We start from the raw sequence: 53434 nt of genomic DNA, 5'->3' as shown, positions 1-53434 counted from the left end.
GCGGCGGTGCGGCGGCCGGTCGGGCGGCGGATGCGGTGCCGCCGGCCGGGGCGCCGGCTGCTCCCCCGGAAGCCGGGCCGCCCGCGAGTACCAGCTGGGCCTCCTCGGCCGCGGCGAGCCGCTCGCTGTAGATCTCGTTGAACCGGGCGGTGAGCCGTTCGGCCAGGCGGCGGGAGTTGGCGAACACGATCGAGGAGGAGTGCGCGAGCACGGCGTCCACGATGGCCTCTTCCACGTGCGGCCAGATCGACCCGGTCTGCGGGGTGGCGGCGGAGGTGGCGCCCTCGGGCGCGGGCACGGCGCCGAGCTGGGTCATGTCGTCGACGGGCACCACGACGCGCAGGTCGAACCGTTTCTCGTTCTTGGGTGCCACGATCTCCACGGGGGCTTGACCGCCGAGGAACCGGGCCACCTCAGACGCCGGCCGCACGGTGGCGGACAGGCCGATGCGTTGCGCGGGCGTGGCGAGCAGGGCGTCGAGGCGTTCCAGGGACACGGCGAGGTGTGCGCCGCGCTTGCTCGCCGCGACGGCGTGGATCTCGTCGATGATCACGGTGTCGACGCCGCGCAGCGACTCGCGGGCGGCGGAGGTGAGCATCAGGAAGAGCGATTCGGGGGTGGTGATGAGGATCTCGGGCGGCGTCTTCACCAGTGCCCGGCGGTCCGCGGCGGGGGTGTCGCCGCTGCGCACACCCACGGTCACCCGCACCGGTGCCAGCCCCAGCCGTTCGGCGGCCTGGCCGATACCCACCAGCGGGGCGCGCAGGTTGCGTTCCACGTCCACACCGAGCGCCTTCAGCGGTGAGATGTACAGCACCCGGGTACCGGTGCGGGCGGCGGCCGGCACGGCAACATCCGTGGCGTCGGCAGCACCGGGTGCCGCTGCGGTGGTGGACGCCGAGTACAGCTTGTCGAGGGCCCAGAGGAACGCGGCGAGGGTCTTGCCCGATCCGGTGGGGGCGACGACGAGGGTGTGCGAGCCGCGGGAGATGGCGTCCCAGGCGCCGAGCTGCGCCTCGGTGGGCGCATCGAACGCGCCGGAGAACCACGTGCGGGTGGCCGGCGAGAGGCGCTGGAGGATCTCCGTCATCTCCCCATCCTTGCCGATACCCCCGACATCGGCCCGGATGCCGCCCCTATCTGTTACCGATGCGGACAATTGCACCCGGTGTGCCGGGCGCAATTGTCCGTTGCGGCAACAGTTGCCGCCGCTGGGGACGGATGGGCCGGGCCGGGTCAGGCGGAGGCGACGAGCTGCACCCGGAGGGAGTCGACCCCGGTGGCGATCACGTCGTTGGCCGCCCAGCGTGCCGCGAGGCGGGCCAGGGTGGCGTCCAGCACGGCTCGGTTGAGTCCGTCGACGAGTTCGAGGCGCACGATCAGCTCGGGTCCCGCCAGCCGGCAGTGCGGGTCCCCTGCGGTCAGGCCCACCGACAGCACCGACAGCTCGGTCGCGATGGACTCCTCGAACGCCTGGGCGACGGAGCGGCTGGCGTAGCTGGGTGTCCAGGGCGCCGCCTGGGCGATCGCCCAGAGCGCGGGCCGGCGCACCGCGAACTCGGTGTCGGCGGTGGGGTCGAGCACCACCAGGTCGGTGCTCTCCTGCGCCGCCGCCAGCGCCACCCGCACGGCGTCGGCGGGCACCGGGCGCGCCTGGGCGTTCCAACGGCGAATCGCCGAGGCCGAGGAGAACACCGGGAGAACGGCGCGGCCGTCCGGCCCGGCCACGGTGATGATCGAGAGTTCCTGGGTCTTGTCCACCCGCAGCCCGTGCGGGCCGGCGGCAGCGTCCAGAGCGGCGCCGGGGTCATCAGCGCCGAGCGCGGTGACCAGAGGGATGAGCAGGCGCGCCGAACGGAAGGCGTCGACAACCTCCTCCTCGCCGGTCTCGCGCGCCTGGAAGCGCCGGAGCGCGTTCAGCAGGGCGGGCGGCGCGAGGCCGTCGTCGTCGGCGAATGGGGTGTCGTCCAGCGACCGGTTCGCCCAGGGCTGGCCGGCGGAGTCCGCGGACGGGTCGCCGGCGGACCCGCCGGCAGAGTCGCCGGAAGGGTCGGGCCGGCCGGTGGAGCCGAGGTTACGCGCCGGAGACATCCAGCGCCTCGGCGAGGGTGAAGGCGCCGGCGTAGAGGGCCTTGCCCACGATCGCGCCCTCCAGGCCGAGGGGTACCAGTTCGCGCAGCGCGGCGATGTCGTCGAGGCTGGAGATGCCGCCGGATGCGATCACGGGCCGGTGGGTGCGCTCCATCACCTCGCGCAGCAGTTCGATGTTCGGTCCCTTGAGGGTGCCGTCCTTGGTGACGTCGGTGACGACATAGCGGGTGCAGCGGGCCTCTTCGAGGCGCTCGAGCACCTGCCACAGGTCCCCGCCATCCTTGGTCCAGCCACGGGCGGCGAGGGTCGTGCCGCGCACGTCCAGTCCCACCGCGATGGCGTCGCCGTACTGCGCGATCACGCTGGCGGCCCACTCGGGGTTTTCCAGCGCGGCGGTGCCCAGGTTGATGCGCTTGACACCGGTGTTCAGCGCCGCTTCGAGCGACTTGTCGTCGCGGATGCCGCCGGAGAGCTCCACGTTCACGCCACGGAGCTGCTTGATGACCTTCTTGAGCACACTGGTGTTGTTGCCGCGCCCGAATGCCGCGTCAAGGTCGACGAGGTGGATCCACTCCGCACCCTGGTTGGCCCAGTCCAGGGCGGCGTCCATCGGGTCGCCGTAGTTGGTCTCGGTGCCGGCCTCACCCTGGGTCAGGCGCACGGCCTTGCCGTCGGCGACGTCGACGGCGGGCAGGAGGACCAGTTTCGGGGTCTTGTTGAACTCGCTCATGATGTGCTGTGGTGACCTTTTCGTGTTGGTGCGGCCGCGGTTGGGCGACCGGCTGGGGACTGTCTAGTCGTGGAGGGTGCCGAGCCAGTTTTTCAGCAGCCGGATGCCCGCATCGCCGCTCTTCTCGGGGTGGAACTGGGTGGCCGACAACGGCCCGTTCTCGACCGCGGCGAGGAACGGGGCACCGTGTTCGGCCCAGGTGAGGCGGGGAACCGGGAAGGGCGGCATCACGTCGAGCGTCCATTCCTGGGCGGCGTAGGAGTGCACGAAGTAGAACCGTTCCTCTTCCAGCCCGCGGAACAGCACCGTGTCGGGGTCGGTCGTGACGGTGTTCCAACCCATGTGCGGCAGCACCGGGGCGGGCAGGGCTGTGACGGTGCCCGGCCACTCGCCGAGGCCTTCGGTGTCGATGCCACGCTCCACACCGTGTTCGAACATGACCTGCATGCCCACGCAGATGCCCATCACCGCTCGACCGCCGGAGAGGCGTTTGTCGATGATGTCGCCGCCGTGGGCGCTGTTCAGCGCCGCCATCACAGAGCTGAACGCGCCGACGCCCGGAACCAGGAGCCCGTCGGCTTCGAGTGCGAGCTTGCGGTCGCCGGTGAGGGTGACGTCGGCCCCGGCGAGCTCGAGCGCCTTGACGGCAGAGTGCACATTGCCCGTGCCGTAGTCCAGGACGACGACCGAGGTCACAGGGCACCCTTGGTCGAGGGGATGCCGGACACCAGCGGGTCATAGGCCTTGGCCTGGCGGAAGGCGCGGGCGAAGGCCTTGAACTCGGCCTCGGCGATGTGGTGGGCGTCGCGGCCGCCGACGACGGTGACGTGCACGGTCAACGCGGCGTTGAAGGCGATGGCCTCGAAGACGTGCCGCACCATCGAGCCGGTGAAGTGACCGCCGATGAGGTGGAATTCGAAGCCGGCCGGCTCGCCGGTGTGCACGAGGTAGGGCCGGCCTGAAATGTCCACGACGGCCTGCACGAGGGCTTCGTCCAGCGGCACCAGGGCGTCGCCGTAACGGGAGATGCCGGCCTTGTCGCCGAGGGCCTGCTTGATGGCCTGGCCCAGAACGATGCCGATGTCCTCGACGGTGTGGTGCACATCGATGTCGATGTCGCCCTTGGCGTGCACGGTGAGGTCGGTCAGCGAGTGCTTCGCGAATGCCGTGAGCAGGTGGTCGAAGAACGGCACGCTGGTGTGGATGTCGCTCACCCCGGTGCCGTCCAGGTTGATCGAGAGGTCGATGCTCGATTCGCTCGTTTCGCGCTGCAGGTGGGCACGGCGAGGCGAGGGCGTGACGTTGCTCATGGCGTTAGTTTATTCGGCTAACGGCCGGAGCCGTGCGATGGCGGCCAGGAACGCGCTCGTCTCGGCTTCGGTACCGGCCGAGACCCGCAGGTGGCCGGGGATTCCGACGTCGCGGATCAGGATGCCTTCGGCCAGGAGTGCCGCGAAGATCGCGTGCGGGTCGGCGACCCCGCCGAACAACACGAAGTTGCTTCCGCTGCGGAGCGGCAGGAAGCCGAGGGCCGCGAGTTCGGTCACCAGGCGGTCGCGCTGCACCCGGATGTCGTCGACCATGGCGAGCATCTCGCCGGTGTGCGCGAGCGCGGCGACGGCGGCCGCCTGGGTGAGGGCGGACAGGTGGTACGGCAGCCGCACCAGGCGCAGCGCATCCGTCACCGCCGGGTCGGCGGCGAGGTAGCCCAGCCGCACGCCGGCGAAGGCGAAGGCCTTGCTCATGGTGCGCGACACGAGCAGGCGTTCCCGGCCCGGCAGCAGGGTGAGGGCGCTGTCGGTGCCGTCCGGCGCGAACTCAGCGTAGGCCTCGTCGACGACGACGATGCCCGGGGTGGCGTCGTAGACGGCCGCGATGGTCGCCAACGACAGCGGGGTGCCGGTCGGGTTGTTCGGCGAGCAGAGGAAGACGATGTCTGGTGAGGTCTCGTGCACCCAGCGGGCGGCGGTCTCCGGCGAGAGCTCGTAGTCGGCGTCACGGCCGCCGGGGATCCAGCGGGTATCGGTGCCGGACGCGAGGATCGAGTACATCGAGTACGTCGGCGCGTAGCCGAGCAGCGACCGGCCCGGGCCGCCGAAGGCCTGCAGAACCTGCTGCAGCACCTCGTTGGAACCGTTGGCGGCCCAGATGTTGTCTCGGGTGAGACCGTGGCCGAGGTAGCCGGCGAGGTCTTCCCGCAACTGGGTGAACTCCCGGTCCGGGTACCTGTTGACGGTGAGGATGGCCTCGGCCAGAGCCGCCGCGATGTCGGAAGCGACCGCGGGCGGAATCGGGTGGGTGTTCTCGTTGACGTTCAACGCCACCGGCACGTGCAGCTGGGGGGCTCCGTAGGGGATTTGTCCGCGGAGGTTGGCACGCAGGGGCAGGTCGTCGAGGCTGGTCACCCGAACAAGCTTAGTTGCGCCGCGGCTGACCTCTTTGAACGAGGCGGCGCCGGGCGATCGGATCAGTAGTCGGCGGGCAGGGCGAGGCGCTGGCCGGGCTGCACGGCCTCGGAGGACAGCTGGTTGAGGTTGACGATGTCGGCGATCACATCGCGCGGGTCTTGCGCGGGGGCGACCGATTCGGCCAACTGCCACAGCGACTGGCCCGCCTCGATGGTGACGTAGTCGAACGCGGCCGCGCCGATCCCCCCGGTGCCCTCTGCGGCGGCCATGCCGCCGTTGACGGTGATGACGATGGCGCCGAGCACCAGGGGCACCGCCGCAAGGGTCGTGAAGACGGCCCGCCCGCGGCGGGTCAGCCGCAGGTGGGTGGTGGGCGGGGTGGCCCGGCTGTAGCTGGCCTGGGCGTGGCTGGCCTGGGTGTGGCTGGCCGCGGCGTGGGTGATCGAGCCGGGCTTCACTGCATATGCTGCGCTCATGTCAAACCTCCTGTTAACGTATCTGGCCCTCGGCCGGGAGGGCCAGATACGAATCTATGTTCCGAATATATCTTCGAGTGTTCGAACAATCAACCCTGTTTCCGGATATTATGGAGACAGTTTCCGCAACACACTCGAATGCATGTCTACGAACTGCCGCCCTGTGGCTACAGTTTCGATCGGGTAGCTGTACTCAAACAGACACCACCGACACTGCGACCCGGGCGCCGGCCGGACCCGTCCGCTGGCACCATGAGCCAGCACAGTCCCAGTCGCACCAGCACCAGAATCAGCCCCACCAGCTCGACCAGCACCAGCCCCGAACCGACTAACCAGAGGAGCGACAACGTGGCACAACAGAGCACACCTCGGGACAAGGGCGGCACGCGACGCCGCAAGAGCCTGAGCGACAAACAGCGCGCCGTGATGGACGTCATCCAGCGTTCGGTACGCGACCGCGGCTACCCGCCGAGCATGCGCGAGATCGGCGACGCCGTCGGCCTGTCCTCGCTGTCGAGCGTGACCCACCAGCTGCACCAGCTCGAGCTGAGCGGATACCTGCGCCGTGACCCGCACCGGCCCCGCGCACTCGAGGTGCTCATCGAGCTCCCCCAGTCCTCTGAGGAGGTCACGCCCGGCGCCGCCGACGACTACCAGTCCGGCATCCAGGTGGGTGATGCGGCGATGGTGCCGCTCGTCGGTCGCATCGCCGCCGGTATCCCGATCATGGCCGACCAGCAGATCGATGAGATCTTCCCGCTCCCCCGCCAGCTGGTGGGCAAGGGCGAGCTGTTCATGCTCAAGGTCGTCGGCGAATCGATGATCGACGCCGCCATCTGCGATGGCGACTGGGTGGTCATCCGCCAGCAGAAGACCGCGGAGAACGGTGAGATCGTCGCCGCCATGCTCGACGGTGAGGCCACGGTGAAGGTGCTGCGTCAGCGCGACGGCCACACCTGGCTGCTCCCCCGCAACACCAACTTCGAGCCGATCCTGGGCGACTTCGCCGAGGTCCTCGGCAAGGTCGTCGCGGTGCTGCGTTCGGTGTAGCTCGCGTACTGGAACCACAAAACAGGCCCGGCCCCATGAGGGGTCGGGCCTGTTTTAGTTGGATCGGGGTCAGACCAGCGTTGCTCGCACGGCGCGGGTGGCGTCGACGATGTTGCGCAGGGACTCCACGGTTTCCGCGTAGCCGCGGGTCTTCAGTCCGCAGTCCGGGTTCACCCAGACCTGGCGGGCCGGGATCGATTCCAGCGCCCGCTCGAGCAGCTCGGTGATCTCGGGCACGCCGGGAACGCGCGGTGAGTGGATGTCATAGACGCCCGGGCCGATCCCGTGGTCGAACCCGCTGGTCTGCAGGTCGGAGACGACCTCCATCTTCGACCGGGCGGCTTCGATGCTGGTCACGTCGGCGTCGAGGTTGCGGATCGCGTCGATGACGACCCCGAACTCTGAGTAGCAGAGGTGGGTGTGGATCTGGGTCTGGTCGGCGACCCCCGCGGTGGCGAGCCTGAACGAACCGACCGACCAGTCCAGGTAGTCGGCGTGGTCCTTCTTCTTCAGCGGCAGCAGCTCGCGCAGGGCCGGCTCGTCGACCTGCACCACCTGGATGCCGGCCGCCTCGAGGTCGCCGATCTCGTCGCGCAGCGCGAGCGCCACCTGGCGGGCGGTCTCCCCCAGCGGCTGGTCGTCGCGCACGAACGACCAGGCCAGGATGGTGACCGGTCCGGTGAGCATGCCCTTGACGGGCTTCTCGGTGAGGGTCTGGGTGTAGCTGGACCACTCCACGGTGATGGGCGCCGGCCGGGAGACGTCGCCCCAGAGGATCGACGGGCGGGTGCACCGGCTGCCGTAGGACTGCACCCAGCCGTTCTCGGTCACGGTGAAGCCGTCGAGGTTCTCGGCGAAATACTGCACCATGTCGTTGCGCTCAGGTTCGCCGTGCACGAGCACGTCCAGGCCGAGGTCTTCCTGCAGCTGCACAACCCGGCCGATCTCGGCGCGCATGAGCTCCTGGTATTCGGCGGGCGCGAGCTCGCCGGAGACCAGTCGGGCGCGGGCGCGGCGGATGTCACTCGTTTGCGGGAACGAGCCGATGGTCGTGGTCGGCAGCGGCGGCAGGTCGAGCACGGCTTCCTGGGCGGCGAGCCGGGTCTCGTAGTCGCCCCGGCTGAAGTCGGCCGGGCTGAGGGTGTCCAGGCGGGCGCGCACGGCGCCGTCACGCACACCGGGCGAGACCCGGCGCGCGTCCAGCGACGCGGTGGCCGCGTCGAGGTCGGCCTGCACGGCGGCCTGCCCCTCGGACAGGCCGCGGGCGAGGGTGGCGACCTGACCGATCTTCTGGTCGGCGAAGGCCAGCCAGCTGGTCAGTTCGGTGCCGAGCTTGCTCTCGTCCGTGACGTCGTGCGGCAGGTGCAGCAGCGAGGTGGAGCTGGAGACCGCAATCCGGTCGCTGAGCGCGCCCAGCCGGCCGACCTTGTCGAATGCCGCGGCGAGGTCGCCGCGCCAGATGTTGTGACCGTCGATCACGCCGGCCACGAGGGTGGTGCCGGCCAGGCCGGGCACGTCCTCGGGCACCGTGCCGCGTACGAGGTCGAGGCCGATCGCCTCGACCGGGGTGCCGGCCAGCACCGGCAGGGCGTCGTCGAGGCTGCCGTAGGGCGCGGCCACGAACAACCCGGGCCGGCTGTCGAGCGCGCCGAGAGTGTCGTACGCCTGGGCGAGGGCGGCGAGGGCACGGTCGCGCGGGATGTCGATGCTCTCGCTGACGAGGCCCGGTTCGTCCAGCTGCACCCACTGTGCGCCGGCGGCGGCCAGGCGCTCGATCAGGGTGGCGTAGACCGGCAGCAGGTCATCGAGGCGGTCAAGCGGGTGGAAGCCGGCCGGGGCCGCTTCGCTCGGCTTGGCCAGGAGCAGGAAGGTGACCGGGCCGACGATGACGGGTCGGGTGAGGAAGCCGGCGGCGGCGGCCTCTTCGAACTCCCGCACGATCCGGTCGCTGGCGAGATGGAAGTTGGTCTCCGGGCCGATTTCCGGCACCAGGTAGTGGTAGTTGGAGTCGAACCACTTGGTCATTTCGAGCGGCAGGTTCTCACCGGCGCCGCGGGCCAGGGTGAAGTAGCCGGCGAGGTCGAGGTGGCCGTCGGCGTCGACGAGACCGGCGAAGCGGGTGGGGATGGCGCCGACGGCCACCGCAGCATCCAGCACCTGGTCGTAGAACGAGAAGCTCTCCGGAATTGAGGAGTCGGTGCGGCCGAGGCCCAGACCCACGAGACGCTCCCTGGTGGTGTTGCGCAGGGCCGCGGCAGTGGCTTCGAGCTCGGCGGCGTCGATCCGGCCGGCCCAGAAGGCTTCAACGGCCTTCTTCAGTTCGCGGCGGCGGCCGATGCGGGGGTAGCCGAGGATCGTTCCGGTGGGGAAAGCGGGGACGGTGGTGGTCATCAGTAGTAGTCCTTCGTGGAGTGGATACCGGCACGGGTGCCGACGGGGCTGGTCGAGGGATGGGTCGGGGACGGGAGGTGAGCGGAGACGACCGGTTGTGCCGGTGCGAGCGCGCCGGCGCGGTCGAGCACGGCGAGCACGGTCTCGTGCTGGTTGAAGGCGTAGAGGTGCAGGCCGGGTGCTCCGCCGGCGATGAGCTTCTCGGCCAGGGCGGCGGCGTGGCTGATGCCGATCTCGCGCTGGCCCTCGGCGGTGGGTTCGACCTCGAGCTGGATTGAGAGCTCGGCGGGCAGTTCCTCGCCGGAGAGCTCGAGGATGCGCCGCAGCCGGCCGGGGCTGGTGACGGGCATGATGCCGGGCAGGATCGGGAATTCGACCCCGGCCTCCCTGGCTCGCTGGATGAAGCTGAGGTAGTGGTCGGCGTGGAAGAAGAGTTGGGTAATGGCCAGGTTCGCGCCCGCCGCCTGTTTGGCCAGCAGGGTGTCGATGTCCTGCGCGGTGGAGCGTGAGCGCGGGTGCCCGTTGGGGAAGGCCGCCACGGCGATCCGCACGTGTTCACGTTCGGTCTTCACGGCGCGGGCGCGTGGAAGACCGGGGATCGGGGTTTCCTGGTACGGCACGCGTTCGGCCTGCACGCGGTGGATCAGCTGCACCAGCTCGCCGGCGCTGTGCAGGTCGCCGAGGAAGGCGTCGTTCTCGGTCAGGCCCTCTGGCGGGTCGCCGCGGAGGGCGAGGAAGCTGCTCACGCCGGCATCGAGGAACTCGCGGATCAGGCTGCTCGCCTCGGCGTGCGAGGAACCGACGCAGGTGAGGTGCGCCATCGGGTCTACCGTGGTGGCCCGGCGGATGTAGCGCAGCACGTCCAGGGACGAGGTGCGGGAGGAGCCGCTGGCGCCGTAGGTCACCGAGATGAACTTCGGACGGGCCGCGGCCAGGGCGTCGATGGTGGTGTGCAGGGCCGCCGTCGCGGCATCCGTTTTGGGCGGGTACAGCTCGAACGAGAACGGGATGCTCGAACGACAGGCGGGGTCCGCGGGTGGGGACGTCGGGGTCGCTGTCATGGTTCCTCATTCGGCATGGTGGGTTCAGTTCAAAAGGCCTGGCGGCCGCGGACCGCCACGGAAACCGGGCGGTTGCTCGCGGGCGGGTGCCGGGCTCGGCTGTCGCTCCATGCCGGGCAGATTACCCCGCCGGCAACGAATGAGATGACTCTAACAACGCACCTTCGGGCCGCGCTGCTGCATGGCCGATTGTTACGTTCGCGGCCGCATCGGGTGCGTTAACGCACCGAAGGCGGCACCCGCCCCTGTCTCAGGAGTGGGTGCCGCCTTCGGGCGGATCGGTGTCAGCCGGCGATGGCCGGTGCCACCACGAACGGGGTGAACTGGGCCTCGATGCCGGGCGAAACGAGAGCCGTGACCTGGGTACCGGTCTCGGAGTAGTCCAGCGCCAGAACCTTGCCCTGCTCGTGCAGGATCGGGATGAGGTCACCGCGGTCGTAGGGGATCAGCAGTTCGAGGCGAATCTCCGGCCGGGGCAGCATGGTCTCGAGCACCTGCAGCACCTCGGTGATGCCCTCGCCGCTGCGCGCCGACACGAAGATCGCCTGGGGCGCCAGGCCCCGCAGTACGAGCCGGTCATCGTCGCTGACCAGGTCGCTCTTGTTGAACAGCACCAGCTCGGGGATGTCGCTGGCACCGACCTCGCCGATGACCTCGCGCACCGTGGCCAGCTGGCTGGCCGGGTCGGGGTGGGACGCGTCGACGACGTGGATGATGACGTCGGAGTCCGCAACCTCCTCGAGGGTGGAGCGGAACGCCTCCACCAGCTGGTGGGGCAGGTTGCGCACAAAACCGACGGTGTCGGTGAAGGTGTACAGCCGGCCGTCGTCCGTCGTGGACTTGCGCACGGTGGCGTCGAGGGTGGCGAAGAGGGAGTTCTCCACGAGTACCCCGGCCTTGGTGATGCGGTTGAGCAGGCTGGACTTGCCGGCGTTGGTGTACCCGACGATCGCGACCGACGGCACCGCGTTGCGCTTGCGGTTGGCGCGCTTGGCCTCACGGGCGGGTTTCATCTCCAGCATCTGCTTGCGCAGCCGCGACATCCGGGTGTGGATGCGGCGCCGGTCGAGTTCGATCTTCGTCTCACCGGGTCCACGCGAGCCCATACCGGCGCCGGCGCCGCCGACCTGGCCACCGGCCTGGCGGGACATCGAGTCACCCCAGCCGCGGAGGCGGGGCAGCAGGTAGGCGAGTTGGGCGAGTTCGACCTGCGCCTTGCCCTCCCGGCTCTTGGCGTGCTGGCTGAAGATGTCCAGGATCACGGCGGTGCGGTCGATGACCTTCACCTTGACCACGTCTTCCAGGGCACGCCGCTGGCTGGGCGCGAGTTCGGTGTCGGCGATCACGGTGTCGGCGCCGAGCGCCGCCACGATGGACGCGAGCTCGAGGGCCTTGCCCTTGCCGAGGTAGGTGCTGGGGTCGGGGGTGGCGCGGCGCTGCAGCAGGCCGTCCAGCACCGTGGCGCCGGCGGTCTCGGCCAAGGCGGCGAGCTCGCGCATGGAGTTCTCGGCGTCGAGCAGGCTGCGGGCGGAGTAGACGCCGATCAGGACGACGTTTTCCAGGCGCAGCTGGCGGTATTCAACCTCGGTGACATCCTGCAGTTCGGTGGAGAGTCCACCCACGCGGCGCAGGGCGTTGCGGTCTTCACGCTCGGTCTGTTCGCCGTCGTGGTCGCCGCCGTCGAAACCGCCGTTGGCCGGGCGTGCCGAGAGGGCCTGCGCCGATCCGCTCGCGAACAGCGAGTAGCCGGAGGACCGGCTCTCGGCGCTGGCCAGCACGCGCGCAACTACATCGTCATCGCCGTCGTGTGGAGCGTTTATATCAGTCATTGCTTTAACTCTAGTTCCTCTTTTTTCGATAAGTTCGCTGTATGGCTTCCGAACACTATTTCTCGTCGACTCCGGGTAGCGACCTGAAATTGCGGCAGATCACCGTCAAGATCGCCGGGGCGATCCGCGAGGTCACCACCGCGAACGCGATTTTCTCCCCCGAACACATCGACACCGGCACCAAGGTGCTGATGCGCGAGGCCCCGCTGCCCTCCGGCGGCGGGGATGTGCTCGACCTCGGTTGCGGCTGGGGACCGATCAGCCTGCATCTGGCGCTGGCCGATCCCACGGCCACGGTCTGGGCCGTCGACGTCAACGAGCGAGCCCTCGAGTTGGTGCGGATGAACGCCGCCAACCTGGGGCTCACGAACATCAACGCGGTCCTGCCGGCGGATGTTCCCGATTCCGTGGTGTTCGCGGGTATCTGGTCGAACCCGCCGATCCGGGTGGGCAAGGCCGAGCTGCACGCGATGCTCGAGCTGTGGCTGCCGCGCCTGAAGCCCGGCACGGATGCCTGGCTCGTCGTGCAGCGCAACCTCGGCTCCGATTCGCTGCAGCGCTGGCTCGCCGAGGAGTTCACCGGCGCCGGTCAGCCCGGCGGGCTCGAGGTCTCCCGCTACGCGACCGACAAGGGCTTCCGCATCCTCCAGGCCCACAAGCCCGTCTGACTCCCCCGCGAACTGTGAGCTAAGCCCCTAAACCCGAGAGTTTTCGGGGCTTTTCTCACAGTTCGCGGACGTGTCAGGCGAGTGCGAGGGTGCCGTCGAAGACCAGGGTGGCTGGGCCGGAGAGCGAGACGTGCTCGCCGTCTTCGGTGGGGAACATCCGCACGCCCAGGACGCCGCCGGGAACCTCGACGCGCCACTGGTTCGGTGCACCCTTGCCGGCCCAGTGCCGGGTGGCCAGGGCCGCGGCGACCGCGCCGGTGCCGCAGGAAAGGGTCTCGCCGCTGCCGCGTTCGTGCACGCGCATCCGGATGCGGCCGACGCCGTCGACGACCAGCGGGTCGTGCGGCAGCACGAACTCCACGTTGGCGCCCTCGGCGGGCTCGGGGTCCAGCTGCGGAATGAAGGTCAGGTCGGCGCTTTCGAGCTCGTCTTCATCGGCGAGGGCCACCACAACGTGCGGGTTGCCCACGTTGATGCCCAGGCCCGGGCGGGCCACGGCGAGGTTCTTGGCGCGCACCAGGGTCTCCCCCGGCTCCAGCCGCCACCGACCGAGGTCCACCTGGTAGCCGGTGGCGTTGCGCTGCACGTCGCGCACACCGCTGCGGGTGCCGATCGGCAGGGTATCGCCGGGGCCGAGGTCGACGAGGCCCTGTTCGAGCAGGAACCGGGTGTAGACCCGGATGCCGTTGCCGCACATCTCCGAGACCGTGCCGTCGGCGTTCCAGTAGTCCATGAACCACTCGGCGCCGTCGTCTTCGGCGAGGGCCGTGGCGCCCGCATCGAGGTTGGCCGAGCGCACGGCGCGGATGATGCCGTCGGCGCCGACGCCGAACTGGCGGTCGCAGACGCCCTGGATCTGTTCCGGGGTGAGATTGAGCCGGCCGTCGGGGTCGGCGAACAGCACGAAGTCGTTGCCGGTGCCTTGGCCCTTGGTGAAGTGGAGATCGATGCCCATGTGTTCAGTTTAGGGACTCGGGCTGCCGGCTCCGGCGTCAGGGCAGATGAGCAGCGGCCTGGTCGACGCGGTCCGCGTCGTCGGCGTCGATCCAGTGGGTGTGCGGGTCACGTTTGAACCAGCTCACCTGACGCCGGGCGTACCGCCGGGTGAGCTGCCGGGTCGCCTCGATGGCATCCGCCTGCGACACGGTGCCGTGCACCTGGCCGAGGGCCTGGGCGTAGCCGATCGCGCGGCTGGCCGTGACGCCGCCCTCCAGCCCGGCGGGGATGAGGCCACGCACCTCCTCGACGAGTCCGGCCGTCCACATGCGGTCCACCCGGGCATCCAGGCGCGGGGTGAGCACCTCGCGGGGCAGGCGTAGCCCGAGGGTGACGGCGGGCATCCAGCAGACCGGGTCGCCGGGCAGGGCCGCGGTGTGCGGGGCGCCGGTGAGTTCGACGACCTCGAGGGCACGCACGAGCCGGCGGCCGTTGCTGGCCCCGATGCGGGCGGCGGCGCCGGGGTCGACGGCCTTCAGACGGTCATACATCAGGCCGGGGCCCTGCTCCAAAAGCTCGGCCTCGAGCCGGGCGCGGAGCACCGGGTCGGTGCCGGGGAACTGGAAGTCGTAGACGACGGAGGAGACGTAGAGACCGGAACCGCCCACGAGGATGGGGACGGCGCCGCGCTCGAGGATGCCGGTGATGGCGGCGCGGGCCTCCACCTGGTACCGGGCGACGGTGGCCTCGTCGGCCACGTCGAGCACGTCCAGCAGGTGGTGCGGCACGCCGCGGCGCTCGGCGGGAGCGAGCTTGGCGGTGCCGATGTCCATGCCCCGGTACAGCTGCATGGCGTCGGCGTTCACGATCTCGGCGGGCCGGCCGGCCGTGATCAGCCGTTCGGCGACATCCAGGGACAGCTCGGATTTGCCGGTACCGGTCGGCCCGACGATGACAACGAGCACCGGGTCCTAGCGTTCCGCGTCGTCGAGAGGGTAGATCGGGATCGTCGTGGCGCCACCGTGCCCGGTAGAGGCGTGCCCGGTAGCGGCGTGCTGGCTGAGGTTCGACAGGGTGAGGCTGGGGCTGCCCACCCGCAGGGTAGGCAGGCCCAACGAGACCGCGCTGCCGGTCGAGCCCGCCGGGGCGGGCACACCGCAGGACTCGGTCTGCTCCCGGTCCCAGGCGTCTCCGGCGATGGTGCGGCGGATGCGGAGCGGCTTGCCGTCGAGGGAGTCGGCGATGAGGTGGAACGGTGCGGCCTGGGTGACGGTGACGGTGACCATGTCGCCGGGCCGGGGCAGGTCGGAGCCGGCGGGCACGTCGAAGTGTACGAGCCGGCTGTCGGGGGCACGCCCGCTCAGACGGTGGGTGTCGGCATCCTTGCGGCCCTCACCGTTGGCGACCAGAAGTTCGACCTCGCGGCCGATGATGGCGCGGTTCTCCTCCCAGGAGATCCGCTCCTGCAGGGCGATGAGCCGTTCGTAGCGGTCCTGCACGACGGCCTTGGGCACCTGGTCGGCCATGGTGGCCGCGGGGGTGCCCGGCCGGATGGAGTACTGGAAGGTGAAGGCCGTGGCGAACCTGGACTCCTCGACGACCCGCATGGTCTCCAGGAAGTCCTCCTCGGTCTCGCCGGGGAAGCCGACGATGATGTCGGTGCTGATCGCCGCGTCGGGCATCTGCGCCCGCACGCGCTCGAGGATGCCGAGGAATTTGGTGGACCGGTAGGAGCGGCGCATGGCCTTGAGCACCCGGTCGGAGCCGGACTGCAGCGGCATGTGCAGCTGCGGCATCACGGCGGGGGTCTCCGCCATGGCGTCGATGACATCGTCGGTGAACGCGGCGGGGTGCGGGCTGGTGAAGCGGATGCGTTCGAGTCCCTGGATTTGGCCGGCCGCGCGCAGCAGCTTGCCGAAAGCGAGCCTGTCACCGAACTCCACACCGTAGGAGTTCACGTTCTGGCCCAGCAGGGTCACCTCGATGGCGCCGTCGTCGACCAGGGCCTGGATCTCGGCGAGGATCTCGCCGGGACGACGGTCCTTCTCCTTGCCGCGGAGGGCGGGCACGATGCAGAAGGTGCAGGTGTTGTTGCAGCCGACGGAGATCGAGACCCAGCCGCTGTAGCTCGAGTCGCGCTTGGTCGGCAGGGTGGACGGGAACGTCTCCAGGGATTCGAGGATCTCCAGCTGGGCCTCGCCGTTGTGCCGGGCGCGTTCGAGCAGGCTCGGCAGCGACCCCATGTTGTGGGTGCCGAACACCACGTCCACCCAAGGTGCCTTGGCCAGGATGGTGGCCTTGTCCTTCTGGGCCAGACAGCCGCCGACGGCGATCTGCATGCCGGCGTGCTTGCGCTTGACCGAGGCGAGGTAGCCGAGGTTGCCGTAGAGCTTGTTGTCGGCGTTCTCCCGCACCGCGCAGGTGTTGATCACGACGATGTCGGCTTCGCCGCCCGCCGCCGAGACGTAGCCGGCCGCCTCGAGAGAACCGCTGAGCCGCTCGGAGTCGTGCACGTTCATCTGGCAGCCGAAGGTGCGCACCTCATAGGTGCGCGCCCGGCCCTCGTCGTCCCTCGCCGCCGAGGACGGCGCGATCACCGTCGCGCTGTGCGGCGACGGGTCGGAGGATGACGGGGTGGCGAGGGACGGTGCGGTGACGCTGCTCATAGTTCCCTCAGCTTACGCGTGCGCGCGGTCGCTCTCACCTGAACCGTACCGTCCCGCACCGCGCCGCACCCGCTACCTGAACCGGACGGTGGACGTGCGGCCGGAACCCCGCCGGGACGCGAGAGCGGCCTTGACGGCGTCGCGCACCACGGAGGAGGCGTATCCCTTGCGCATCAGGAACCCGGTGAGCCGGCGATCGATGGTGGCGTCGTCGAACCTGTCCAGCTGCTGAACCCGCTTGAGCGCCAGTTCGGTGGCCCGTTCGGCCTCGTCGTCCGGCATCTCCTCGAGCTTCTCGGCGATCAGCTCGGCGTCGAGCCCACGCTGGCGCATCTCGGCGGCAACGCCGCTGCGGCCCAGGCCCTTGCGTTCGTGGTGGCTGTGCATGATCTGGTCGGCGAGCTTCTCCTCGTCGAGGTAGTGCAGCTCGGTGAAACGTTCGAGGATCTCCTGCACAGCCTCCTCGTCGATCTCGGTGGAGCGCAGCAGCTTCTGGGCCTCGATGATCGAGAGGGACCGGCCGCGCAGGCGCTGCAGGAGCAGCTTCTCCGCCTGTTCGCGCTCCTGGGCCGCGTCCTCCGCGGCGTCATCGGCCTGTTCCGCGGGGCTCGCCCCGGGCAGGTACGTCACCGGTGCGAGGCCTTCCCGGCCGGGCGCCGAAGCGGCACCGGCCTTGCCACGAGAGGGTTCGAAGTGAACCATGACGGCTAGGCGCCCTTGCGTGCGGCGGCCTTGGCCGCGATGGACGGGACCTTGGCGCCGTCGGTGCCGGTGGCCGCACCCGTTGCCGCGGCCGCAGCGGCCGCTGCGGCGGTGGCGGCGTCGTCGGTGGCCTTCTTCGCGGCCTTGCCCTCGGCCCCGATGCCGAGCTTGTTCTTGATCTTGGTTTCGATCTCGTTGGCCATGTCGGCGTTGCGCAGCAGGAAGTTGCGGGAGTTCTCCTTGCCCTGGCCGAGCTGGTCGCCGTCGTAGGTGTACCAGGCGCCGGACTTCTTAACGATGCCCTGGTCGACGCCGAAGTCGATCAGGCTGCCCTCGCGGGAGATGCCGACGCCGTAGATGATGTCGAATTCGGCCTGCTTGAACGGCGGCGCCATCTTGTTCTTGACGACCTTGACCCTGGTGCGGTTACCGACGGCTTCAGTGCCGTCCTTGAGGGTTTCGATGCGGCGGATGTCCAGACGCACCGAGGCGTAGAACTTCAGCGCCTTACCGCCGGCGGTGGTCTCCGGGCTGCCGAACATCACGCCGATCTTCTCGCGCAGCTGGTTGATGAAGATCATGGTGGTGTTGGTCTGGCTGAGCCCACCGGTGAGCTTGCGGAGCGCCTGGGACATCAGACGGGCCTGCAGACCCACGTGGGAGTCACCCATCTCACCTTCGATTTCGGCGCGCGGCACGAGGGCGGCGACGGAGTCGATGACGATCAGGTCGATCGAGCCGCTTCGCACGAGCATGTCGGCGATTTCGAGTGCCTGCTCACCGGTGTCGGGCTGGGAGACGAGGAGGGCGTCGATGTCGACGCCGAGCTTCTTGGCGTATTCGGGGTCGAGGGCGTGCTCGGCGTCGATGAACGCGGCGATGCCGCCGTTCTTCTGCGCGTTCGCGATGGCGTGCAGGGTGAGCGTGGTCTTACCCGAGGACTCCGGGCCGTAGATCTCCACGATCCGGCCCCGGGGCAGTCCGCCTATGCCGAGCGCGACGTCCAAAGCGATCGACCCTGTGGAGATGGTTTCAACGGGGGCGCGCTCGTCGCTGCCCAGGCGCATGACCGAGCCCTTGCCGAACTGGCGGTCGATCTGGGCGAGTGCGGTGTCGAGTGCCTTCTCGCGGTCTGCTGCTGATGCCATGGTGTGCTCCTTTGGGTCGTGCGCGTGGCGCCTATAGGCTGTCGTTTCGGCAACCGGGAGGACCCCGGCGACCGCCCTCGACAAGGCAGGTGCGCTGTTGTCGTTGACGAGTCCGACTGTACGCAGCACCCCCGACACTGGCCGGGAGACACCGCGACGGTGGACAATCCGTCTTCGACTACTACTGTGGAGGAGCCTACCAAGAACCGAACAGACATTCGACGCTGGCGCGGTGTGTCGGAATCTTCTCCCGAAACGCCGAACGGCCCGGCTGGAGGGCCGGGCCGGTGGTGGCTCATGGTTCGTTTCTGTCTGGGTGCTGCCGGTGTGACCGGATCAGCTGCGGGCCGGCGGAAGCCCGGCGCCGTGCCGGCGGCCCTGCGGGACATCCGTTTCGGCGCAGAGCGCCAGCCAGACGTCGCGGGCGGGGACTCCGCCCGCGAGGGCCTGGTCGGCGGTCCGGCCGAGCGGACCCAGAACCAGATCCCGGGTGAGCACCCTGCCGTAGCCCTCGCCGAATTCGTCTTTCAACGCTTGGCGGAACTCACTCAATCGCATGCGGTACTCACTCGGTTGACGCTGATTCGGTGTGAAAAGGTGGGATGGCCGATTAGCGCATCATCATGCTGGCGTCGAACTTGGCAACCAGCTCGTCGGGCACGGTGTCGGGGAACCGGTCGATTCCCTCGATGACGGCCAGCCGATCGCCGACCTCGCGCATGATCACCGAGATCGGTGTGTCCAGCGCGTCTGCGACCGAAGCAAGAATCTCGGAGGAGGCTTCCTTCTGACCGCGTTCAACTTCAGACAGGTAGCCGAGGGCCACACTTGCCTTGCTCGCAACCTGACGCAGGGTGCGACCCTTCTGCAGGCGGAAGTCCCTGAGCACATCGCCGATTTCCTGACGAACAAGAATCATCGGAACCTCCTTCTTCGTGCTGTCTAGTCTGCTGGGGCCCACTCAACCGGTCAGTTTTGTGTGGCGGATGGCCAACAGTACTCTATCCATCCGACACCTCAGATTATCGAGGATGACTGGACTTTTCTTGTGAATATGTGTTCTGTAACCCACCGGTAACAGGAACTATTCCGCGATCCCGAGCTTTGTGGTTTCAATCAGCTGACACACAGCTTCGATCGCGTGCGCAACGGTCTGCGTGCGGATCTCTGCCCGGTCGCCGGTGAGGCTAACCGCTATGGCCCGCACTTTATCCCCGAAAGACACTCCCAGGTAGACCGTGCCGACGCTTTGGCCGTCTTGTTCGTCAGGGCCGGCCACTCCGGTGGTCGAGATGCCGATGTCGGCCGGGCGCCCATCGATCGCCAGCGCGGCGCGCACACCGGTGGCCATCTGCCTGGCGACCTCGGGGTGCACGGCACCGTGCTCGGCCAGCAGCACCTCGTCCACGCCCAGCAGCGTGTGCTTGATCGGCGTCTGATAGGCCACGACTCCCCCGGTGACCACGGCGGAGGCGCCGGGGATGCGCACGAGCTCGGCCACGAGCAGGCCGCCGGTCAGGGACTCCGCCACGGCGATGGTGAGGTCTCTGGCGGTGAGGGCCGCGACCAGGGCGGCCGCGGCATCCGGGTGGGCCGTCATGTCAGGACTTGGTCGGCTTGGCGTGCTGGTTCTCCCGGCGCGCGGCGACGAGGTATTCGATGCCGGTGTACACGGTGAGCACCAGGGCGACGGTCATAGTGATGGTGTTGACCCAGTTGATCCAGTCGCCGAAGACCAGCCAGAGCGGCAGCAGGGCCAGGGAGATCGCCACGGACTGCGCGAGGGTCTTGAGTTTGCCGCCGCGGGACGCCGGGATGACCCTGTCGCGCAGCATGACGAACCTGAACACGGTGATGCCGATCTCGCGGGCCAGAATCACGATGGTGACCCACCAGGGCAGCTCGCCCAGGATGGACAGGCCGAGCAGCGCGGCGCCGGTGAGGATCTTGTCGGCGATCGGGTCGAGCAGCTTGCCGAGGTCGGTGACCAGGTTGTACCGGCGGGCGATGGCCCCGTCGACGCCGTCGGTGGCGATGGCCACGATGAAGAGCACGGCGGCCCACCAGCGGAGGGCCTCGTCGGCGCCGTTGTCGGCCAGCAGCATCCAGAAGAACACCGGCGCGAGCAGGATGCGCACGATGGTGATGAAGTTCGGCAGGTTCCAGTTAGACGGCGTGGCCGGTGTGGTCGGTGTAGCCATGGGGTCATTCCCTGTCGGTGAGTTGCCAGGCGTCTTCGTCCGAGTCGCCCTCGTCTTCAGCGTACCCTTCGCTCATCTTCGCCACCGGGTCATCGGCGTATCGCGGGTCGGGGGTGGCCTGCTCGTGCGCCTGCGACCGCTGGGACTCCTCGAACTGCGAGCGGGCGGTGGCGGCGTGCTGCTCGGCGTCGGACCCGCGCAGCTTGGCCAGGACGCTCGGCAGCTGTTCGGCGGAGACGAGAACGTCGCGGGCCTTGGAGCCCTCGGACGGGCCGACGATCTCGCGGGATTCGAGGAGGTCCATCAGGCGGCCGGCCTTGGCGAAACCCACGCGCAGCTTGCGCTGCAGCATCGAAGTGGAGCCGAACTGGGTGGACACCACGAGTTCGGCGGCGGCGAGCAGCACCTCGAGGTCGTCTCCGATGTCGGAGTCGATCTCCTTGCGCGGCGCTTCTGCGGACACGTCGGGCCGGTAGTCGGGCCTGGCCTGCTGGGTGACGTGCTTGACGACCTTCTCGATCTCGGCCTCGTTGACCCAGGCTCCCTGCACGCGCAGGGCCTTGGAGGCGCCCATCGGCAGGAACAGGGCGTCGCCCTGGCCGATCAGCTTGTCGGCGCCGGGCTGATCGAGGATGACCCTGGAGTCGGTGACGCTGGTGACGGCGAAGGCCAGCCTGGAGGGCACGTTGGCCTTGATCAGGCCGGTGACCACGTCGACGCTGGGCCGCTGGGTGGCCAGCACCAGGTGGATACCGGAGGCGCGGGCGAGCTGGGTGATGCGCACGATCGAGTCTTCGACGTCGCGCGGGGCCACCATCATGAGGTCGGCGAGCTCGTCGACGACCACCAGCAGGTAGGGGTAGGGCTTGAGCTTGCGGGCGCTGCCGGCGGGCAACACGATCTCGTTGTTGACCACGGCCTTGTTGAAGTCGTCGATGTGCCGGAACCCGAAGCTGGCCAGGTCGTCGTAGCGCATGTCCATCTCCTTCACGACCCACTGCAGCGCTTCGGCGGCCTTCTTGGGGTTCGTGATGATGGGGGTGATCAGGTGGGGAACGCCGGCGTATGCGGCGAGCTCGACACGCTTGGGGTCGATGAGGACCATGCGCACGTCGCTGGGCTTGGCCCGCATCAGCAGGCTGGTGATCATCGAGTTCACGAAGCTGGACTTGCCCGAGCCGGTGGACCCGGCCACGAGCAGGTGGGGCATCTTGGCGAGGTTGGCGATGACGAAGCCGCCGCCGACGTCCTTGCCCACGCCGATGGTCATCGGGTGGGTGCTGTTGGTGGCCGTGGTGGAGCGCAGCACGTCGCCGAGGGTGACGATTTCGCGGTCGGTATTGGGGATCTCGATGCCGATGGCGCTCTTGCCGGGGATCGGCGAGAGGATGCGCACCTCGTTGGAGGCGACCGCGTAGGAGAGGTTCTTGCTCAGCGCGGTGACCCGCTCGACCTTGACGCCGGGGCCGAGTTCGATCTCGTACTGGGTGACCGTCGGGCCGCGGGAGAAGCCGGTGACGCGGGCATCCACCGAGAACTGGCTGAGCACCTCGGTGATGGACTTGACGATCTCGTCGTTGGCGGCGGAGCGCGCCTTGGCCGGCGGGCCGGCGGTGAGGGTCGTGGACGATGGCAGCAGGTAGGGCAGGTTCGGCTGCTCGCCGAAGCCGAGGTCGGTCGCGGACCGGTCCACAGCCGTGGCGGCCTCGTCGAGGTCGTCCAGGCCCGGCAGCACCTCGGTGAGGCCGACCGGGTCGTCGGCCTGCAGTCCCGTCGCGTGTGGTACCGCGGCGACCTCGCCGGTGAAGCGTTTGATGGCTTCCTCGGCCCTGAGCAGGTCTTCGAGCACCTCGGTGCCGTAGTGATCGGTGTGGACCGGCGGAACGTGGGCCTGGGGAGACTCGAGCGCGGTCTCGAAGCCGCCCTTGGCGGCATCCGCCCCGTGGTTGAGCAGCGTGCTGAGCGGGTCCGCCGCCGGCGGCTGGGCCTCGTCGGACTCCGACGACATTGCGCTGCTGAAGTCGGGGTCTTCTTCCCGGTTGCTGGTGTTGCGGCGCCACCAGGGCAGGGCGCCATCGTCGATCGCGTCGTCCTGCGCCGGCTCGAGTCCGTCGAGTTCGATCTGCTTGGTCTTGAGGGCCTGGATGCGCTCCTGGCGGATTTCCTTGGCGGCCGCGCGCTCCTCCGGGGCCGGCAACGGGGCGCCGAAGAGCCAGGCGTACAGTTCGCGGCTGCGTTCACCGATCTTGTTCGGCGGGGTCTTCGTGATGATGAAAAGGCTGAGGATCAGCAGCAGGATCACGACGATGGCCGCGCCCACTGTGGTGATCAGGAAGATCAGCGGGGCCGCGATCATCCAGCCGAGGACACCGCCGGACAGGGCCAGCACGTCCACTCCCTGCCGGGGCTCAGGCTGCCCGCCGAAGATGTGGCAGAGGCCGGAGACCGTGACCAGGAGCAGGGACAGGCCGATGCCGATGCGTCCGTTGTCGTGCACGGAGCTGGGATTGCGGAACAGCCAGATCGCGAAGAGCATGATGATCACCGGCAGGGCGAAGGCGACCCGACCGAAGAGTCCACCGAAGGTCCAGGCATCCAGGGTCTGGGCCACCGGGTCGTTGATCAGGAACCACTCGATCACGGCGCCGGCGACGGCCAGCAACACCAGGAAAAAGGGCAGGCCGTCGCGGCGTTCCTCTTTGGAGAGCTGCTCGGGGCCGAGTGCGCGGGCGGCGCCGCCGGCGACGTGGGCCAGGCCCATCCACATGCGCACGGCGATGCCCGGCTTGGTCTCGGCCGCGGGGAATTTGACGGTCTTCTGGGTCGCGGTGCTGCCGGCCTTGGTGCGCGCGGTCGTTCCGGTGCCGCGCGCAGGCGTGCTGCGGGCACGCCCGGTCGACTTAGTGCTCGTAGCCATGTGTTCCACGGTACCGCCGACGACCGACATCGGTGTGAGCCCACGCCCAATTGGCCCGGCGGAACGGCTCCCGGCGCCCACGAAAGCGGCCCTGTGGCTGCTTCGGGAGAGCCGTGGCGACCACACGGCCGCTTTCGCGAGCGGTCAATACCGGATGGCGTCGATGACCTTGACGCGCACCGCCACCAGGGCCGGCAGCAGGCCGGCGAGGGCGCCGACGACGGTGGCGCAGACCAGGCCGAGAATGGCGGCCTCCACCGGGAAGGGCGGGAAGTCGGTGACCATGCCCTGGCTGATGAACTCCTGCAGCATGGGGTTGGTGACGATGAGCACGGCGCCGATCACCCCCACCACCCCGGCCACCAGGGTGGCCACGATGCTCTCCATCATCACCGAGAAGAACACCCGGCCGGCGGTGGCGCCGAAGCTGCGCCGCACCCCGATCTCGCGGATGCGCTGCTTGAGCGTGACCAGGGCGATGTTCACCAGGCCCAGGGCGCCGAGCAGAAGCACCAGGCCGGCCACTCCCCCGACGAGCAGCTTGATCGACGCGAACGGGTCCTCGTTGTACGCGGCGTAGTCCTGCCGGCTCACCGACACCTGGGTTCCGGCGCCCAGTGCGCTCTCCGTGTCCCGCTGCAAGGCAACGATCAGGTCTTCACTGATCTCCGGCGGCACCCACAACTCGTAGTTGGGGGCGCCGCCGCCGGCGGCGAGCTGGTCGGCGGGGGTCAGCGCGGTGAGGGTGTCCATGAGCATGTACATGGCCGGTTCGGTCTCCCACGTGCTCACCGGGTAGACCCCGGTGATCACGGCGGTGGCCGGCGTGGCGCCGAGCAGTGCGGTGGTGGGGTGCGTGGCCAGGTCCGGGCGACCGATTCTGTCGTAGAAGACCTCGTTGACGAGCACCGCCGGCGCGAGGCGGTCGGCGTCATCGACGCTGAACCAGGTGCCCTCGGTGAGTTTCACGCGATGCATGGTGCCGTAGGGCTGGTCGACGGCGATGACCTGCACGGGCACCGCACCATCCGTGAACTGCACGGTCTGCGTGGAGTAGAGCACCCGGCTGGCATAGTCGATGCCGTACCTGTCGAGTGCGGTCGCCCAGAGCTCCTGCATGGCTTCGGGGTCGATCATGCTGCCGTCGCTCGCGGACGCGTACAGCGAGAGCGTGGCGCTGCGGCCGCCGCTGCGTTCGTTCTGCTCCACGATGGACTGCTGAGCCACGGCGCCAAGCCCCACCACGGTGGTGATCGCGCAGACCGCCACGGCCACGCCGATCAGCGAGAGCATCACCCGGGTCTTGTGGATGCGCAGTTCCTGCCAGGCTTCGACGAAGGAGCCGACCACGTTGCTGAGCAGGCGGTTCATGCGGGCACCGCCGCCAGGTCGTCATCGCGCAGGTCGTCGTGCACGTCATCGTCGGACACGGTGCGGCCGATGTTCGCGCCGGCCACGGTGAGCACGCCGTGGTCCAGGCGCAGGTGCCGGGTGGCCAGCGCCGCTATGGCCGGGTCGTGGGTGATGGTGATGAGGGCGGCGCCGGAGCCGGTGGCAACCTCGTCGAGCAGCGCCATCACGTCGGCGCCGGTTTCGAGGTCGAGGGCGCCGGTGGGTTCGTCGGCCAGGATCAGCCGCGGGCCGCGCACCAGCGACCTGGCGATGGCCACGCGCTGCTGTTCACCGCCGGAGAGCTTGTCTGGCATGGCGCCGAGCCGGTGGCCGAGGCCGACCCTGTCGAGCATTTCGGTGGCGATGCGGGCGCGCTGCCAGAACTGTTTGCCCTGGGCGTAGAGCAGCGGGGTCATCACGTTCTCGAGGGCCGTGCGGCCCTGCAGCAGGTTGAACTGCTGGAAGATGAAGCCCACGTCGCGTCCGCGCACCCGGTCGCGCTCGGCCGAGGAGAACGACTTGACCGGACGATTGTCGAACTCGAGGACGCCCGTGGTGGGGTTGTCGAGCAGGCCGAGCAGGTTGAGCAGGGTGGACTTGCCCGAACCGCTGCGACCCACGATGGAGACCCGGTCCCCCACCGCCACGTCGAGGTCGACGCCGGAGAGGATCGTCAGCGGCGGGGCGTCAACGAGCTGGACGGTGCGGGTGACGCCGGCCAGGTGCAGGAGCGTCAATGGAGCGTCATTCCGGGCTCAGGGCAGATCTCGCTGCCATCCGGTGTGACAACGCAGCCGGCGCCGGGCCCGGCCACGGCCCCGGGCACGAACTGGTTGATCAGGTCACCCTCGGCCAGGCCGGAGACGACCTGCACGGACGTGCCATCGTTCATGCCGAGGGTCACCGGGCGTTCCTCGGTGCTGCCGTCGGGCAGCACGAACCAGACGACGCCGGTCTCCGCGGAGCCCTTGACGGCCGTGGTGGGGACGACGAGCACGTTCTCCGCCTTGCCGCCGGCGATGGTGATCTGAGCGGCGAGGCCAGGGAACACGGTCACCTCGGCGGGGATCGCACAGCTGACGGTGGTGCCGGAGGTGCCGCCAGTGCCGCCGCCGGTACCCGTTGCCTGACCGGTGCCGCCGCCGGTGCCGCCGGCATCCGCCCCGGCCAGCGGGGTGGTGATGCGCAGGCCCGTGCAGGTGAACGGGGCCGGGCCGTTGGTGATGGCGATGGACGCCTCGGTGGGCTGGGTGACCAGCCGGTACTGCTGTTCGGGGCTGAGCGATCCGCTCACCGAGTAGCTGGGCGGCGCGACCTGGCCGGTGGTGTCGCCGATGGCGACCGACTGACCGTGGATGACGGTGAGGGCGCTGAGCACGCCGTCGGCAGGAGCGAAGACCTTCTCGAAGGTGACCGCCGGTTTGGGCTGGGAGATGGCGACCATGCCGGTGGCGGGGTCCGTCGTCTCAACGGGGTCACGCACGGTTTCGACCTTGATGTCGTAGATCTTGTCGCCGGCGGCGACTGTCGCTCCGGCGGCGAAGAAGATCTCGTCGACGGTGCCGGCCGCGACGGCCTTGACGGGCACGGCGGTATCTGCCGACACGGTTCCGGGCAGCGTCACATCGTTGGTGATAGTGCCCAGGGCAACCGGAACCTGGGGTTCCACGATCTGGCCGGTCGGCTGGGCCGGGTCCTGGGCCTCTGCGGCGTCAGCGAAGAACGCCAGCTTCACCAGGGCCACCGCGATGGCCGCGACCACGAGCAACCGGAGGATCGGAAAGACCCATTTGCGCATCACATTCACTGATTTCCCCCATGCTCGCATCGCACCTGACGGCGTCGACTGGCTTGAGCCTAGAGGCAGTTCCGGCCCGTCGGGGCGGCTTTCGGGCAAAATCCTCCTCAAGGATGACCCCCGGTGTGCGGGATGCGGAGAACGCGTCAACCCCCGGCGCCGAGGGCGGCCGGGGGTTGACGGATGGTGCGGTGCAGCGGGCGGTTACGCCTCGATGATCATCGGAACGATCATCGGACGACGGCGGAACGACGCCTGCACCCAGCGGCCGACGGTGCGGCGCACGACCTGCGTGAGCGCGTAGGTGTCGTGGGTGCCGTTCTGCGCGGCCTCGGCCAGGGCGGCCTCGATCTTGGGCCGGACGGAGTCGAACACGGAGTCGTCTTCGGCGAAGCCCTTGGCGTGGATCTCCGGGCCGACGATGACCTTGCCGGTGGACTTGTCCACCACGACGATGATCGAGATGAAGCCTTCCTCGGACAGCGTGCGCCGGTCGGTGAGGTCGGCTTCGGTGATCTCGCCGACGGTGGAACCGTCGACGTAGACGTAGCCGAGGTCGAGCTGGCCGACCTTCTTCACGTCACCGTCGCGCAGGTCGAGCACGGTGCCGTCCTCGGCGAGGATGGCCCGGTCGACGGGCACGCCGCTCTGCACGGCGAGCTTGGCGTTGGCCACCAGGTGGCGGTATTCGCCGTGCACGGGCAGCACGTTCTTCGGGCGCAGCACGTTGTAGACGTAGAGCAGCTCGCCGGCGGCGGCGTGTCCGGAGACGTGCACCTTGGCGTTGCCCTTGTGCACGACGTTCGCGCCGAGCTTGGTCAGGCCGTCGATGATGCGGTAGACCGCGTTCTCGTTGCCGGGGATCAGGCTGGAGGCCAGGATGACGGTGTCGCCGGGGCCGACCTCGATCTGGTGCTCCTTGTTGACGATGCGGCTGAGCACCGCCATCGGCTCGCCCTGCGACCCGGTGGACATGTAGACGATCTTGTTGTCCGGGATGTTCCCGGCCTTCTTGAAGTCGATCAGCACGCCGTCCGGCACCTTGAGGTAGCCGAGGTCGGCGGCGATGGTCATGTTGCGCACCATCGAGCGGCCCAGCAGGGCCACGCGGCGGCCGTTGGCGTGAGCGGCGTCGAGCACCTGCTGCACACGGTGCACGTGGCTGGAGAAGCTGGCGATGACCACCCGGCGCGGGGCACGGGCGATGACGTCTTCCAGGACCGGGCCGATGGCGCGTTCGGACGGCGTGAAGCCGGGAACGTCGGCGTTGGTGGAGTCGACCAGGAACAGGTCGATGCCCTCTTCGCCCAGACGGGCGAAGTCGCGCAGGTCCGTGATCCGGTTGTCCAGCGGCAGCTGGTCCATCTTGAAGTCACCGGTGTGCAGCACGCTGCCACCCTCGGTCTTGATGGCCACGGCGAGGGCATCGGGGATCGAGTGGTTGACCGCGACGAACTCGAGGTTGAACGGGCCGAGGCGTTCCTTCTGGCCCTCCTTCACCTGCAGGGTGTACGGGGTGATGCGGTGTTCCTTGAGCTTGGCCTCGATGAACGCCAGCGTCAGGCCGGAACCGATCAGTGGGATGTCCTGGCGCAGCTTCAACAGGTAAGGAACGGCGCCGATGTGGTCCTCGTGGCCGTGCGTGAGCACGACGCCGACGATGTCTTTCAGGCGGTCCTTGATCGGGGTGAAGTCCGGCAGGATCAGGTCGACACCGGGCTGGTGCTCCTCGGGGAACAGCACGCCGCAGTCGACGATCAGGATTTTGCCGTTGATCTCGAAGGTGGTCATGTTCCGGCCGATTTCGCCGAGTCCGCCGATGGGCGTGACGCGGAGTGTTCCCTTGGGAAGCGCGGGCGGTGCGTATACGTCGTTGGGCATAAGCCCTCCTATTGTGGAGTTGGTGGTGCGTGAAGTAAGTGGTGCTCTGATGTCGTGGTGCGTTTATCTTTTAGCGTGTGGTTCCGGCGACCTTGGGCAGCGCCCCGCCTGCGGCGGCGTTGCGGTCGGGGCGGAAGTTGGTGAAGTCGACGCCGGGGATGTTCCGGACGAGGTCGATTTCGTCTTCGATCATGGCGGCCTCGGATTCCTCTGGACCGACCAGGGGCAGGCGCACGCGGGGGCTGCCGATGCGCCCCAGCCCGTGCAGGATGTACTTGGCCGCGACGGTGCCGGGCACGTGGGTCATCACGGCGCGCACGAGGGGCTCAAGCTGCTGGTGCGCCAGCGTGGCCGCCTTGAGGTCGCCCGCGTTCACGGCATCCACCATCTGGCGGTACGGGGTCGCGGCGATGTTCGCCGTGACGCCGATCAGGCCGGTGGCGCCGATCGACAGGTGCGGGAGCACGTTGGGGTCGTCGCCGGAGAAGTAGAGCAGGTCGGTCTGGTTGAGCACCCGGCTGACCTGGGCCAGGTCGCCCTTGGCGTCCTTCACGGCGAGGATGTTCGGGTGCTTCGCGGCGCGCAGGATGGTCTCGTAGGTGATCGGGATGCCGGTGCGTCCCGGGATGTCGTAGAGGATCACCGGCAGGTCGGTGGCATCCGCGATCATGCGGAAGTGCGTGAGCACGCCGGCCTGGGTGGGCTTGTTGTAGTACGGCGTGACGATCATGTTGCCGTCGGCGCCGGCCTTCTCGCTCTGCTTGGCGAGCTGCATGGCGTGCGCGGTCTCGTTCGAGCCGCCGCCGGTGATGATCTTGGCGCGACCGGCCGCGACGTCCTTGCCGACCTCGACGAGCCGGATCTTCTCGGGGTCGGTGAGGGTGGAGGTTTCGCCGGTGGTGCCGGTGACGACGATGCCGTCGGCCCCGGCGGTGATGACGTCGTCGATGTGCTTCTCGACATCGGCCCAGGCGACCTCTCCGTCAGCGGTGAAAGGTGTCACCAGGGCGACGAGGACCTGCCCGAAGGGGTTGTAAGGAGTAGACACGTTTTACAGGTTATCGTCTAGCGCGCCCTCCCGCGCCTCCACGCCCGCCCTCGCGCGCGTCATCTGCCGTCATACGAGGGGTCTGAGGCCCGCCGCGGCGTAGCCTCGCCTGCATGAATCCCGCCACCGCTGTGCTCGTTCTGGTGCTGCTGGTCTCGCTGACCACCGTGCTGGGACTGGTCTGGCGCCGCCGGCAGGGCCGGGTCACGCGATCGAACGGCTCGGCGGATGCCGTCACTGCCGCGCAACTGGGCCTGTCCGCGTCGAATTCCCCTCGGGTCTTCGGCTCCGCGGCGACGCTGCTGCAGTTCTCCACCGAGTTCTGCACCCGCTGCCCGGGCACGAGCGTGCTGCTGGGCCAGGTGGCGGATGCCCGCACCGGCGTGCGGCACGTGGACGTGGACCTCACCCATCGCGCCGACCTCGCCCGGCGGTTCAAGGTTCTGCAGACCCCCACCACGCTGGTGCTCGACCGGGACGGCCGGGTGCGCGCCAGGGTGGGCGGCGTGCCGAACCGGGCCGCCTTGCACGCGCACCTCGACGACCTTGCCCGTGACGTTCAGGAGTCCCGATGACCCAGCCAGATCCCGCTGCCGCTACCTCTGCCTCTGCCTCGAAGCGGGCGGGCATCGACCCGCGCGGCCCCAGGTTCGGCGCGGCCATCACCGCCGCCGTGCTGCTGGCGGTGATCTTCCTCGCGCTGGTCGGCGCATCCGCGGCCGCCCTGGCGTTGCTCGCCGTGCAGACGGCGGTGTTCGCCTGGGGCGCCGTCGCCGGGGCCGCCCGGCATCCGTACGGCTGGATCTACAAGGCCCTCGTGCGCCCGCGGCTCGGCCCGCCGGCCGGGCTCGAAGACCCGGCGCCGCCCACCTTCGCCCAGGGGGTGGGCCTGCTGGTCGCCCTGACCGGCGTGCTGCTCGGCCTGGCCGGGGTGACGGCCGCTGTGCCCCTCGCGGCCGCGGCCGCGTTCGTGGCGGCGTTCCTGAACGCGGCATTCGACTACTGCCTGGGCTGCCAGTTGTACCTCCTGCTGGTGCGGGCCGGGATTCTCGGTCGCGGCCCGGCGGCCCCCTGACCGCGGTCGCTGACCAACCTGCCCGGCACCCGGGGATTTCCTGTGAACGGTTCAGTCCCGACGGTTAGGCTGGTGCTCCACTTCCAGGAGGTAACACCATGGCCCTGACCAGCGAAGCAACCACCGTATGGACCGGCGACCTGATGACGGGATCCGGCACCGTCTCGCTCGACTCCTCGCATGGCGGGTCGTTCCCGGTGAACTGGAAGGCCCGGGCCGAAGGCACCGCCAACACGACGAACCCCGAGGAGCTGCTGGGCGCGGCCCACGCATCCTGCTTCTCGATGGCGCTGGCCAAGATCCTGGCCGAGGCCGGGCACACCCCCACGAACATCCAGACCACGGCGGCGGTCACCTTCGTCGCGGGGACCGGCGTCACCGGCAGCCACCTGCTCGTCAGCGCCAACGTTCCCGGCATCACCGAGGAGGAGTTCGAGGCCTTCGCGCAGGACGCGAAAGTGAACTGCCCGATCTCGCAGGCGTTGACGGGCATCCCGATCACCATCGAAGCCGAGCTGGCCTGAGCAGGGGCCGGTAGCCCCATGCGCGTGCTCATCTCCGGAGCTTCCGGGCTCATCGGCTCCGAACTCACCCGCCAGCTGGAGGCCGCCGGGCACACCGTGCTGCGTCTCGTACGACGCCCGCCGCGGTCCCGGTCCGAGGTGCGCTGGGATCCGGCGACGCTGAGCCTCGATCCCGCCGTGCTCGACGGCGTGGATGCGGTGATCAACCTCTCCGGCGCCTCGATCGGACGGTTGCCGTGGACCAAGTCCCACCGGCGCCACATCATGGAATCACGGGTGCAGGCCGCGCGCACCCTCACCGACGCCATGCGCCGGGCCGGCACCCCACCGAAGGTGCTGCTGAACGCGTCCGCCGTGGGGATCTACGGCAACCGGCCCGGCGAGGAGCTCACCGAGGAGTCCGCACCGGGCTCCGACTTCCTCGCCACCGTCGTGACGACCTGGGAGGCGGAGGCCCGGCTGGCCCCGGCGGGCACCCGGGTGGTGCTGCTGCGCACCGGCCTGGTGCTCGCCAAGGGCGGCGCGCTGAAGCCCCTGATGCCGATCGTGCGGCTCGGCCTCGCCGGCCCGCTCGGCCGTGGCAGCCAGATCTGGCCGTGGGTGAGCCTGCACGACGAAGCCGCCGCGATCGTTCACCTGCTCACCGCCTCCGAGCTGAGCGGCCCGGTGAACCTCACCGGCCCCACCCCGGCGACCTCCAACGACGTGATCCGGGCTGTGGCCTCGGCGCTGCGCCGGCCATGCTTCATCCCAGTGCCCGAGTTCGTGCTCACCCTCGCGCTGCAGGATGCCGCCAGGCAGCTGCTGCTCGCCGACCAGCGGGTGAGTTCGGCGAAGCTGCAGGCCGACGGGTTCCGCTTCACCCACCGCACGGCCGCCGAAGCCGTCACCTGGATGCTGCGCTAGCGGTTGTTCGGGGGCTCGTCGCGCGCCGTGGCTGAATCTCGTTATGCGGGGTAGGCGCCGTTAGGCGGGTGGCGCGCCACCTGCCTAGCGGCGCCAGTCCCGCACAGCTCGAGTTTCCGCTCGGGTTCACCTAGTCCTCACCTCCGCAGGCCGAGCCGTGCCGTCACCGCAAGGGTGCTGCGCCTGGCGCGCCGGTCCTTCACAGGCGCGCCCGCCCAGAGTTTTCCACAACCCCAGTCCGGTGGCCATGGCCCGGGTACCTCGCGCCCAGACTCGCCCGATGACCATTCCCCGAGAACAACCGTCCGTCCCACCCGAGGTGATCCTGGCCGCCGACTACCGGCGAGCCCTCGGCGCTGACCTGCGCTTGCGTCGCGCTGCCGAGCGGGGCTACCTGCACCGCATCGGCTGGGGCCAGTACTGCCCCGCCGCGGTCTGGGCCGGCCTCGACCGGAACCAACGGTATGCGCTGCGGGTCCGGGCCGCGTCGCTCGCGCGCGGGAGCGCGCTGCCGCTGTCGCACCAGTCGGCGGCGGCGCTGTGGCAGCTGCCGATCCTGGCAACGTGGCCCGATGACGTGCATTTCCTCGGCCAACGGTCAACCGGAGGTCGCTCGGAGTCCGGCATCCGTCGACACACGGTGGGCTTTGACGAGCGAGATGTAACCATGCGGGATGGGGTGTTGGTCACGTCGGTCGCTCGCACGGTGATCGAACTTGCGACGGTGGTGGATCTCCGGTCGGCCGTCGCCGCGGCCGACCGAGCCTTGGCCGTGGACCGATCTGGTCGACTGCCGCCGCTCACCGACCGGGCAACGCTGCTCGAAACCTGGCACCGGATGCTGCCGTTCCGCGGGTCGGTGCGGGCACGCACGGTGATCGACTTCGCCACGCCGCTCTCGGGCTCCCCCGACGAGTCGGGCAGTCGAGTGACGATCGCGCTGGCCGGACTGCCCGAGCCGGAGTTGCAACATCCGTTCGTGATCGACGACCGTACGGTCTTCTCCGACTTCTTCTGGCTCTACGTGCGGGGTGTGGGTGAGAGCGACGGCCGGGTGAAGTACTTCGACCCGGTGATGCTCGCCGGGCGCACTCCGGCAGAGGTCGTGTACGAGGAAAAACTCCGTGAGGATGCCATTCGGCTCCAGGTGCGCGGCTTCGTGCGGTGGGACCACGCCACCGGGATGAGCGTGCCGCGCTTGACGGCGCGGCTGGCCCACCTCGGTCTGACCCGGGGGCGCCCTCGGCTCGCCGAGCACTGAGGACGGCAGCACCGACCGAAGACGCGGCACCTGCAGATGGGGCAACTCGAGGTATGCGGGGCAGGCGCCGCTGTGCGGGTGGCGCGCCACCCGCCTAACGGCGCGGCGCCCGCACGACGGCGCCAGAGACGCTCAGCGGCCCGAAATCCCCGGCGCGACACCGCGCAGGGGGCGCAGGGGCGCGGCATCCGTATGGCCGCTGGCTGCCCAGCGGATGGGGCAACTCGAGGTATGCGGGGAAGGCGCCGTTGCGCGGGTGGCACGCCACCCGCATAGTGGCGCGGCACCCGCATAGCGGCCCAGGGGCGGCTCAGGCCGCGGACTTCTCCAGGGCCATCGCGGTGCGGAGGGCCGAGCGGGCGCGGCGCCGGTCGCCCGACGCGTCGTAGGCCAGTCCGAGGCGGAACCATGCCCGCCAGTCCTGGGGTGCGGCATCCACGGCCTCTTGGTACTGCGGGAACTGGGCGTCGGCCGCGTCGCGGTAGGGGCGGCCGCTCGGACGGCTGGGCAGGTCGTTCACGGGCAGGGCGCCCTCGGCGTCGAGCTGGTGGACCAGGCGTTCGCAACGGATGCCGAAGCTGATCTCCCGCACCAACGCCCAGGCGCCGATCAGTGGCAGCACGATGAGCGCGATGCCGATGAGGACGCCGACGGGGTCACCGCTTTGCATGAAAAGCACAGCGCGCGAACCGACGAGCACCAGGTAGAAAACGAGCAGGAGGGCCATTACGATGACGGCGATGCGGCCCTTCATTCGCCGGGCTCCATCTCGGCGTCTTCCGGTGCCGCGGGCGGCCCGGCTGGCGGCCCGGCGGACGCCGCGGCAGGCTCGGGCACCTCACCGGTGAGCCCCAGGTCGATCAGCTTGTCGAGTCCGACGGTCACCCCGACGCAGTCGCCGGCGGCGGCCAGGGCAACCAGGATGCCGCGTTCGTAGGCCTCGGCGGAGAGGGTGTTGTGGGTGATCGTGAGGGTCTCCCCCGAGCCGCCGAAGATCACGTCCTGGCGGGCCAGCACGCCGGCCAGGCGCAGGCTGTGCACCGGGACCGTGGCGACCTGCTGGCCGCGGGCACGCTGGTCGATGTGCGGTGCGGAGACGGGGCCGAGTCCGGCGCGGGCGGCGGCCATCAGCTCGGCCGTGCGCACGGCGGTTCCCGACGGGGAGTCGACCTTGCCGGCCTGATGCGCCTCGACGATCTCGATCGAGTCGAAGAACCGGGCGGCGAGGGCCGCGAAGGCCGTGCCGAGCACCGAGCCGAGCGAGAAATTGGGGATGATCACGACGCCGACATCCGTGCGGCCGGTGAGCTTGTGGCCGAGCGCGTCGATGCGGGCCTGGGACCAGCCCGAGGTGCCGACGAGCACACGGATGCCGTTGTCGATGGCGAAGTCGACCACGCCCTGGCTGACCGCCGGCACAGTGAGGTCGATGGCCACATCGGCGCCGAGCATCTCGGACAGGGCGCTGGCGGAATTGAGCCGGGCGACAACCTCGTACCCCGGCGTGCTCTCCACCAGGCCACCGACGAGGCGGCCCATCTTGCCCGTTGCGCCGACGATGGCCACCCGTGTTGTCATGCTGCCAATCTACCAAGCGGTGACGGTTGCCCCCGGCACCGAGGCACGTACCCTAGGGGCATGCCTGAATTCACCGCGGTCTCCGTCACGGATGCGGGGTCCATCACCCTGCTCACCCAGTACTTCAGCGATCGCGCGTCCACGTTCCCCTCAGCGGGCGGCTACCGCACCACGTTTCCGACTCCCGAGCAGTTCGTTCCGCCGCGCGGCCAGTTCCTGCTCGTGAGCGAGGCGCAGGGATCCCGCACCTTTGTGGGCTGCGGCGGCATCCGTCGCATCGACGACGGTGCGGATGGTGCGGTGCGGTTCGAGGCGAAACACCTCTGGCTGCAACCGGAGGTGCGCGGCCGCGGCTGGGGCAGCCTGCTGCTCGCCGAGCTCGAAGCCCGGGCCCGGGCGTTCGGGGCCACGGAGATGGTTCTCGACACGAACTCGAGCCTCGAGGCGGCCGGGGCGCTGTACCAGCGCTCCGGGTATGAGGATGTTCCCCCGTACAACGACAACCCGAACGCCACGAATTGGTACCGAAAGGTGCTCACCCCGACCCCCTGACCCGTCGGTGCTGGCTACTCTCGCAACAAGCGGAGCACGCGCACAAAGAGGAGGCCGGTCGACATGACAGTCACACACGACACGCTGAGGGGGTTCCTGGCGGCGTTCAACAGCCACGACCTGGACGCGATCATGGGCTATTTCGCCGACGATTGTGTCTTCTACCTGCCCCGGGGTGCGAAGCCCCGCGGCGATGTCTTCGTAGGCAAGGCCGACGTGCGGGCGGGGCTCGCCACCCGATTCGAGGGTATCCCTGACGTGCACTAGGGCGACGACCGGCACTGGGTGTGCGGCGATGTGGGTGTCTCGGAGTGGACTCTCACCGGCACGTCGGTCTCGGGCCAGCGCCTCGAGGTGCGCGGGGTCGACCTGCTCGAATTCGATTCCGGCGGGAAGATCCGCCGCAAGGATTCCTTCTGGAAGATCCTCGACTGACCCGCCCGACGCTGCGTGCCTCGCCCCTAGAACAGCAGCGGATCCGGCAGGCCGGTGCGCAGCTCCACCGGCAGGTGGCCGAGGTCGTTGTGGGTGACCAACGACCACGGTCGGCCGGGCTTTTGCTGCAGCACGGTGAGGCCGCAGTTGGCCTGGTTGATGCTGATCCACCGCCAGTCCGGGGCGCCGAGCACCTCGCGGACGAACCAGGCGATGACGAAGTTGTGGGTGATCAGCAGGTCGTGCCGGGGGCCGCGGTGCGGATGCAGGAACTCGGCGACGGCGTCCTCCATCTGGGCGCGGCCGGCCTCGATGGAGTCCTCGCTGACGGAGTTGAAGAACGGCGCGTACGCCTTGGGCATCTCCGGCGCCCGGCCGGAGGGAACGCAGTCGAACAGCAGCGGTGTCGGCTCGGGCGTGAGCGACGGCAGGCGGTCGGCGATGATGGCGGCCGTTTCCGCGGCGCGTTGCAGCGGCGAATGCCAGGCGCCGGTGAACGGCACCCCGCCCAAGCGTTCGGCGATGAGGTGGGCTTGACGCTTGCCCCGCGGCGACAGCGGGCCGTCCGGCAGGCCGTATTCGGCATCCTGCTGTTCGCCGTGTCGCACGAGGTAGAGGTACTGGGGCATCATCGCCCTTTCGGTTGTGGCGGAGAGGCGTCGAGTCCGCGCTGGGGCTCGCCGGGAAGAACCGGTCAGTTCGGCGAGCGGGGCACCGTCCGGCGGGACAACACGGCGTCGAAGACGTCGTCCTCGAGGGCGCCGACGGCCGCCACGGAGAACGGCCGGGAGACCATGTCGGCCGCCAGCTGCTGCACGTCGTCCGCGGTGACCAGCGCGAGGCGCCGCAGGGCCTCGTCGAGGTCGACGAACTCCCCCAGCGTGATCTCGGAGCGGCCCAGCCTGGACATCCGGGTGTCGGAGTCTTCGAGGGCCAGGGCGGATGCGCCGGAGAGCTGGCCGGAGGCCCGCTTCATCTCGTCGGCGGACACACCGTGCTCGGCGAGGCGGTGCAACTCGTCGAGCATGATCTCGGCGACCTGCCCGGCCTTGGCGGGGGTGCAGCCGGCGTACATGCCGAAGATGCCGGCATCCGAGTAGCCGGGCGCGAAGGAGTAGACGGAATAGGCCAGGCCGCGCTTCTCGCGCACCTCCTGGAACAGGCGCGACGACATGCCGCCGCCGAAGATGGAGGTGAGCACGTTCATCGCCACCCGGCGGTCGTCGGCGGCGACGAGGCCCGGCACGCCGATCAGCAGGTTGGCCTGCTCGAGCGGGCGGTGCACCACGCTGACGGGCTGGCCCTGGTTGATCACCGCGGCGGCGCCGGAGCGGCGTCCCACCGGTGCGGCGTACTCGCCCAGGTCCCAGCCGGCCTGCAACAGCGACCGGGTCACGGCGGCCACGAGCACGTCGTGGTCGACGGCGCCGGCGACGGTGACGACGAGGTCCTGTGGCCGGTAGTTGGCCCGGTAGTGCTCCCAGACGGCGTCACGGGTCGCGGCGCGGATGGTGTCCGGGCTGCCGCCGATGGGTCGGCCCAGCGGATGCGCGCCCATGACGGCCTGGAAGAAACGTTCGTTGGCGACGTCGGCCGGGTCGTCGTCGGCCATCGCGAGTTCCTCGAGGATCACGCCGCGCTCGGTCTCGAACTCGGCGGGGTCCAGCAGCGACGAGGTGATCATGTCGGTGAGCACTTCAACGGCCATGTGGAGGTCGCGGTCCTGCACCTTGGCGTAGTAGCAGGTGTATTCCTTGGCCGTCATGGCGTTGTGCTCGCCGCCGACGGCGTCGAACGCGATGGCGATGTCCAGGGCCGAGCGCTGTGCGGTGCCCTTGAACAGCAGGTGCTCAAGGAAATGGGTGGAGCCGAAGTGTCCCGGCTGCTCGTCGCGGGATCCCACGGCCACCCAGTAGCCGATGGTGAGGCTGCGGCTGCCCGGCACCTGCTCGGTGACGATGCGCACCCCGCTGGGGAGGACGGTGCGCCTGACGAGGGACTCACCAGCGGCCCGAAACGAGAGTTCGGTCAGGTCAAGGGGAAATTCAACGGCGCCGTTCATATCATCTCAACCTTACGACACCGGCGAGTCCGGGCCCCGCCGGACGCGGCGGGACCGGGCACCGGTTAGGCCGACACCTTGTCGAGGTCGACCATGTCGGCGCGGCCCAGCCGCACGGCGGCCGCGGCCACGAGGGCATCCACCTGCTCCGGCCGGCTCGCGCTGGCCACCGGGGCCACCACGCCCTCCTTGGCCAGCAGCCAGGCCAGCGCGATCGTCGACGGGGCCACACCGTGGTCCTCCGCGATGCGTTCGAGCACGGCCAGCACCTTGAGACCGGCACGGTTGAGGTATGCCGACGCGCGGCCGGCCCGGATGGTGTCGGTGAGGTCGGCCTTGGAGTGGTACTTGCCGGTGAGGAAGCCGTGCGCCAGCGCGAAGTACGGCATCACCGCGACACCCTGCGCCCGGGTGACCAGGGCCAGCGACGACTCGAACGAGACCCGGTTCATCAGGTTGTACGGGGTCTCCAGGGCCTCGAACCTGGGCAGGCCGTTGGCGGCGAGCACCCGAGCCTCCATCAGGCGCTCCGCCGTGAAGTTGGACGCCGCGAGGTGCCGCACGGTTCCGTTGGCGATGAGCATCTCCATGGCGCCGAGGCTCTCCTCCAGCGGCACGTCGAGGTCGTCGAAGTGGAAGTGCAGCAGGTCGATGTGGTCGGTGCCGAGCCGCTCGAGTGAGGCGTGCACCGCACCGACGATGCTGCGCGGTGACAGACCGGGGTTGTCGCGGTTGCGGCCGATCTTGGTGGAGATGACCGTGTCGTCGCGCACCCCGCGGGTGCGCATCCACGACCCGATCAGCACCTCGCTGCGTCCGGCGGCGTAGCTGTCTGCGGTGTCGAGGAAGTTGCCGCCGAGTTCCCAGTGCCGATCGAGGATCGCCATCGCGGTGTCGCCGTCGGTGGTCCAGCCGAAGACACTGCAGCCCAGCGCCAGCGGGTGCACGCTGAGGTCGGTGTCGCCGATGGAGCGCCGGACGTCCGGAGCGGCTGGGCGGTCGTGTTCGGGCAGGTGAACCGGAGCGGTGTGCTGGACCTGTACCGGGCGGGTCTGCAGAATGAGATCGTCGACCCGGGAACCGGACTGATCGGCCGGCAACTGTTCGGTGGGAGCACTGCCGGTGTGCAACCCCGGCTCTGTGCCGCTCTCGCCGGTTAACTCGTCTGTCTTCACACCGTCGGTAGCCACACGTCCCGTTGCCACACGCCCCGTCGCCACGCTGCCTCTCATGCCTTCACCGCCCCTCGGACGGGTCACCGCGGCTGCCGCGCCGACCCATGTAAAGCCGAGAATAACCCGATCCGCGCATTCCGCTGGGGGCGCGCGCCAACAGTTACACAAATGTGTGGCTTGACCCCCCGTTTAGCCGAAAAATGCCGTCGGTGAGGTCCCTCTGCGGGGCGGGGAGTAGTCTTTCCGGCATGTCCGATTCCCCGCTCTACGGCGTGCCCCTCACCCTGATCGACGGCACCCCCACCACGTTCGGCCGGTTCGCCGGCAAGACCGTGCTCGTGGTCAACGTGGCATCGAAGTGCGGCTTCACCCCCCAGTACGCGGGTCTGGAGGCGCTCTACCGTCGCTTCGCCGACGATGGCCTCGTGGTGCTCGGGTTGCCGTGCAACCAGTTCATGGGCGAGGAGCCCGGCAGCGAAGAGGACATCCAGCAGTTCTGCGAGCTCAATTTCGGTGTCACCTTCCCGCTCACGACCAAGGTGGATGTGCGCGGCAAGCACCAGCATCCGCTGTACGCGCAGCTCACCGCGTTCAGGAAGGGCGTGCTGCCGGGGCTGATCAAGTGGAACTTCGAGAAGTTCCTGGTGAACGCCGACGGCGTGATCGTCGACAGGTTCGCGTCGATGGTGGAGCCTGAATCGGCGCAGCTCGTCGGCGCGATCGAGAAGGCCCTGGCCCGGGCCGCAGCATGAGCCGCGCCGCTCAGGCGTCCCAGCTGCACACGCAGAGTTCGTTGCCCTCGGGGTCGGCGAGCACCCACCAGTCCGGGGCGTGTTCGTCGGTGAGCAGCACTCCCCCGACGTCGATGATGTCCTGAACCCGATCCTCACAGTCGGCGACGGGCACGTACACGTCGAGGTGGATGCGGTTGCGCTCGGTGCGCTGAATCTCCATGTGCTGGAACCACACCCTGGGGCCGACGCCGCGAGGGTCGAGCAGTTCGATGTCGTCCGCGGGACCCGACTCCTCATAGCCCAGCCCCACCCGCCAGAATGGGCGTACGGCATCGGCGTCGGTGCAATCGATGGCCACGTCGGCACGGCTGGGCACCAGGCGGGTGGCGTGGGCGTCCTGCTCGGCGGCGATCTCCTGGATGCGCAGGGCGAGCCGCAGATCCCGTTGGGTGATGCCGCCCACATCGTGGCTCGTCAGCTCGAACTCCACCGACCCGTAGCCCAGTTTCACGTCGGGGTGGTGATTCTGGGCATCGGCGTCGACGGCGACGGCGTCGACCAGGCGGACGGCTGCGGCGAAATCGGCCGTGCGATAGGTGGCGTACAGCGTTCCCTCCAGATGCAGGAAATCGCCCCCGGAAAGCACCGTGCGGGTTTGGGTGGGTGTCAGGGTCTGGCGGGTGTCGTCCATCCGACCACTCTTCCGCGTGGCGCCGACCCGGTCAACCCTGGGCGAAGCGTCGCTATGCGGCCCCCTGGCGGGTGCGGACTTCCCGCCCGCGCAACGAATGTCGGTCACAGTGTGCACTGTGCCCTGTTCAGGGGCCAGCGCACCTGCTACGGTCAGGCAGTATGCACCACTTGGACAGAGTCGATCTCGAATTGCTCCGTGCGCTGTGCGCCACCCCCGACAGCACCTATGTGGGGCTCGCCCACACTCTCGGGCTCTCCCGCAACACCGTGCAGGCCCGGATGAGCCGGCTCGAGGAGTCCCGGGTGTTCCTCGAGTTCGATCGCCGGATCAGTCCCGCCGTTCTGGGCTATCCGCTGACCGCGTTCATCGAGGTGCACATCGTGCAGAAGCGCGCTGCCGAGATCATCGCCGAGCTCAGCCGGATTCCCGAGATCGTGCAGGCGCACGGCATGAGCGGTGCGGCCGATCTGCTGGTGCGGGTGGCCTGCGCCGACTCCGAAGACCTCTTCAGGATCGACCGCACGATCCTCGCCTGCGAGGGCGTCGAACGCACCGAGACCTCCCTGGCGATGGGCGAGCTCATTCCGTATCGCATCGTTCCGCTGCTCGAGCGGGGCGTGCAACCCCGGTCCGGCTAGAACACGAAAAGGCCCGCCCTGCCGAAGCAGGACGGGCCTTCCGTCTAACCGGCACACCTGGCGAGAGGTGACCGGCAGAACTAGTGACTAACCTTCGGCCGGAGCTTCGGGTCCCTCTGATGCAGCGTCACGACCGTGCGTGTCGGCTTCATCGGCGAGGACCGGGGCGAGCGAAAGCTTGCCACGGTCGTCAATCTTGGTGATCTCAACGAGGACCTTCTGGCCCACGCCGAGGACGTCTTCGACGTTCTCCACGCGCTTGCCGCCGGCGAGCTTGCGCACCTCAGAGATGTGCAGCAGGCCGTCCTTGCCCGGGAGGAGCGAGACGAAGGCGCCGAATGCGGCGATCTTCACGACAGTTCCGAGGAACTGCTCGCCAACCTCGGGGTTGGTGGGGTTCGCGACGGAGTTGACCATGGCGCGAGCGGCCTCGGCCGAGGGACCATCGACGGCGCCGATGTACACGGTGCCGTCTTCCTCGATCGAGATGTCGGCTCCGGTCTCGTCCTGGATCGAGTTGATCATCTTGCCCTTCGGGCCGATGAGCTCGCCGATCTTGTCGACGGGGATCTGCACGCTGATCACGCGGGGCGCGGTCGGTGCCATCTCGTCGGGAGCGTCGATCGCAGCGTTCAGCACGGCGAGGATCGTCGTGCGAGCATCCTTCGCCTGCGTCAGCGCGCCGGCCAGGACCGACGCGGGAATGCCGTCGAGCTTGGTGTCGAGCTGGATCGCGGTGACGAACTCAGCTGTGCCGGCAACCTTGAAGTCCATGTCGCCGAGGGCATCTTCGGCACCGAGGATGTCGGTCAGAGCCGCGTAGCGGGTCTTGCCGTCGACGGTGTCGGAGATGAGGCCCATCGCGATGCCGGCGACCGGGGCGCGCAGCGGCACTCCGGCGTTCAGCATCGACAGGGTGGAGGCGCAGACGGAACCCATCGAGGTGGAACCGTTGGAGCTGAGCGCCTCGGAGACCTGACGGATGGCGTACGGGAATTCCTCACGCGACGGCAGCACGGGAACCAGGGCACGCTCAGCGAGCGCTCCGTGGCCGATCTCGCGACGCTTGGGCGTGCCGACCCGACCGGTTTCACCGGTGGAGTAGGGCGGGAAGTTGTAGTTGTGCATGTAACGCTTCTTGGTGACCGGGCTCAGGGAGTCGATGGTCTGCTCGAGCTTGAGCATGTTCAGCGTGGTGACACCCAGGATCTGGGTCTCGCCGCGCTGGAAGATAGCGGAACCGTGCACGCGCGGGATGACCGCAACCTCGGCGTCGAGCGGGCGGATGTCCGCCAGGCCGCGTCCGTCCATGCGAACACCCTCGTTGAGAACGCGTGAGCGCACAACGAGCTTGGTGACGGACTTGTATGCCGCGCCCACCTGGTTGTTGGCGGTGGCGGGCAGCTCGCCGGCTTCGACCTTGGCCGCGACTGCGGTCTTGACGGATGCCTTGAGCACGTCGTCAGCATCCTGACGCGCGATCTTGTCGGCGATCACGTAGACGTCCTTGAGGCCGTCGTACGCGAGGGCTGCGACAGCGTCGTAGACCTCGGTGGTGTACGGCGGGAACAGCGGGTAGTTGCCGGTGGGCTTGGACGCCGCGGCGGCAACCTGCTGCTGGGCGACGATGAGCTGCTTGATGAACGGCTTGGACGCCTCGATGCCCTCGGCGATGACCTCTTCGTTCGGCTTGATGGCGCCGCCCTGGATCAGCGTCCAGGCGTTGTCGGTCGCTTCGGCCTCGATCATCATGATCGCGACGTCTTCGCTGCCATCGGCATCCGTGACGACGCGGCCGGCGACGACCATGCTGAACACGGCGTCAACGACCTGCGAGTGCTTCGGGAAGGCGACCCACTGGCCGGAGCCGTTGTCGTCGGGAATGAGGGCGACGCGGACGCCACCGATCGGGCCGGAGAACGGCAGGCCGGCGATCTGGGTCGACATGGACGCGGCGTTGATGGCCAGGACGTCGTAGTACTCGTCGGGCGCGATGGCCAGAACGGTCACGACAACCTGGATCTCGTTGCGGAGGCCGTCGACGAACGACGGGCGCAGCGGCCGGTCGATCAGACGGCAGGTGAGGATCGCTTCGGTCGACGGGCGACCTTCGCGGCGGAAGAAGCTGCCCGGGATGCGGCCAGCGGCGTACATGCGCTCTTCGACGTCGATCGTCAGCGGGAAGAAGTCGAAGTTGTCCTTCGGCTGCTTGCTGGCGCTCGTGGCGGAGAGAAGCATGGTCTCTTCGTCGATGTAGGCAGCGGCTGAGCCCTGTGCCTGCTGGGCGAGACGCCCGGTTTCGAAACGGATGGTGCGCTTGCCGTACTTGCCGTTGTCAATAACGGTTTCGGCGAACGTGATTTCTGGACCCTCCATATGGGGGTTCTCTCCTTTGTTTAGACTCGTTTGCCCGTGTGGCGCGCGAGTGGGACATCGGAGCAGGAACAGGCAGAACAAGCTGCCGAACATGTGTTGGGCGCTGACATTGCTGGCCACCAGTAGAAATTCACCAACGGTGCTGTGCGTTGGCACTGTCGCGTTGGGAAACCACCACCGAGGACCAGCGTCCTGCCGGTCTGCTCCGGGTACTGCGGGCAGATCCGAAGATCCACCTGAACAAGCGTAGCAGAACGGGGGTTAAACGACAGGGATGTTGGCGTCGAAGACCGGCCCGTCGGCGCAGACCAGCGGTCCCTCGATGCTCGGGTCGGTGCGTACCGGGGCGGCGCAGCCGTGGCAGTAGCCCAGCCCGCAGGCCATGTGCGCCTCAAGCGAGGCCTGCACTGGAACACCCCAGTGCGCGCCGAGCTCGGCGGCGAGCCGGGCGAGAACTCCGGCGCCGCAGACCATGATCACATCGGGCGCGGTGCGCTCGGGCGCGGCGCCGTCGAACTCGGCGCGCAGCATGGCGGCCAGGGTGGCGAGGTCGCTGGAACCGTCGTCGTCGGTGACTTCGATCGTGCGCACGCCGAGCTCCGCGCAGTCGGCGCGGCCGAGCACCTGGTCGGGGCGTTGGCCGCTGAGCACCATGGTGGCGCGGATGCCCAGTGCCGCGGCATCCTCGGCGGCGCCCATCACACCGCAGATGCCGACGCCGCGACCGATCAGCAGGGCGGATCGGGTGCCGACGGGGTAGTCGAAGCCGCGGCCGAGCGGGCCGGTGACCTGCAGCCGGGCGCCGACGGGAACCGCGGCCAGGGCGCGGGTGCCGCGGCCGACCACACCGTAGATCAGCTCGATCGTGCCGGGCGTGGCTCCGGTGGCCGGTCGGCGGCGGTGGATGGCCATGGGGCGCGGCAGCAGGATGCGGTCGCCGGCGTGCGGCGGCACCGTGATCATGAGGAACTGGCCGGCCTGCGCGGTGGAAGTGATGGTGCCGCTGGCCAAGACCAGCCGGCGGTAGCGCTCCCCCACCGGTTCGTGCACGAGCACTTGGGCGTCGTCCCAGACCGGTTGCGGCCTCGGCGCGGCCGAGCGCGGCCGCACCGAGATCAGCCCGTCGAGCGCGCGTTCATCAGCCTCGGCGAACGCCCGCGCCCGGGCGGCGGCCTCGCGGCGCGCCGCATCGGCGACCCTCCGCTGGTCGAGCTTGTCGACGCCGTGCTGAGCTTGTCGAAGTAGACCTGGTGACCCGTCCTGCGGTTCGTCCCCCTCCCGCTGGTCGAGCTTGTCGACGCCGTGCTGAGCTTGTCGAAGTAGACCTGGTGACCCGTCCTGCAGTTCGTCCCCATCTCGCTGGTCGAGCTTGTCGAGACCTGGTGAGACATCTCGCGGGGTCACTTCGACAGGCTCAGTACGGCGCTCGACAGGCTCGACCAACGCATGGTTGCGTTCGGAGGACACGTTCCGGTTCACTGTGCAGCGTCCAACTCGAGCAACTCCCGGATACTGCCCACACCGGCATCCAGGCACCGTTGCCGCAACCCGCGCGCCACCTCCACCGCCGCGAACGGCCGCGCGAAGCTCGCGGTGCCCACCTGCACGGCGCTGGCCCCTACCGAGAAGTAGTCGAGGGCATCCTCGACAGAGCCGACGCCCCCGCAGGCGATCACGGGAATCTGCACGGCCCGCGACGCCAGCCAGACCAGCCGCAGCACGATCGGTTTGATCGAGGGCCCAGACAGCCCGCCGATCACGTTGCCGAGAATCGGCCGGCGGGTGCGGGCATCCAGCGGCATCGCCGGGATGGAGTTGGCCACGCAGACGGCGTCGGCGCCGGCCTCCTCGGCGGCACGGGCGCAGTCGGCGATCGAGGCGACCAGCACCGGCAGCTTCACGATAATCGGCCTGTCGGTGACCAGGCGCACGGCGGCGACCACCTCGCGGATGGCCGCCGGGTCCGAGCCGATGTCGGTGCCGTTCCGGTCGAGGTTGGGGCACGACACGTTGAGCTCGAAGGCGGCGCCGTTCTCGCCCAGTGCCGCGACGACCGGGGCGTATTCGCTCGGCCGGTGACCTCCGACACTGATGATCGTGGGCACGTCGAAGGCCGCGTAGCGCGGATGCAGCGTGGCCAGGTAGCCGGCCGGCCCACGGCTGGGGATGCCGACGCTGTTGACCATGCCGGCTGGGATCTCGGTGAGCCGGTGCACGGGATTGCCGCCGCGGGCCGAGCCGAAGACGGTCTTGGTGACGGTGGCGCCGAGCTCGGCGACCGGGATGAGAGCGCCGAGTTCCGGGCCGAAGCAGCCGGAGGCCGGCATCACCGGGGTGAGCAGGGTGAGACTGCCGATCCGCACCGAGAGGTCGACGGCCGGGCCACCAGTCAGATCGAGCGGGTCGGGGGCCGCGGCGAAAAACGCGGCGCGGGCATCCGAGAATGTTGTGTCTGCACGTACGGCGACCATGGGACGACCTGTCTGCGCGGTTGTCACGGCCTCCGTCTCGCGGAAGCACTCTCTCCGGCGCACCGTGTTCCAGTCTGTCCCCGCCGCCCCGTCATCATCAGAGCAGAAGGTCCCGGCGAAAGTGGCGACCTTCCGCGCGGTACTCGACAGCCCACGGGGCACGCTGGGTGAGCACGCGAAAGCGGCCGGGTGGTCACCTCAGTGAACTGAGGCGACCACACGACCGCTTTCGTGGGACGGCACCGGGGTCAGCGGGGCGGGAACATGCCGGCGGGGTCGAAGCCGGCGGGCAGCTCGAAGGGGTCCCGCACCCGGGAGGACCGGTCGGAGCGGGCGACGAGGGCCGCCAGCTCCCCCGCCGCGCGTTCGATCCGGGCCGGCAGGGTCTGCACCCGGCTGTCGACGCGGCCGCCGTCGCCGGTGCCCCAGTCCTCCGATGCGGCGAACACCGCGGTGGGCACCACCACGGCGTGCAGATAGGTGAACATCGGCCGCAACGCGTAGTCGAGGGCCAGCGAGTGCCGCGGCGTCCCCGCGGTCGCGCCGATCAGCACGGGCTGGTCGGTGAGGGAGCGGTTGTCGATCACGTCGAAGAACGTCTTGAACAGTCCGCTGTAGCTGGTGGTGAAGATCGGGGTGACGGCGATCAGGCCGTCGGCCGCGGTGACGGCCTCGATCATCTCCTCCAGCCGCGGGTTGGCGAACCCGGTGAGCATGTTGTTCATGATGTCCTGCGCGTAGTCACGCAGTTCGTAGGTCACCACCGTGGTGGTGACCCCCTCGTCGGCCAGCCGCGCCACGGTGGCCGTGGCGAGCTTGTCGGCGAGCAGCCGGGTCGACGACGGCTGGCTGAGTCCGGCGGAGACGACCGCCAGGGTGCGCGCGGTCATCTCTATGCTCCGTTCGTGCCGGCGCCGGCGAGGCCGAACGCGGCACCGGTTGCCCGGCGGTGCGGGGCGATCGCGGCGGAGGTGTCGAGGTCGTCGCGCCCGACGGATGCGGCGGCAACCGGCGCCTGTGCGGCGGCGAGCACCAGGGACTCGTGGGTGGGCCCATCCGGCACGTCGGCCGGACGGTTCTTGGCGAACTCCTTGCGGAGCACCGGCACGACCTCCTCGCCGAGCAGGTCGAGCTGCTCGAGCACGGTCTTCAGCGGAAGGCCGGCGTGGTCCATCAGCCAGAGCTGGCGCTGGTAGTCGCCGACGTAGTCCCGGAATCCGAGGGTGCGGTCGATGACCTCCTGCGGGCTGCCGACGGTGAGCGGGGTCTGCGAGGTGAACTCCTCCATGCTCGGGCCGTTGCCGTAGACCGGGGCGTTGTCGAAGTACGGCCGGAAGTCGCGCTTGGCGTCCTGCGAGTTCTTGCGCATGAACACCTGGCCGCCGAGGCCCACCATGGCCTGCGCGGCGGTGCCGTGGCCGTAGTGCTCGAAGCGGTTGCGGTAGTACTTGACCATCTTGGCGGTGTGCGAGGCCGGCCAGAAGATGTGGTTCGAGAAGAAACCGTCGCCGTAGTACGCGGCCTGTTCGGCGATCTCGGGGCTGCGGATGCTGCCGTGCCAGACGAACGGCGGCACGCCATCGAGCGGGCGCGGGGTGGACTGGAAGCCCTGCAGCGGGGTACGGAACTGGCCCTCCCAGTCGACGAAGTCCTCACGCCAGAGCCGGCGCAGCAGAGCGTAGTTCTCCAGCGCCAGCGGGATGCCCTGACGGATGTCCTGGCCGAACCACGGGTAGACCGGGCCGGTGTTGCCCCGGCCCAGGGTGAGGTCCACCCGGCCGTCTGCCACGTGCTGGAGCATCGCGAAGTCCTCGGCGATCTTCACCGGGTCACTGGTGGTGATCAGCGTCGTGGCGGTGGAGAGGATGATCCGCTCGGTCTTGGCCGCGATGTAGCCGAGCATGGTGGTCGGCGACGAGGGCACGAACGGCGGGTTGTGGTGCTCGCCGGTGGCGAAGACATCCAGCCCCACCTCTTCGACCTTCTGCGCGATGGTGAGCATGGCCTTGATGCGGGCGTGCTCCGTCGGCGTCTGCCCCGTGGTGGGATCGGTGGTCAGGTCCCCGACCGTGAAGATTCCGAACTGCATTTCCAGCCTCCAAAACTCAATGCGTCTGCATGTATATGGGTGTCAACGGCGGATGGGCCGATCCTATTCCCGACAGTGTGCGGGTGTAATGAGGGCGGGCGCGATGAGGGTGGGCGTCCCCGCGGCCCGCCGGTCAGTCCGCGACGGTGAAGCGGGTCAGGGTGCGCTGGATCGCGACGGCCGCCGCTCCCCTGGCCCAGGACGACGTGCCGGTGTCGTCGACGCTGATCCGCACCGGCGTCGCCTCGGCGTCACGGTCGCCGTGGGCCGCCGCGACGATCTGGTCCGCCACCACGGTCCACAATCCGATGCCCTCGCCGGAGAGCACCACGGTGTCGATCATCGCGATGTTGGCGATCAGGGCCACCAGGCGGCCGAGGGCACGTCCGGACGCCTGCAGGACGGACAGCGCGGCGGGCACTCCGGCCGCGGCCAGCGCGAGTACTTCGTCGTACTCCGCCTCCCGGCCCAGGCTCGCGCTCACCTGCGCCCGGATGCTGCCCTGGGTGAGCATCGCGTCCGAGCAGCCCCGGTGCCCGCTGCCGCAGAGCGGCCCGTCGGCATCCAACGGCACGTGTCCGCCGAGGCCGAGGCCGGAGTCCCGGGTACTGATCACCTGATCGTTGATCACGAGCCCGTAGCCCACGCCGATGCCGACGGTGACCACGGCGAAGCTGGCGGTCCGCCGGCCCGCGCCGAACCACTGCTCGGCGGCGGCCAGCCCGACCACGTCGTTCTCGACCAGCACGGGGATGCCCAGGCCGGCCTCCAGCGCGGAGGCCAGGTCCACGTCACGCCAGGCCAGGAAGGGCGCCCGGGCGACGACCCGTGAGCCGATCACCTGGCCGCCGACGGTCACCCCGAGTGCCGCGAGCGGCGCACCATTGGCGAGTTCGAGCACGAGGGAACACAGCTGCCGCACCACCCCGGCCACGTCCCGGCCGTCGAGCCGACGGTGCGCTGAGGCGAGCTCGTTCACGCGCAGGTCGGTGAGCACACCGAAGGCGCCGTCACCGGTGAGCTTGACCCCGACGAAGCGGCGGCCGTCCAGGCGCACATCCAGGGGCTTGGTGGGGCGGCCGACACCGCTGGTCTGGCTGTCGCTGACCTCCACGAAGAGGCCGCTGTCCAGGAACGGTTTACTCAGCCGGGTGAGACTGGCCGGGGACAGGCCGAGGCGGCGCCCGAGGTCGCCGCGAGAGATCGGGCCGTGCATGAGGACGGCGCGCGCGAGGCCCAGCGCGGATTCGCCGATCGACGGCGCGGGCCCCGTACTGCCGAACATCACGGTCGCCCTCTCCTGGCCCCCGAAGCGGGGTTGGCTCTCATCTTGACATAGCCGCCCCCGCCGGCGCACCGGCCGGACACCCCGCAGTGGTGCCCCTGGACAACCGGACGCTACATTGGACGGACGACTTTTTTCTGTCGCTAAACCAATTCGTGTGACACCGGATGCCCGCGCTCGCCCGCGCCGGCCCCCGGCCAGGGAGGACCCCGTGACCAATCTGAACAGCCGCACCGTCGGCGCCGAGCCCGCCGACACTCAGGACGGCCCGCACGCCGCGGCGCCGTGGTGGACCACGGCCGTGGTGTACCAGGTGTATCCGCGCAGCTTCGCGGATTCGGACGGCGACGGCATCGGCGACCTCGGCGGGGTGCGCGGAAAGCTCGACTACCTCGCCGAGCTCGGCGTCGACGCCATCTGGCTCTCGCCGGTCTACCCGTCCCCGCAGCACGACAACGGCTACGACATCCGCGACTACCAGGACATCGACCCGGTGTTCGGCAGCCTGGCCGAGTTCGACCTGCTGCTGGCCGAGGCCCACGAGCGCGGCATCAAGATCGTGATGGACCTGGTGGTCAACCACACCAGCGACGAGCATCCGTGGTTCGTCGAATCGCGCTCGTCGATCGACAACCCCAAGCGCGACTGGTACTGGTGGCGGAAGCCCGGAGCGGCGGGCGCCGAACCGAACGGTTGGGGCAGCGCGTTCAGCGGCCCGGCCTGGACCCTGGACGAGACCACGGGTGAGTACTACCTGCACCTGTTCGCGACGCAGCAGCCCGACCTCAACTGGGAGAACCCGGAGGTGCGCCAGGCGGTCTACACGATGATGAACTGGTGGCTGGACCGCGGCGTCGACGGGTTCCGCATGGACGTGATCAACTTCATCGCCAAGCAGGTGGAGCTGGTCAGCGGTCCGGCCGCGGCCACCGACGGTGGGTCGCCGATGGGCGCGCAAATCCACGAGTACCTGCAGGAGATGCACCGGATGGTCTTCGCCGGCCGCACCGGAGAGCACCTGACCGTGGGCGAGATGCCCGGTGTGAGCATCGAGGATGCCGTGCTGTTCACCGATGCGGCCCGCGCCGAGGTCGACATGATCTTCCAGTTCGAGCATGTCTCGCTCGACCAGGGAACGCACAAGTTCGACCCGCTGCCGCGCAGCCTGGTGCCGCTGAAGCACAGCCTGGCCCGCTGGCAGGACGGCCTGGCCCAGACCGGCTGGAACAGCCTGTACCTGAACAACCACGACCAGCCGCGGCTGGTGTCGCGGTTCGGCAACGACACCCAATTCCGGTACGAGTCGGCCACCCTGTGGGCGCTGGTGCTGCACCTGCACCGCGGCACGCCCTATATCTACCAGGGCGAAGAGATCGGCATGACGAACGTGAAGTTCGACACCATCGACCACTACCGGGACATCGAGTCGCTCAACCACTACCGGGAGGCCGTGGAGCAGTTCGACCAGTCGCCGGCGAGCGTGCTTGCCGGGGTGCACGCCATGGGGCGTGACAATGCACGCACGCCGATGCAGTGGGACGACTCCGCCCACGCCGGGTTCACCACCGGCACCCCGTGGCTCGCGGCCAACCCGAACTACCCCACCGTCAACGTGCAAGCCGACCGGGCCGCTGCGCAGAGCGTATTCGCGTTCTACCAGCGGCTGATCGCGCTGCGGCACGCGGACCCGGTGGTCGCGTTGGGCGCCTTCGAGCTGATCGAGCCCGATCACGAGCAGCTCTACGCGTTCACCCGCACGCTGGACGGGCAGACCCTGCTGGTGCTGGCGAACGTGTCGGATGAGCCATTGACGGTGCAGGGCGAGTGGCTGCCCGACGACATTTCGGGTGCCGAGCTGCTGCTGGGCAACTACCCCGGCGACGGTTCCGCGGCGCTCCGCCCCTGGGAGGCCCGGCTCTACAAGCTGTGACCGTTGCCGCTCTGCTGGTCGAGCGTGTCGACGCCGTGCTGAGCCTGTCGAAGCAGACCCGGCGAGACCCTCGGAACGCGTCTCGCCGACCCCGTTGACCGGCCTCCGCGTCCGGGCGTACGCTGCACGCGAAGCTCAGATCGGCTTCGACCTGGGTTCCGGCTCGATCGGAAGGAGTCCAGCCATGCGCAGGGTGTATCAGATCATTTGCCACATCATCGCCGCCTGCGTCGTCATCCAAGCCGCCGTCATCGCCTGGTCCACATTCGTGATCCTGAATGCGACCGGCGAGGGACCCGCCGTTTCGGAGGACAACGTTCCGGTCGGTTTCCTCGTGCACAGCGTCGTCGGACAGATGGTCATTCCGGTCTTGGCCCTTGCCCTCCTCGTGGTGGCCTTGATCGCCAGGGCCGGCATCATGTGGTCCGTCTGGTTGCTGGTGGCCGTGCTCGTGCAGGTGTTCCTCGGCTACTCGTCATTCGAGTTGCCCGGCCTCGGCCTGATCCACGGGATCAACGCGTTCGTTGTGCTCGGCTTGGCCGAAATCGGCGCCAGGGCGGTGGGTTCAGGGGCGAAGACGGCAGTGCCGGCGCAGACCTCCGCGACACAGGCAGCAAGGGATGACTCGGTGTGACGACCCGGCCGGTCATTCCGGCCGGTTGGCGTGCGTGCCGCCCTGCTCGAACGGGGTTGTGACGCCCCGGTAGGTCAGCGCCATCATCATGCCCTCGGCCGCATGGTCGAGGTTGTGGCAGTGGTCCATCCAGATGCCCGGGTTGTCGGCGGTGAACTCGACCACCCAGACCTCTCCGGTCTGCACGTCGAAGGTGTCCAGCCACAGCGGTGACCCGGTCGACGGGATGCCGTCCCGCGAGATGACGAGGACGTGGTGGCCGTGCACGTGCATCGGATGCGTCTCCAGGCCGCGGTTGGCCACCGTGAGCCGCACCGTGTTCCCCTCGCTCACCTCGATGCTCGGGACGTGCGGGAACACCGCCCCGTTCACGGTGTAGCCGTAGGCTGGCCGCCCGCCCAGGAACCGCGGATTGCGGTCCAGGACCATGGTCGCCTCCACCCGGCCGTCCCCGGCCGGCAGCGCCTGGTCGGCTGCCGCGCCGTAGCCCAGAAGATCGAGGTCCTCGGCCGCCGACGGCACCGTGGCGGGAACCTCGGCACCGCCGGGCGCGAGCGACAACGACGCGGTCGCTGAGGCGTTGGTGGCCAACCGCACACCGCTCTGGGGCACCGTGACGGACACGTCCAACCGCCCGCCGGCAGGAATCCGCAGGGACTTGCCGGTGACCGGGGTGGGGCCGACCAGGTCACGGCCGTCCGCGGCGACCACGGTGAACGGGGCTCCGTCGAGGGTGAAGCGGTGCGGCACCTGATCGGTGTTGATGAGTCGCAGGCGCACCGATTGCCCGGCGGCGACATCCCGCGCCGACGCCACATCGGAGTCGCCGAGGATCACCGCGGTGCCCAGCGTGTGCAGCGGCACCGTCACGTCGACCGACTCGGGGACACCGGCCGGCGGAAGCACCACGAGGGTGCCGAACAGTCCGCGCCGCACCCCATCGGCCGAGACCTGGTGGGTGTGGTACCAGTAGGTGCCGGCCTCGGTCGCCGAGAACTTGTAGGTGAACACGTCGCCGGGCAGGAGGGCATCCTGGGTGACTCCGGCGACCCCGTCTTCGCCGGCCGGCACGTCGTAGCCATGCCAGTGGATGGTGACGCCGGCGTCGATGTCGGCGTTGCGCAACGTCACCTCGACCAGGTCGCCCTGGTTGACCCGCAGTTCCGGGCCGGGCAGGGACCCGTAGGTCCACGATGACACGGTGGTCCCCGAACTGAGCGTCACCTCCTGCTGTTGGGCGGTGAGGTCGAACGAGCGCAGGGCGCCCGGTGCATCGGCGGGGGTGCGCAGGTCGGTCACCGAGACGCTGCCCTGCGGTGCCGTCGCCGGGCCGGCGGCGCCGTGTTCGTGCGTTGCCGACAACGCCCCCGGTGTTGCGACACTGCCCAGCCAGACCACCCCAACGGATGCCACCACCACCAGCACGCAGAATGCCGCAAGCCCGGTGACCACCCGCTTCGGCCGGCCCGCGCCGACCGCCCAGGCCAGTGCGGCGCTCAGCAGTACGAGCGCCAGGAGCACCAGAGCCGGGGCGAGCTCCATCGGGTAGCCGATCACCAGCCGGGCCACAATCCCGGCGACGCCGGCCGCGGCGGCGCCGACCAGGGCCGCGCGGCCGCGGG

At 69.2% G+C, this 53434-nt stretch carries 52 protein-coding genes; 14 read left to right on the top strand and 38 right to left on the bottom strand.

Features of this window, described 5'->3' with window-relative positions; translation table 11 throughout:
• The 7 genes from CXY76_RS01360 to CXY76_RS01330 form a co-directional block, all read right to left on the bottom strand.
• Positions 1–1090, bottom strand: a 1090-nt coding sequence (locus CXY76_RS01360) for a DEAD/DEAH box helicase (RefSeq protein WP_146073329.1), incomplete at its 3' end; no start/stop codon positions are given.
• Positions 1091–1236: 146 nt separating this feature from the next.
• The gene (locus CXY76_RS01355; RefSeq protein ID WP_104162478.1) at positions 1237–2091 is read right to left on the bottom strand and encodes an SseB family protein; all 855 of its coding nucleotides are present in this window, start codon (positions 2089–2091) and stop codon (positions 1237–1239) included.
• A complete protein-coding gene (gene priA / locus CXY76_RS01350; RefSeq protein ID WP_104162477.1) occupies positions 2075–2821 on the bottom strand; it encodes a bifunctional 1-(5-phosphoribosyl)-5-((5-phosphoribosylamino)methylideneamino)imidazole-4-carboxamide isomerase/phosphoribosylanthranilate isomerase PriA in 747 nt (248 codons plus the stop codon). The genes CXY76_RS01355 and priA overlap by 17 nt, the downstream gene beginning before the upstream one ends.
• 63 nt (positions 2822–2884) lie before the next feature.
• On the bottom strand, positions 2885–3517 hold the full coding sequence (hisH, locus tag CXY76_RS01345) for an imidazole glycerol phosphate synthase subunit HisH (protein ID WP_104162476.1): 633 nt from the start codon (positions 3515–3517) through the stop codon (positions 2885–2887).
• Positions 3514–4131, bottom strand: coding sequence for an imidazoleglycerol-phosphate dehydratase HisB (gene hisB / locus CXY76_RS01340; RefSeq protein WP_104162475.1), 618 nt, complete (start codon positions 4129–4131; stop codon positions 3514–3516). Before hisB ends, hisH begins: the two co-directional genes overlap by 4 nt.
• A 9-nt stretch (positions 4132–4140) precedes the next feature.
• A complete protein-coding gene (locus CXY76_RS01335; RefSeq protein WP_104162474.1) occupies positions 4141–5226 on the bottom strand; it encodes a histidinol-phosphate transaminase in 1086 nt (361 codons plus the stop codon).
• A 62-nt stretch (positions 5227–5288) separates the two neighbouring features.
• Entirely contained in the window at positions 5289–5705 is a 417-nt protein-coding gene (locus CXY76_RS01330; protein WP_146073328.1) for a LysM peptidoglycan-binding domain-containing protein, read from the bottom strand.
• A 426-nt stretch (positions 5706–6131) separates the two neighbouring features.
• On the opposite strand from CXY76_RS01330, the gene lexA reads away from it, so the two are divergent.
• A complete protein-coding gene (lexA, locus tag CXY76_RS01325; protein WP_233199502.1) occupies positions 6132–6755 on the top strand; it encodes a transcriptional repressor LexA in 624 nt (207 codons plus the stop codon).
• Positions 6756–6824: 69 nt separating this feature from the next.
• Here the strand turns inward: lexA and metE are convergent, their stop codons facing one another.
• The 3 genes from metE to hflX all read right to left on the bottom strand — a co-directional run bounded on the left by metE (position 6825) and on the right by hflX (position 12036).
• Positions 6825–9146: a 5-methyltetrahydropteroyltriglutamate--homocysteine S-methyltransferase gene (metE, locus tag CXY76_RS01320; RefSeq protein WP_104162472.1), complete on the bottom strand. Its 2322-nt coding sequence runs from the start codon at positions 9144–9146 to the stop codon at positions 6825–6827.
• The gene (locus CXY76_RS01315; RefSeq protein WP_104162471.1) at positions 9146–10207 is read right to left on the bottom strand and encodes a methylenetetrahydrofolate reductase; all 1062 of its coding nucleotides are present in this window, start codon (positions 10205–10207) and stop codon (positions 9146–9148) included. The genes metE and CXY76_RS01315 overlap by 1 nt, the downstream gene beginning before the upstream one ends.
• 284 nt (positions 10208–10491) lie before the next feature.
• On the bottom strand, positions 10492–12036 hold the full coding sequence (gene hflX, locus CXY76_RS01310) for a GTPase HflX (RefSeq protein WP_104162470.1): 1545 nt from the start codon (positions 12034–12036) through the stop codon (positions 10492–10494).
• A gap of 41 nt (positions 12037–12077) precedes the next feature.
• Here hflX and CXY76_RS01305 point away from each other — a divergent pair, with 41 nt between their 5' ends.
• A complete protein-coding gene (locus tag CXY76_RS01305) occupies positions 12078–12704 on the top strand; it encodes a class I SAM-dependent methyltransferase (protein ID WP_104162469.1) in 627 nt (208 codons plus the stop codon).
• 73 nt (positions 12705–12777) lie between these two features.
• Here the strand turns inward: CXY76_RS01305 and dapF are convergent, their stop codons facing one another.
• The 15 genes from dapF to dapA form a co-directional block, all read right to left on the bottom strand.
• Positions 12778–13659, bottom strand: coding sequence for a diaminopimelate epimerase (gene dapF, locus CXY76_RS01300; RefSeq protein WP_104162468.1), 882 nt, complete (start codon positions 13657–13659; stop codon positions 12778–12780).
• Between the two features lie 37 nt (positions 13660–13696).
• The gene (gene miaA, locus CXY76_RS01295; protein ID WP_104162467.1) at positions 13697–14605 is read right to left on the bottom strand and encodes a tRNA (adenosine(37)-N6)-dimethylallyltransferase MiaA; all 909 of its coding nucleotides are present in this window, start codon (positions 14603–14605) and stop codon (positions 13697–13699) included.
• Positions 14606–14611: 6 nt separating this feature from the next.
• Positions 14612–16306: a tRNA (N6-isopentenyl adenosine(37)-C2)-methylthiotransferase MiaB gene (miaB, locus tag CXY76_RS01290; protein ID WP_104162466.1), complete on the bottom strand. Its 1695-nt coding sequence runs from the start codon at positions 16304–16306 to the stop codon at positions 14612–14614.
• 72 nt (positions 16307–16378) lie between these two features.
• The gene (locus CXY76_RS01285; RefSeq protein WP_104162465.1) at positions 16379–17008 is read right to left on the bottom strand and encodes a regulatory protein RecX; all 630 of its coding nucleotides are present in this window, start codon (positions 17006–17008) and stop codon (positions 16379–16381) included.
• 5 nt (positions 17009–17013) lie between these two features.
• Positions 17014–18156 (bottom strand): recombinase RecA, encoded by a 1143-nt coding sequence (gene recA, locus CXY76_RS01280; protein WP_104162464.1) that lies wholly within the window; start codon positions 18154–18156, stop codon positions 17014–17016.
• Positions 18157–18492: 336 nt separating this feature from the next.
• Positions 18493–18714 (bottom strand): DUF3046 domain-containing protein, encoded by a 222-nt coding sequence (locus tag CXY76_RS01275; RefSeq protein WP_104162463.1) that lies wholly within the window; start codon positions 18712–18714, stop codon positions 18493–18495.
• Positions 18715–18766: 52 nt separating this feature from the next.
• Positions 18767–19075 (bottom strand): helix-turn-helix domain-containing protein, encoded by a 309-nt coding sequence (locus tag CXY76_RS01270; RefSeq protein WP_088455722.1) that lies wholly within the window; start codon positions 19073–19075, stop codon positions 18767–18769.
• A gap of 165 nt (positions 19076–19240) precedes the next feature.
• Positions 19241–19756 (bottom strand): CinA family protein, encoded by a 516-nt coding sequence (locus CXY76_RS01265; RefSeq protein ID WP_104162462.1) that lies wholly within the window; start codon positions 19754–19756, stop codon positions 19241–19243.
• 1 nt (position 19757) lies between these two features.
• Complete coding sequence (gene pgsA, locus CXY76_RS01260; RefSeq protein WP_104162461.1) at positions 19758–20357, bottom strand: CDP-diacylglycerol--glycerol-3-phosphate 3-phosphatidyltransferase; 600 nt, start codon at positions 20355–20357, stop codon at positions 19758–19760.
• A gap of 4 nt (positions 20358–20361) precedes the next feature.
• Positions 20362–23274 (bottom strand): DNA translocase FtsK, encoded by a 2913-nt coding sequence (locus tag CXY76_RS01255; protein ID WP_104162482.1) that lies wholly within the window; start codon positions 23272–23274, stop codon positions 20362–20364.
• 144 nt (positions 23275–23418) lie between these two features.
• On the bottom strand, positions 23419–24645 hold the full coding sequence (locus tag CXY76_RS01250) for an ABC transporter permease (protein ID WP_104162460.1): 1227 nt from the start codon (positions 24643–24645) through the stop codon (positions 23419–23421).
• Positions 24642–25403, bottom strand: a complete 762-nt coding sequence (locus tag CXY76_RS01245; RefSeq protein ID WP_104162459.1) for an ABC transporter ATP-binding protein — start codon at positions 25401–25403, stop codon at positions 24642–24644. Before CXY76_RS01245 ends, CXY76_RS01250 begins: the two co-directional genes overlap by 4 nt.
• Positions 25400–26464 (bottom strand): efflux RND transporter periplasmic adaptor subunit, encoded by a 1065-nt coding sequence (locus tag CXY76_RS01240; RefSeq protein WP_199190162.1) that lies wholly within the window; start codon positions 26462–26464, stop codon positions 25400–25402. The genes CXY76_RS01245 and CXY76_RS01240 overlap by 4 nt, the downstream gene beginning before the upstream one ends.
• A 204-nt stretch (positions 26465–26668) precedes the next feature.
• Positions 26669–28345, bottom strand: a complete 1677-nt coding sequence (locus tag CXY76_RS01235) for a ribonuclease J (protein WP_104162458.1) — start codon at positions 28343–28345, stop codon at positions 26669–26671.
• 70 nt (positions 28346–28415) lie between these two features.
• Positions 28416–29393, bottom strand: coding sequence for a 4-hydroxy-tetrahydrodipicolinate synthase (dapA, locus tag CXY76_RS01230; RefSeq protein WP_104162457.1), 978 nt, complete (start codon positions 29391–29393; stop codon positions 28416–28418).
• Between the two features lie 113 nt (positions 29394–29506).
• Between dapA and CXY76_RS01225 the strand changes: the two genes are divergently transcribed.
• The 5 genes from CXY76_RS01225 to CXY76_RS01205 all read left to right on the top strand — a co-directional run bounded on the left by CXY76_RS01225 (position 29507) and on the right by CXY76_RS01205 (position 33159).
• Complete coding sequence (locus CXY76_RS01225) at positions 29507–29968, top strand: thioredoxin family protein (RefSeq protein WP_104162456.1); 462 nt, start codon at positions 29507–29509, stop codon at positions 29966–29968.
• Positions 29965–30468 carry a DUF4395 domain-containing protein gene (locus tag CXY76_RS01220; RefSeq protein ID WP_104162455.1) on the top strand — a complete coding sequence of 168 codons (504 nt, stop codon included), beginning with the start codon at positions 29965–29967 and terminating at the stop codon, positions 30466–30468. Before CXY76_RS01225 ends, CXY76_RS01220 begins: the two co-directional genes overlap by 4 nt.
• Before the next feature lie 98 nt (positions 30469–30566).
• Positions 30567–30992: an OsmC family peroxiredoxin gene (locus CXY76_RS01215; RefSeq protein ID WP_104162454.1), complete on the top strand. Its 426-nt coding sequence runs from the start codon at positions 30567–30569 to the stop codon at positions 30990–30992.
• 18 nt (positions 30993–31010) lie between these two features.
• Positions 31011–31898, top strand: a complete 888-nt coding sequence (locus tag CXY76_RS01210; protein WP_104162453.1) for a TIGR01777 family oxidoreductase — start codon at positions 31011–31013, stop codon at positions 31896–31898.
• Positions 31899–32178: 280 nt separating this feature from the next.
• Positions 32179–33159: a hypothetical protein gene (locus CXY76_RS01205; protein ID WP_104162452.1), complete on the top strand. Its 981-nt coding sequence runs from the start codon at positions 32179–32181 to the stop codon at positions 33157–33159.
• A gap of 310 nt (positions 33160–33469) precedes the next feature.
• Here CXY76_RS01205 and CXY76_RS01200 read toward each other — a convergent pair whose 3' ends face one another.
• On the bottom strand, positions 33470–33913 hold the full coding sequence (locus CXY76_RS01200; protein WP_104162451.1) for a type IV pilus biogenesis/stability protein PilW: 444 nt from the start codon (positions 33911–33913) through the stop codon (positions 33470–33472).
• On the bottom strand, positions 33910–34737 hold the full coding sequence (gene dapB / locus CXY76_RS01195) for a 4-hydroxy-tetrahydrodipicolinate reductase (protein WP_104162450.1): 828 nt from the start codon (positions 34735–34737) through the stop codon (positions 33910–33912). Before dapB ends, CXY76_RS01200 begins: the two co-directional genes overlap by 4 nt.
• A gap of 60 nt (positions 34738–34797) precedes the next feature.
• Here dapB and CXY76_RS01190 point away from each other — a divergent pair, with 60 nt between their 5' ends.
• The 3 genes from CXY76_RS01190 to CXY76_RS19490 all read left to right on the top strand — a co-directional run bounded on the left by CXY76_RS01190 (position 34798) and on the right by CXY76_RS19490 (position 35724).
• Entirely contained in the window at positions 34798–35289 is a 492-nt protein-coding gene (locus CXY76_RS01190) for a GNAT family N-acetyltransferase (protein ID WP_104162449.1), read from the top strand.
• A 63-nt stretch (positions 35290–35352) separates the two neighbouring features.
• Complete coding sequence (locus CXY76_RS19495) at positions 35353–35556, top strand: nuclear transport factor 2 family protein (RefSeq protein WP_199190161.1); 204 nt, start codon at positions 35353–35355, stop codon at positions 35554–35556.
• Between the two features lie 30 nt (positions 35557–35586).
• The gene (locus CXY76_RS19490; RefSeq protein ID WP_199190160.1) at positions 35587–35724 is read left to right on the top strand and encodes a hypothetical protein; all 138 of its coding nucleotides are present in this window, start codon (positions 35587–35589) and stop codon (positions 35722–35724) included.
• A gap of 26 nt (positions 35725–35750) precedes the next feature.
• Here CXY76_RS19490 and CXY76_RS01180 read toward each other — a convergent pair whose 3' ends face one another.
• The 3 genes from CXY76_RS01180 to CXY76_RS01170 form a co-directional block, all read right to left on the bottom strand.
• On the bottom strand, positions 35751–36353 hold the full coding sequence (locus CXY76_RS01180) for a histidine phosphatase family protein (RefSeq protein ID WP_104162481.1): 603 nt from the start codon (positions 36351–36353) through the stop codon (positions 35751–35753).
• 65 nt (positions 36354–36418) lie between these two features.
• On the bottom strand, positions 36419–37786 hold the full coding sequence (locus CXY76_RS01175) for a pitrilysin family protein (protein ID WP_104162448.1): 1368 nt from the start codon (positions 37784–37786) through the stop codon (positions 36419–36421).
• Positions 37787–37851: 65 nt separating this feature from the next.
• Positions 37852–38916, bottom strand: a complete 1065-nt coding sequence (locus tag CXY76_RS01170) for an aldo/keto reductase (RefSeq protein WP_233199500.1) — start codon at positions 38914–38916, stop codon at positions 37852–37854.
• Positions 38917–39209: 293 nt separating this feature from the next.
• On the opposite strand from CXY76_RS01170, the gene CXY76_RS01165 reads away from it, so the two are divergent.
• Entirely contained in the window at positions 39210–39713 is a 504-nt protein-coding gene (locus tag CXY76_RS01165; protein WP_104162446.1) for a glutathione peroxidase, read from the top strand.
• Positions 39714–39723: 10 nt separating this feature from the next.
• Here CXY76_RS01165 and CXY76_RS01160 read toward each other — a convergent pair whose 3' ends face one another.
• Positions 39724–40386, bottom strand: coding sequence for a VOC family protein (locus CXY76_RS01160; protein WP_104162445.1), 663 nt, complete (start codon positions 40384–40386; stop codon positions 39724–39726).
• A gap of 161 nt (positions 40387–40547) precedes the next feature.
• On the opposite strand from CXY76_RS01160, the gene CXY76_RS01155 reads away from it, so the two are divergent.
• Positions 40548–41027, top strand: coding sequence for an Lrp/AsnC family transcriptional regulator (locus CXY76_RS01155; protein WP_104162444.1), 480 nt, complete (start codon positions 40548–40550; stop codon positions 41025–41027).
• Positions 41028–41114: 87 nt separating this feature from the next.
• On the opposite strand, the gene CXY76_RS01150 is transcribed toward CXY76_RS01155, so the two are convergent.
• The 6 genes from CXY76_RS01150 to CXY76_RS01125 form a co-directional block, all read right to left on the bottom strand.
• Positions 41115–43403 (bottom strand): polyribonucleotide nucleotidyltransferase, encoded by a 2289-nt coding sequence (locus CXY76_RS01150; RefSeq protein ID WP_104162443.1) that lies wholly within the window; start codon positions 43401–43403, stop codon positions 41115–41117.
• 261 nt (positions 43404–43664) lie between these two features.
• The gene (locus CXY76_RS01145; protein ID WP_199190159.1) at positions 43665–44807 is read right to left on the bottom strand and encodes a hypothetical protein; all 1143 of its coding nucleotides are present in this window, start codon (positions 44805–44807) and stop codon (positions 43665–43667) included.
• A 71-nt stretch (positions 44808–44878) separates the two neighbouring features.
• Positions 44879–45874 carry a dihydroorotate dehydrogenase gene (locus CXY76_RS01140; protein WP_104162442.1) on the bottom strand — a complete coding sequence of 332 codons (996 nt, stop codon included), beginning with the start codon at positions 45872–45874 and terminating at the stop codon, positions 44879–44881.
• A 248-nt stretch (positions 45875–46122) separates the two neighbouring features.
• Positions 46123–46764 (bottom strand): FMN reductase, encoded by a 642-nt coding sequence (locus CXY76_RS01135; protein WP_104162441.1) that lies wholly within the window; start codon positions 46762–46764, stop codon positions 46123–46125.
• A 2-nt stretch (positions 46765–46766) separates the two neighbouring features.
• Positions 46767–47963: an LLM class flavin-dependent oxidoreductase gene (locus CXY76_RS01130; protein WP_104162440.1), complete on the bottom strand. Its 1197-nt coding sequence runs from the start codon at positions 47961–47963 to the stop codon at positions 46767–46769.
• Positions 47964–48096: 133 nt separating this feature from the next.
• Positions 48097–49248 (bottom strand): ROK family transcriptional regulator, encoded by a 1152-nt coding sequence (locus CXY76_RS01125; protein WP_104162439.1) that lies wholly within the window; start codon positions 49246–49248, stop codon positions 48097–48099.
• Positions 49249–49468: 220 nt separating this feature from the next.
• On the opposite strand from CXY76_RS01125, the gene CXY76_RS01120 reads away from it, so the two are divergent.
• Both CXY76_RS01120 and CXY76_RS01115 read left to right on the top strand, forming a co-directional pair.
• Positions 49469–51178: an alpha-glucosidase gene (locus CXY76_RS01120; RefSeq protein ID WP_104162479.1), complete on the top strand. Its 1710-nt coding sequence runs from the start codon at positions 49469–49471 to the stop codon at positions 51176–51178.
• A 184-nt stretch (positions 51179–51362) separates the two neighbouring features.
• Positions 51363–51812 carry a hypothetical protein gene (locus CXY76_RS01115; protein ID WP_104162438.1) on the top strand — a complete coding sequence of 150 codons (450 nt, stop codon included), beginning with the start codon at positions 51363–51365 and terminating at the stop codon, positions 51810–51812.
• Between the two features lie 12 nt (positions 51813–51824).
• On the opposite strand, the gene CXY76_RS01110 is transcribed toward CXY76_RS01115, so the two are convergent.
• Positions 51825–53434: multicopper oxidase family protein (locus tag CXY76_RS01110; RefSeq protein ID WP_104162437.1), on the bottom strand; the 1610-nt coding region annotated here is incomplete at its 5' end.

The sequence above is a fragment of the Cryobacterium sp. N22 genome (assembly GCF_002929555.1).
GTDB lineage: Bacteria > Actinomycetota > Actinomycetes > Actinomycetales > Microbacteriaceae > Cryobacterium.
This window is presented reverse-complemented; position numbering and strand designations above follow the sequence as displayed.

Coding starts and splice junctions, on each gene's coding strand:
- CXY76_RS01180 (WP_104162481.1), bottom strand. CDS start 36,353: ATGCCCCAGTACCTCTACCTCGTGCGACACGGCGAACAGCAGGATGCC.
- dapF (WP_104162468.1), bottom strand. CDS start 13,659: ATGGGCATCGATCTCCACTTCACCAAGGGCCAAGGCACCGGCAACGAC.
- CXY76_RS01155 (WP_104162444.1), top strand. CDS start 40,548: ATGCACCACTTGGACAGAGTCGATCTCGAATTGCTCCGTGCGCTGTGC.
- metE (WP_104162472.1), bottom strand. CDS start 9,146: ATGACCACCACCGTCCCCGCTTTCCCCACCGGAACGATCCTCGGCTAC.
- CXY76_RS01235 (WP_104162458.1), bottom strand. CDS start 28,345: ATGCCCAACGACGTATACGCACCGCCCGCGCTTCCCAAGGGAACACTC.
- CXY76_RS01175 (WP_104162448.1), bottom strand. CDS start 37,786: ATGAACGGCGCCGTTGAATTTCCCCTTGACCTGACCGAACTCTCGTTT.
- CXY76_RS01270 (WP_088455722.1), bottom strand. CDS start 19,075: ATGATTCTTGTTCGTCAGGAAATCGGCGATGTGCTCAGGGACTTCCGC.
- recA (WP_104162464.1), bottom strand. CDS start 18,156: ATGGCATCAGCAGCAGACCGCGAGAAGGCACTCGACACCGCACTCGCC.
- CXY76_RS01190 (WP_104162449.1), top strand. CDS start 34,798: ATGCCTGAATTCACCGCGGTCTCCGTCACGGATGCGGGGTCCATCACC.
- hisB (WP_104162475.1), bottom strand. CDS start 4,131: ATGAGCAACGTCACGCCCTCGCCTCGCCGTGCCCACCTGCAGCGCGAA.
- CXY76_RS01220 (WP_104162455.1), top strand. CDS start 29,965: ATGACCCAGCCAGATCCCGCTGCCGCTACCTCTGCCTCTGCCTCGAAG.
- CXY76_RS01160 (WP_104162445.1), bottom strand. CDS start 40,386: ATGGACGACACCCGCCAGACCCTGACACCCACCCAAACCCGCACGGTG.
- hflX (WP_104162470.1), bottom strand. CDS start 12,036: ATGACTGATATAAACGCTCCACACGACGGCGATGACGATGTAGTTGCG.
- pgsA (WP_104162461.1), bottom strand. CDS start 20,357: ATGGCTACACCGACCACACCGGCCACGCCGTCTAACTGGAACCTGCCG.
- CXY76_RS01250 (WP_104162460.1), bottom strand. CDS start 24,645: ATGAACCGCCTGCTCAGCAACGTGGTCGGCTCCTTCGTCGAAGCCTGG.
- CXY76_RS01125 (WP_104162439.1), bottom strand. CDS start 49,248: ATGTTCGGCAGTACGGGGCCCGCGCCGTCGATCGGCGAATCCGCGCTG.
- CXY76_RS01210 (WP_104162453.1), top strand. CDS start 31,011: ATGCGCGTGCTCATCTCCGGAGCTTCCGGGCTCATCGGCTCCGAACTC.
- CXY76_RS01150 (WP_104162443.1), bottom strand. CDS start 43,403: ATGGAGGGTCCAGAAATCACGTTCGCCGAAACCGTTATTGACAACGGC.
- CXY76_RS01200 (WP_104162451.1), bottom strand. CDS start 33,913: ATGAAGGGCCGCATCGCCGTCATCGTAATGGCCCTCCTGCTCGTTTTC.
- CXY76_RS01285 (WP_104162465.1), bottom strand. CDS start 17,008: ATGGTTCACTTCGAACCCTCTCGTGGCAAGGCCGGTGCCGCTTCGGCG.
- CXY76_RS01205 (WP_104162452.1), top strand. CDS start 32,179: ATGACCATTCCCCGAGAACAACCGTCCGTCCCACCCGAGGTGATCCTG.
- CXY76_RS01130 (WP_104162440.1), bottom strand. CDS start 47,963: ATGCAGTTCGGAATCTTCACGGTCGGGGACCTGACCACCGATCCCACC.
- CXY76_RS01255 (WP_104162482.1), bottom strand. CDS start 23,274: ATGGCTACGAGCACTAAGTCGACCGGGCGTGCCCGCAGCACGCCTGCG.
- CXY76_RS01315 (WP_104162471.1), bottom strand. CDS start 10,207: ATGACAGCGACCCCGACGTCCCCACCCGCGGACCCCGCCTGTCGTTCG.
- CXY76_RS01240 (WP_199190162.1), bottom strand. CDS start 26,464: ATGCGCAAATGGGTCTTTCCGATCCTCCGGTTGCTCGTGGTCGCGGCC.
- CXY76_RS01355 (WP_104162478.1), bottom strand. CDS start 2,091: ATGTCTCCGGCGCGTAACCTCGGCTCCACCGGCCGGCCCGACCCTTCC.
- CXY76_RS01165 (WP_104162446.1), top strand. CDS start 39,210: ATGTCCGATTCCCCGCTCTACGGCGTGCCCCTCACCCTGATCGACGGC.
- CXY76_RS01330 (WP_146073328.1), bottom strand. CDS start 5,705: ATGAGCGCAGCATATGCAGTGAAGCCCGGCTCGATCACCCACGCCGCG.
- CXY76_RS01115 (WP_104162438.1), top strand. CDS start 51,363: ATGCGCAGGGTGTATCAGATCATTTGCCACATCATCGCCGCCTGCGTC.
- CXY76_RS01225 (WP_104162456.1), top strand. CDS start 29,507: ATGAATCCCGCCACCGCTGTGCTCGTTCTGGTGCTGCTGGTCTCGCTG.
- CXY76_RS01305 (WP_104162469.1), top strand. CDS start 12,078: ATGGCTTCCGAACACTATTTCTCGTCGACTCCGGGTAGCGACCTGAAA.
- CXY76_RS01215 (WP_104162454.1), top strand. CDS start 30,567: ATGGCCCTGACCAGCGAAGCAACCACCGTATGGACCGGCGACCTGATG.
- miaB (WP_104162466.1), bottom strand. CDS start 16,306: ATGAGCAGCGTCACCGCACCGTCCCTCGCCACCCCGTCATCCTCCGAC.
- CXY76_RS01275 (WP_104162463.1), bottom strand. CDS start 18,714: ATGCGATTGAGTGAGTTCCGCCAAGCGTTGAAAGACGAATTCGGCGAG.
- priA (WP_104162477.1), bottom strand. CDS start 2,821: ATGAGCGAGTTCAACAAGACCCCGAAACTGGTCCTCCTGCCCGCCGTC.
- dapB (WP_104162450.1), bottom strand. CDS start 34,737: ATGACAACACGGGTGGCCATCGTCGGCGCAACGGGCAAGATGGGCCGC.
- CXY76_RS19495 (WP_199190161.1), top strand. CDS start 35,353: ATGACAGTCACACACGACACGCTGAGGGGGTTCCTGGCGGCGTTCAAC.
- CXY76_RS01265 (WP_104162462.1), bottom strand. CDS start 19,756: ATGACGGCCCACCCGGATGCCGCGGCCGCCCTGGTCGCGGCCCTCACC.
- CXY76_RS01135 (WP_104162441.1), bottom strand. CDS start 46,764: ATGACCGCGCGCACCCTGGCGGTCGTCTCCGCCGGACTCAGCCAGCCG.
- CXY76_RS01140 (WP_104162442.1), bottom strand. CDS start 45,874: ATGGTCGCCGTACGTGCAGACACAACATTCTCGGATGCCCGCGCCGCG.
- lexA (WP_233199502.1), top strand. CDS start 6,132: ATGGACGTCATCCAGCGTTCGGTACGCGACCGCGGCTACCCGCCGAGC.